Below are 57,671 nucleotides of genomic sequence, written 5' to 3' on the forward strand. Positions count from 1 at the left end.
CCTTCGCCGCGTCCCCGTCGTAGTGCTCCACGAGGTACTGGCACAGCTGTTGGATCCGCTTGGCCATCGAACCCGGATAGCGGTGCACGGCCGGTTTCGAAGACAGCAGGGCCGCGAACGCCTCCGGCTCGTACGCCGCGATCTCGTGCGCGTCGAGATCATCCCTGCCGAGCCGTCGCGCGATCGTGTACGGGCCCGCGAACGCCCACTCCATCGGTACCTGCTGGTCGAGCAGCATGCCGACGAGCGCGGCGAGCGGGCTGCGCCCGAGGAGTTCGTCGGCCTCGGGCTGCTGGGACAGGTGAAGGGTGACGTCCATGTTCCGATCATCGCGCGTGCGGATTCAGGCCGCTCGCCAGCACTCCTCGCCAGCACTCTTCGCCGGCACCTCTTGTCAGTACCCCAGCGCGTTGACCCGCTGCTTCGGCAGGACCGGTTCCTTGCCGGAGTGCGCCGTCAGCGGCCGGGTTGGTGAAGCCCGCGCCCAGTCGCTCGCAACCCTGTCGGGCAGCGCGAGGGCGACTGAACCGGATGGATCCCCTGAATGTTTGGCATGGTCGGTGGGTGGTCAATGACATCACTCCCGAAGCCCTTGTCGCTCACTACCGACTGGAACCCATTCCCAAAGAGGGCGGCCTCTTCCGCCGTACCTGGGCGGGCCCCGAACGGCTCGACGGCCGGCCCGAGGGGTCCGCGATCGTGGCTCTCCTGACTTCGCGGCCCGGCGACTTCTCCGCCCTGCATCGCCTCCCGGCCGACGAGACCTGGCACTTCTATCTGGGGGACCCCCTGGAGTTGTTGCTCCTCTCCCCCGACGGCACGTCCCGTACGGTCCTGCTCGGCCCGGACGTCCTCGGTGGCCAGCACGTTCAGTTCACCGTGCCCGCGCGTACCTGGATGGGCGCGCGCGTCGCCCCGGACGGAGCCTGGTCGTTCTTCGGGTGCACGATGGCGCCCGGCTTCACCTACGAGGGGTACGAGCACGGGGACGGGGCCGAACTAGCCGCCCACCACCCGGCGGAGGCAGCGCGGATCGCCGCGCTGAGTCGGCCGTGACCGGCGAGTTCGGTCCGCGCAACGGGCTGCTCGACGGTCAGGTGGCGCTGGTCACCGGTGCCGGGGGCGGTATCGGGCGGGGGATCGCGCTGAGGTTCGCGGCGGCGGGGGCAGCCGTGGCCGTCCACTTCCGTACGAACACTGAGGCGGCGGGTGAAGTCGTCGCTCTCATCGCGGACTCGGGCGGACGCGCGGTGGCTCTGCGGGCCGACCTGACCGTGGAGGCCGAGTGCCGCCGGGTGGTGCGCGAGGCCGCGGACTGGGGAGACGGGGTGTTGACAGCGCTGGTCAACAACGCGGGCGTACAACCGGTCCAGGAGCTGCCCGGCATGACGGTGGCGGAGTGGCGGGCCGTGGTCGACGCCAACGTGTCGAGCGTCTTCGCGTGCACCCAGGCCGCCGCCGAGCTGAGGAGCGAACCCGGTGGGCGTCTGCGCAGCATCACCCACATCGCCTCCATCGAGGCCATGCACCCCGCCCCTCACCACGCGCACTACGCCGCGTCGAAGGCGGCCGTCGTGATGCACGCGCGCTCGGCGGCCCTGGAGTACGGTCCCCACGGAATCCGCGTGAACACCGTCTCTCCGGGGCTGATCGACCGCGAAGGGCTCACGCAGGCGTGGCCGGAGGGCGTACGCCGCTGGCAACAGGCGGTTCCCACCGGGAGGCTGGGGCGCCCGGAGGACGTGGCCGACGCCTGTGTGTTCCTCGCCTCGCCGATGGCCTCCTGGATCACCGGGCACGACCTGGTCGTGGACGGAGGGGTCTCGGCGCGGCCGACATGGTGACGGCGGGACGCGACGGGACGCGACGGGACGCGACGGAGCGGAGCGGGACGGTGAGCCGGGCGGAGGCGGGCCGTGTTGAACAACGTGCCGCGTACATCCGTACTCCCTCAGACGAGAAGCAGAACGAGTACGACAAGCACGACAAGCGCGACGAGCAGGGCAGGCGCGACGAGTACGACGAGTACGAGAAGCAGGGAGAGGCGACGTGGGCCTAGTGCGCCGTACACACCAGGTGCTTCGGGTACTACAGGCGCTTCGGGTGCCACGGACGCTTTGGGTAGTGCGGGTAGTGGGGGTACTACGTGTACTACGGGTACTGAACGTGCCTCGGGTGTCGGCGCCACGCCGGGCTGCGGTCCTCGTCGCCCTGCTGGGCACGCTGTTCCTGCTGGGCGGCGCGACCTCCGTGTCGGCCCACTCGGCCGTGCGGGACACCGACCCCCGTGAGGGGGCCGTGCTCCAGTCCGCGCCGCGAGAGGTCACCATGACCTTCACCGAGTCGGTCGGCATCACCGACGATTCGCTGCGCGTCCTCAGTCCTGAGAACCGCCGGGTGAACGCGGGCGACACGGAGCACGTCCGGGGCCGCTCCGACACGGTCCGCGTACGGCTCAGCGACGATCTTCCCGAGGGTACGTTCACGGTCGCCTGGCGGGTGGTCTCGGCGGACAGCCACCCCATCGCCGGTGCCTTCACCTTCTCCATCGGAGAGCCCTCCGAGACAGCGGCCCCCATCTCCGCCGAGCCGGCCGTGGATCCCGCCTCGGGCGCTCTCTACGACATCGCCCGCTACGCCGCGTACGCCGCCGTCGCCCTGCTCATCGGCGTGGCCGTCTTCGTCCTCGCCTGCCGCCCGCCCAGCACCCAACCGTTGCGCGGCCTCGTACGCGCCGGCTGGTGGACCCTCCTCGTCACCACGGTCGCCCTCGTCTTCCTGCGTGGCCCGTACGAAGGCGGCACCGGCCCGTCGACCCTCCTCGACCCGGCCCTGGTCGAGAACACGCTGACGAGCAGGCCCGGTTGGGCGCTGCTCGCCCGGTTGGCGCTGCTGGCGGGGGCGGCGGTCTTCCTCGTACGGACGGAGGCCGGACTGCGGTGGTCTCCGGATCCGAAGCCGGCAGTTCTCGTGGTCGGCGGGTTCCTGGCCGTCGCCCTGGCGGGCACCTGGGCCGTCGCCGAGCACGCGTCCGCGGGCATCCAGGTCCCCATGGCGATGACCTCCTCCGTACTGCATCTGCTGGCGATGGCGGTCTGGCTGGGTGGTCTCGGCGCCCTGCTCACCACGCTCCACCGGTCGGAGGTCCCGCTCTCAGCCGCCTCCGTGAACCGCTTCTCGCGTCTCGCTTTCACCTCGGTCACGGTCCTGGTGCTGACCGGCGTCTACCAGTCCTGGCGGGGGCTCGGTTCGTGGGACGCGGTGTTCGGCACCTTGTACGGCCGGATCCTGGTCACGAAGGTGTGCGCGGTGGTGCTGTTGCTGGCCGCGGCGGGGTTCTCACGCCGCTGGACGGCCCGGCTGACGGACGTGGCACAGCCGTCGAAGGTGCTCGTGCTGGAGATGGCCGGGGTGTCGGCGGCCGACGGGGTCTCGACACCGACCACCTCCGAGCGCGGGCTGGAACCCGGCGGCGCGGATGCGACGCCCGCCGCACTACCCGAACCCGACTCCACGTCCGGTTCAACGTACGGTGCAACGTCCAGTTCGCCCCCTGGTGCAACGACCGTTTCGCTGTCGGAGCCGTCGTCGGAGCCGTCGTCGGAGCTGCCGGCGGAGCCACGGTCGGAGATTTCGGGACCGGCATCCGAGGCAGAGGCCGGCGCTCGACACCGGTCCCTGCGCCGTTCGGTCCTCGCCGAAGTCGTCGTGGGCGTGGTGGTGCTGGTCATCACGACGGTGCTGACAGGCACGCAGCCCGGCCGCGCCGAACTCGAGACGGCGGCAGCCGGGTCCACCGCGACCGCCGCGGGCGGTCCGACCGCGTCCACGATCTTGATCCCCTTCGACGTCGGTACTCCGGGCAACCGCGGCAAGATCCAGATCATCCTGGAGCCGGGCCGCGTCGGCGAGAACACGGTCGAGGCGGTCGTCATCGGCCCCGACGGAGGCATCGCCACCGTTCCCGAGATCCGGCTCTCCTTCACGCTCCGGTCCCAGAAGATCGGCCCCATCAACGCCGGGCTCACCGACCAGGGCGGCTACTGGGGGACCCGGTCCCTCAACCTGCCCCTCGCCGGTACCTGGACGATGAAGGTCACGATCCGCACGTCGGACATCGACCAGGTGTCGGAGACCCGACAGGTGAAGATCGCCCGCTGACCTGACCTGACCTGACCTGACTGACCTGACCTGCTCACACCCTGCGCCAGGAACTGAGCAGTTCCTCGGGGCCGTAGGCGGCCTGAAGCCCGGAGCAGCTGATCTCGTTGCGGGAGACCGCCACGAGCGGAACCGGCTCGTCGGTGATCGCCGCCCGGTGCTTCTGCAGTGCGGCCAGGTCGCGGCTGTCGAAGGCGGAGTTCTCCAGCCACTTGACCGAGCCGAGGAAGAGCAACTGCTTGGCCACGGGCTGCCGGTCCGCACCCACCAAGTCGATTTCGATGTCGTTGCTGCGGGTCCAGTACCCACCGATGGCGGGGGTGGCGGGCAGGAACTCGTCCGGCAGGAGGCGGGCGAGGGATTCTCGGACCAGGGGCTCGATCGCGCGGCCCCGCCAGCTCGTCCACTGCTCCTTGATGCGGCTCAGCGTGAGATCTCCGCGCATCCGCTCGATCTCCGCCATGTGCGGATCCAGAAACGCGAGCCAGAATCGCAGGTAGGGGTCGGCCACCCGGTAGCGGCGTTCCTTCGACGGCCGTAGGGAGAGGGGCAGTTCGGCTGCTACCACCCGTTTCTCGGTCAGGACGTCCGTGGCTCGGGTGAGAGTGGTGTGCGCGATGCCGCCGGCGGCGCGCGCGATGTTGGTGAAGGTTCGCTCCCCGCTTCCGATGGCCCGCAGGACTTCCCTGCTCATCGCCTGCGGTGGAAACTCCGCGGCCAGTGAACGCTCGGCGGACACCAGCAGCGCCGAGATCGGGTTGTCCAGCGAGTCGCCGAGGAACTCCCAGATATCCGCTCCGGGCCGCCACTGCGCGCAGACCAGCGGGAGACCACCCGTGATCAGGGCAGCGTCGAACGCGGCCGCCGGCGACAGGCCGAGCATTTCGCCGATGTCGGCCGGGTTCAGCGGCCCCACGACCATTTCCCGGCCCCGCTGATGGAAGGGCCGGTCGTAGCTGTTCAGCGCCTCCATCATCGACAGGTCGGATCCGACCAGGAGGAGGAGTACCGGCTTGCGGCTGAGCAGGCGGTCCCACGCCCTCTGCAGCATGCCTTCGAAGGCGTCGATACGGTCCATGAGATACGGAACCTCATCGATGACGACGACGCTGGGGGTGTCGTCGGGCAGGATCTCCGCAAGCAGTCTGAATGCGGCATTCCACTGCTGCGGGGACTCGTCCGAGAACAGTTCCCGCTCCGGGAGGGTGGACCTGGCGACGGCGTCGAGCAACTCCGTCAACTCGTCGTCCGCCGTGCCGCCCGCCGCGGTGAAGAAGAGGCATGGCGTCTCGGTGCGCCGGAGGAACTCCTCGACGAGGCTGGACTTGCCGACCCGCCGCCGTCCGCGCATGAGGAGGCACTGGCCTGGTTTCGCCGACCCGACGGCATCACGAACCGCCTGCAAGGCGTTGTCGAGCACGTTCAGCTCGTGGTCCCGCCCGATGAAGCGACGCACTGTAAGACTCCCGTAGACGATAGTCTCTATGGAGATACTATCTCTACCGATACCATCTTCTTTTTCACTTGGGCAGGACGCTCACGACGCTGTGGATGCGGGAGAGGGTGAAAACGCGCTCGGCGTCCCGCAGGTGGCACCAGGCTTCGAGGTAGGGCGGGTCGAGCATGAGGCGGCTGAGGGTGCGCACGGTCCGGCTGCCCGAGGTGGCGACGTACTCGACGGTGATGGCCTGACCAGCATCGATGGCATGTGCGAGCTGGCGGACGTCGTTGTACGGCAGGCGCTTCGCCCACCCTGCGACGATCTCCTCGGTGTCCGTGGCGAAGGGCACTCCTCCGTCGAACGGCGCGGGTTCGGGAGTCGTGGGCGGGGCGGCCAGCAGCTGGGTCGCCAAGGTGTTCGGGTCCACGGCGGCGGGTGCCTTCGCGCGCGTGGCAGCGATTCGGCCGCTGTCCCGCGCGCTGGTGCCGCGTGGAGTCGGAACGGGAGCGGCGGCCCGCTGAGGCCGGGCCTTCTCGATGCGTACCGCGCCCTCGGCTGTCTCGGCGACAGGGGCGTATCCCTCGGCCCGGAGCGCGGCGAGGGTCGTGTCGACCGGGCTGCGGCTGATGAGCACCGTCGGCGCCAGCTGCCGCAGTCCGAGCTTGGCAAGCCTGCGGTGGGCGGCGAGCTCGGCCAGGAGCGCGGGCTCGCCGCCGTGGAGGACGCAGGCGGCGGGAGCGATGCGCACGCGCCCGTGGCCGCGTGCGGTGTCGGCGATCAGATACGACAGCGGCTGGGGCAGGGGCCCGGCGGCGACAGCGGCCAGGTCGGCTGTGATGTCGTCGGGGGTACGGCCGGCGTCCAGGGCCCGGCGGATGCTGCCGACGCTGAACCGCCACACTGATGCCGTGCCGCTGGTCTCCCGTTCGGCGACGGAGTCCAGGAGCGCGGCCAGTCGTGCGGACGGTGTGCCGGTGACGACGGCGGTCAAGTCGGCGCCGATCCGGGCCGCTTCGGTGGCCGACGGCAGCAGCCGTCGGCACACGGCACTCAGTCCCTGCAGGTCGTCGGTCCACAGGTGGGTGCCGAGGGGGGAGAGGGTGCCGCGAGCGAGTACGCCGAGCAGTTCGGCCTCACGGATCACGGCGGCGAACGGCGCTCCGTCCTGGGGCAACGAGTCGGCGAGCGGGCGGTGCCAGGCGATCAGAGGCCCCAGATCCGAGCTGATCCTTGCAGCCTGCCCTGCCGGGAGCTGTGTGGCTGCGGCCAACAGCCCGTGGCGGGCTTGCACGCAGCCGTTGCAAGGTGGTGCTCCGGCGAGAGCGGGAAGCGCCTTGTTGTCCTCGTCGCGCGCCTGGGTGGGGGTGAGCGGCAGGTTCCGCCATGCCCGGAGTAGTACGGCGAACTGCTCCGGGGGTTCCTGTTCCGCCCAGGCGTCGTACGCCTCGGTGGGCGCCATGCGATCGCCGTCCGGGCCCAGGAGCCCGGCGGCGTACGCGGTCTCCAAGGTGATGCGTACGACGGCGTCGTCGGCGTGGGCGGCCTTGCCGATCCGGGCCAGTTCGCGTGCGCCGATCCCGCCGGACTTCAGCCGGGCAGGCGCGGTTGCGGAGCAGACCGACAGGACCGAGACGGCATGGGCTACGAAGGCCGTGGTCGCGGCTGACGCCTCGCGCTCCACCTCCGCCGGGGTGACGGACACCAGCTGTGCGAAAGGCGGGACGGGTTCGAACGGCGCGTGCCAGCCGGGCCCACGCAGCACGAGCGCCACCTCGGCGGGCATGCGGGCGGGGCCGTAGCGGTGACGGTCCTGGATCAGGAGTCCCCGTTCCAGTGCCCATCGGGTGGCCGGTTCGAGGCCGGGGCCGGGATGCCCGAACATGATGAGCTGCGGGGGCTCTCCCGGCGCAGCCGCCGCTCGGCGTTCGAGCAGCTTCCGGGCCGCTGAAGGTGCCTTGGTGATCACTGAGGCGATCTGCTCCGGGTCGCTGTGGTGTTCCACCAGTGCGGCCACTCGCTGCGGCTTGGTGCCCGGTGGCTTGACGCCCAGTGCCGCCAGCATGCCGCGCAGCTCGTCGGAGGTCGTGCCCGCGAGTAGTTCCTCCAGCGGAGCATCCAGCCCCAGGGGTGCGTCCCATGCCTGCCGCAGCGGTCCGGCCATGCGGAGCTGCCCCGCGCCGTCCGGCCAGACCAGGGCGTGATCGGCCAGCACCTCCAGCACGGCGTCCAGTTCGCGAGTGGTCGCGTCGTCCACGGCTCCCAGTAGCTCCGCAAGGGCATCGCGCGATGCGGGCGCCCCCAGTGCCGCCAGCGCCTCGGCCACCTGGAGGTGCGACAGCGCGAGCCGCGGCAGGACCAGTGCCACCGATCCCGGGCGCTGAAGACGGTCTGCCAACTCCCCCACCGAGCGCGGCTCCGGAGGGGACACGGCGTCCTTCCGCGTCCCGAGCACGCGTGCCAGACGAGAGCCGTCGAGGCCGCCCAGCCATGTCGCCAGCGTTGATCGGGACTTCATGCGGGGTGCACCTCAGCAGACCAGGGAGCTTCGTAGCGGGGCCGGAGCCCCGGGACCTGGTTCAAGGATGCCGTACCCCGTGATCCGAGGTGCCGCATGAGAACAGGTTCCCCCTGGCGGGTGCTGGCGGCCTGCGGGCCGCCTCAGTTGTGGCGCGAGAGGCCCAACCGTTCGGCGAAATGCCCGAAATCGATATTATAAACGCGACCAAAACTGCAACCACGCACGAAGAAGGGCCCCACCTTGCGGTGGGGCCCTTCGACATCGTGCCCGGTGAGGCACTGGCGGAGGATAGGGGATTCGAACCCCTGAGGAGTTGCCCCCAACACGCTTTCCAAGCGTGCGCCCTAGGCCACTAGGCGAATCCTCCGCGGCAAACAATACAAGACGTTGAGGAGTGCTCGCGAACTCGTTCCCCCCGCTCGGATCGGGTACTGTGAGCGCAGCCCCTCACGTGGCGCTATCTGACTGAACTCCCCCAGGGCCGGAAGGCAGCAAGGGTAGGTTGGCTCTGGCGGGTGCGTGGGGGGCGCTTGCGTTTGCCGGGGCGGTGCTCGTTGTCAGTGGCCGCCTATAACCTCGTACGTGTGTCGTCCCTTGCGCTGTACCGCCGCTACCGCCCGGAGTCGTTCGCCGAGGTCATCGGGCAGGAACATGTCACCGACCCGTTGCAGCAGGCGCTGCGGAACAACCGGGTCAATCACGCGTACCTGTTCAGCGGGCCGCGCGGCTGTGGGAAGACGACCAGCGCGCGGATCCTCGCACGCTGTCTGAACTGCGAGCAGGGGCCGACGCCCACACCCTGCGGGGAGTGCCAGTCCTGCCAGGACCTGGCGAGGAACGGTCCCGGGTCCATCGACGTCATCGAGATCGACGCGGCCTCCCACGGTGGTGTGGACGATGCCCGTGACCTGCGAGAGAAGGCGTTCTTCGGGCCCGCGAGCAGCCGGTACAAGATCTACATCATCGACGAGGCCCACATGGTCACCTCGGCGGGCTTCAACGCGCTGTTGAAGGTCGTCGAGGAGCCGCCGGAGCATCTCAAGTTCATCTTCGCCACCACCGAGCCCGAGAAGGTCATCGGGACGATCCGGTCGAGGACGCATCACTATCCGTTCCGGTTGGTTCCGCCCGGGACCCTGCGGGAATACCTCGGCGAGGTCTGCGGGCGCGAGAACGTGCCCATCGAGGACGGGGTGCTTCCGCTCGTCGTGCGGGCCGGTGCCGGGTCCGTGCGTGACTCCATGTCCGTCATGGACCAGCTCCTCGCGGGGGCCCGCGACGACGGTGTGACGTATGCCATGGCCACCTCGCTCCTCGGGTATACGGACGGATCACTGCTCGACTCCGTGGTCGAGGCCTTCGCCGCGGGCGACGGTGCCGCGGCCTTCGAGGTCGTCGACCGGATCATCGAGGGCGGCAACGACCCCCGGCGTTTCGTCGCCGATCTGCTGGAGCGGCTGCGGGACCTCGTGATCCTGGCCGCCGTACCCGACGCCGGTGAGAAGGGGCTCATCGACGCTCCCGTCGACGTGGTGGAGCGGATGACGGCCCAGGCCGGGGTGTTCGGCGCTGCCGAGCTGAGCCGCGCCGCCGACCTCGTCAACGCCGGGCTGACGGAGATGAGAGGGACGACCTCACCCCGCCTCCAGATTGAGCTGATCTGCGCGCGTGTGCTGCTGCCCACGGCGTACGGGGACGAGCGGTCCCTCATGGCGCGGCTCGACCGGCTCGAGCGCGGGGTGAACTTCACGGGGGCTGGCGCGGGGGCGGGTGCCGGCGGCCCGGCTGTGGGGTATGTGCCCGGGCCCGATGTGCATGCGGGGCCGGGGGCGGGGATACAGGGCGGTGGCCCGGTCGGCGGTCCCGTCGACGGTCCGGCTCCCTCCGTTCCGCCGGGGGGCGGGGCCGCCGCGGCTCGCGCCGCGGTGCGGGGTGGCGGAGGGTCGCCAGGCACCGCAGCAGGGGCGCCGGGCGTATCTGGTGGTCCCGGGGGGCCCGGCGGGCCCGGTGCTTCCGGTGGCGATACGGGGTCTGGGTCGGCCCAGGCCCAAGCCCCGGCGGCAGCCGTGCACACGCCTCCTCCCGCTCCCGTCGCGCACACTCCCGCCCCAGCGGCGGACGCTTCCGCTCCGCCCCCCGCCGCGGAACAGCCGCCCGCCCAGGCCCCAGCGGCCGGTAACGCGCCCGGTGCCTGGCCCACCGCCACGGCTGCGGGCAGCGGCCGGCGGCCCGGCGGCTGGCCGACCACCGCACCCGCGGGCGCCGGACGAGCCTCGTCCGGAAAGACTGGAAACTCCGAGGAGTCCGGGGCGTCCTCGGCAGCCGCCCCGGGCGGTTCGGGCGGTTCGGGCGCGGGTCAGTCGCCCGCGTCGTACACCCAGGCCCCTGCCTCTTCCCCCGGCCCCCAGGGCGCCGCGGCGCCCGCCGGTCTCTCCGCTCCTCCGAGCGGTGGGCCCGATCCCCGCATGCTCTGGCCGAACATCCTGGAGGCGGTGAAGAACCGGCGCCGCTTCACCTGGATCCTGCTCAGTCAGAACGCCCAGGTCACCGGCTTCGACGGCACGACCCTCCAACTCGGCTTCGTCAACGTCGGCGCGCGGGACAACTTCGCGAGCAGCGGCAGCGAGGAAGTGCTGCGGCAGGCGCTGTCCGAGCTGTTCAACGTGCAGTGGAAGATCGAGGCGGTCATCGATCCGTCCGGGGGGTCGGCACCGCCGCCCGCGCCCGGAGCCGGGTACGGCGGCGGTGGTGGTGGCGGAAGTTACGCATCGGGTGCATCGGGTGCATCGGGTGCATCGGGGGATGCGGCGAGTCAGGGCGCGCCTCGGCCCGCTCCGCAGCCGGCGGCTCCGGCTGCCAGGCCTGCCGCCTCGGGATCCCGGCCCCAGCCGACGTCCGGAGGCGGCTCCCCGTCCGCGTCGGCACACCACTCCACGTCCCACCCCTCCGCTCCGGAGCCGCCCCCCATCTCCCCGGAGGACGACGTTCCGGCGGACGACGATCGCGACCTCGACGAGTCGGCGCTTTCGGGGCACGAGCTGATCGTGCGTGAGCTGGGAGCGACGGTGGTGGAAGAGTTCTCGAACGAGTAGGGGCCCCGCCGTGGGCAGCGTTCTCGCGGCGTTCTCCCCGTCGCGACGCCCGGCACGCTCCCCCGCCCTCGAATGGTCGGCACACCGAGAGCACGCCCCGCACGCCGCCCCGCACGCCGCTCCGTAGCGGGCAGACGTTGTCTGCCGTGGCACTAGGCTGACCCCGTGAAGGTCCTAGTAATCGGCAGCGGTGCCCGCGAACATGCCCTGTGCCGCTCCCTCTCCCTCGACCCCGACGTCACCGCGCTGCACTGTGCCCCAGGCAACGCGGGCATCGCCGAAGTGGCCGAGCTGCACCAGGTCGACGCCCTCCACGGCAAGGCCGTGGCAGCGCTGGCCAAGGACCTCGGCGCCGGGCTGGTGATCGTCGGCCCGGAGGCGCCCCTCGTGGCCGGGGTCGCCGATGCCGTACGCGAGGAGGGCATTCCGGTGTTCGGCCCCTCGGAGGAGGCGGCCCAGCTGGAGGGTTCCAAGGCCTTCGCCAAGGACGTCATGGCGAGCGCGGGCGTACCCACCGCCCGCTCGTACGTCTGCACCACCCCCGCCGAGGTCGACGAGGCGCTCGATGCTTTCGGTACCCCGTACGTCGTGAAGGACGACGGCCTCGCGGCAGGCAAGGGCGTCGTGGTGACCGGCGACCTCACCGCGGCGGCGGCCCACGCCAACGCCTGCGACCGTGTGGTCATCGAGGAGTTCCTCGACGGCCCCGAAGTCTCCCTCTTCGCGATCACCGACGGCGTGACGGTCGTCCCGCTGCAGCCGGCCCAGGACTTCAAGCGCGCCCTCGACGGCGACGAAGGTCCGAACACCGGCGGCATGGGCGCGTACTCACCGCTCCCGTGGGCCGATCCGAAGCTGGTCGAGGAGGTCAGGCAGACCGTCCTGCAGCCGACCGTCGACGAGATGCGCCGCCGCGGCACCCCGTTCTCCGGGCTGCTCTACGCCGGTCTCGCGATCACCTCGCGCGGGGTCCGGGTCATCGAGTTCAACGCCCGTTTCGGCGACCCCGAGACCCAGGTCGTCCTCGCCCGCCTGAAGACCCCGCTCTCCGGCATTCTCCTCGCGGCGGCCAACGGCACCCTCGCCGACCTGGAGCCGCTGCGCTGGAGCGACGACGCGGCCGTCACCGTGGTCATCGCCTCGCACAACTACCCCGGCACCCCCCGTACCGGCGACCCCATCGAGGGCCTCGACGAGGTGGCCGCACAGGACGCCCCGCACGCGTACGTACTGCACGCCGGTACGAAGCGTGACGGCGACGCGGTCGTCAGCGCGGGCGGCCGGGTGCTCTCGGTCACCGCGAGCGGCACGGATCTCACCCAGGCCCGCACCCGCGCCTACGCGGCGGTCAACCGGATCCGTCTCGACGGCTCCCAGTACCGTACGGACATCGCGGCGAAGGTGGCGGAAGCCGCAGGAGACGCCGGGAAGTAACCCTCGGCTGCGGGCTGCGGGCTGCGGGCTGCGGGCTGCGCCGACCTGCGCCGCCACTCATGTCCCCCAGGACACGGCACCACTCACAGCACCACACACGGCACCTTCGGGCCCCGGATCCGACGCAGGATCCTGGGCCCGTTCGTCAGCCACCTCTAGCCAAAGCCATTCCATCGAGTGACCGATCCCCCATCTGGCTGACGACGGCCGGGGCCCCAACTAGGGTGCGGCGGAAGCGTTCCGGCACTTGGCCCACCGGCATTGCGATGTCAGTCGTGGGTGCCACAGTGGGGGAGTGAGTATCGCCATGGACGTCTGTCGGCGGTGGCTGGGTATGCACGCGCCGGGCGGGCAGTAGGGGGTGACACCGATCGTGTCCGGTATGGGAGTGGAGCTGGGTGCGCACGCCGCGCGCTCACGGGCTCTCGCCGTGCTGCGCATCCGCAGCAGGGCGCTGGCCGTCGCCCTGCTGCCCGCGGCCGTCGCCGTCGTTCTGCTCGTCGGTGGGGCAACCGGGCACATCGACGGCCGGGGCTGGGGCACGGTGCGCTCGATCGTGACGGGTCTGGCCGTGCTCGTGCTGCTCTCCGCGGCAGGCATCGCGTTGCTCGTCGTCCGTTCCCGGCCCGCCGTCAGTCCCACGGTCCCGGTTGCCGAGGAATCGGCGCCGGACCTGTACCGCATGGTGCGGGATCTGGCCGACCGCCTTGAGGTGCCCGCGCCCTCCGCGATAGCGCTCACCCCCGACTGCGACAGCTGGCTTGAGGACCGCACCCATCCGGCCCACGGACCGCCCCGTCCGGAGTCGGGGGACGAGATGGAGGGCGGCCGGGGGCTGCCGTCGGCACATCGGCGTACGCCTGCCGCGCCCGTCCTCGTCATCGGCTCGCCCTTCCTGTGGTGGATGCGGGTCGGCGAGCTGCGCGCCGTCCTCGCACCGGTCGTCGCGGGTACGGGGCCGTCGGCGCAGCCGGACATAGCCGCGGCCCGTCGCTTCGTACGAGGTCTCGACGCGGCCGTGGCGGTGACGTCGGCGCCAGGGCGCGGACCCCTGACCCGCCTGGTGCTCGGCGGGGCCGGCTGGGCGACGAGGATTCTGCTGCGCAGCTGCCGCGGGCACGCGGCCGAGATGGAGCGGGGCGTGGCGGCCGCGGCGGCGGAGCGTGCACAGGCTGTGGACTACGGCCTGCGGATCGTCGCCCAGGAGCAGGTGGGCCTGGCGTACGCGGGCTGGGACCGGCTGCTGACGAGGGTCGCGCTGCCCGCCTGGCGCATGGGGCGGTGGCCGTCCCGGCTCGACGCCGGCGTCGTGGCGGCGCTCACCGAACTCTCACGGCGCGACCGGCTGGCCGAGGGCTTCGCTTCCCGGCTGGGCGAGCGCCCCGCCTGCGATCTCCTGGAGGAGCCTGGCGCGATCGACGAGGCGACGTCCCTGCTGGCCGCGCGCCTCTTCCACGGCGGGCCCGCCGAGACCGGCCCCGACTGGGCCCCCATCGGCTGGGCCGAGTATCCGGACGAGGTCGTCGACCGAAAGTGGCGTACGGACGCGGCGCGGCTGCACCGGGTGCTGGACGCGCTGGGTGTGAGCCGCGCTTCGGAGCCGGGGGTCTCGGAGCCTGGGGCCTCGGATCCGGAGGGACCGACCCTGGACCGGGTGATGGCTCACCTGACCTCGGAGGCACCCCCGCTCGCGGAGAGCGGGCCGAGGGCCGCCGAGGCCGCGGAGGCCGGCCGGGCGGCGTACGGGGAGCACGGTGGCCCGGGAAGCGAGGAAGCCGGTGGGTCCGAAAGCGGCGCGGACGGTGGCGCGGAGAGTGCCGCGGACGGTGGGCCGGAGAGTGACGAGGACGGTGGTCCTGCGACCGAGCGGAGTGCGGAGCTCGCGGCGGGTCTGAGCGCGGAGGTGGCACGCGAGGAGGCCGCTGCGGCCGCCGAGCCGACAGCGCCGTCCGCAGCCTCGGCCTCCGCGGCCGCCGTGGCCTCCGCCGGGCAGGGCGGCCCCGACCTGGCGCTGTGGGACGACGGAGCGCTGCCGCTCTTCCCTCTGCAACCGCCGCGGACGGGGCGGGAGTTGCTGGGCGACCATGTCACGGCGATGGTCTGCTGCGCGGCGATGGACACGGCCGGAGCGATGCCGGGGCTCGACTGGCTGGACGGCCCGTCGCTCCTGGTCAACGGCGAGCGATCCGTCGACCTGGGCCCCCGGGTGCTCAGTCTCATCGAGGACGGCGACCCCGCACCTCTCCGAGCCTGGCTCCTGGACCTGGGCGTACGCCCCGAGAAACCGGTCCGGCTGGTCTGAAAATGGATTCTCTCCCCGCCCGGGCCTCTCCCCGCCCCGAGCCTCTGTCGGCCCACGCGCCCTGGCGGCCGCCCGCACCCACCGCCACGCACCGCCGGACCCTCAGCTCCGGTCCCATCTCCCGTCCCGTCCCGTCGCCCGCCCCGTCGTCTGGTCCATCTCCCGCCCCGCCGAAGGCAATTCGCGACGAACGGTGACGGAGTGCATGCGTAATGTGATGTGCTGAGGTCGGCTCATCGCGCGGCAGGGGCCACGCGGCAGGGGGCACGTGGCCAGGACCACGTGGCTAGGACTCAGAACACGCGACGCCTGCCGGGGCCGACGGAGGCACGAGGGAGGGAATGGCGCATGGGGTCGGAGCAGATCCGCCGGTGGGAGTCGGGAGCACTGGCGCACGCCGTCACGGACCCTTTCGGACAGGGCCCCGTCCCCTGGCTGCGCGGCAGTGAGTACTACTTCGACGACACGGGCCATGTCGTCCCCTGGTACGTCGATCATGCCCCGCCGCCCGGTGTGACCTCCACCGGCGACCGCTACCGAAGCGCCGGCCCGAGAATCCCCGCCCCGCGCACGACCACCGGCGGCCCCCGCTCGGCCGACGACGTCCACCGGCAGATCAAGGGCTTCGCCTCCGTCGGCGCGGTCGCCCCCGGTGAAGCTGTCGACTTCCACATCACCGTGGACCCGCCCCAGCAGTTCAGCGTCGACATCTACCGCATCGGCCACTACGGAGGCGACGGCGCCAGCAAGATCACCACCAGCCCGCGCCTCTCCGGGATCGTCCAGCCGGCCCCGCTCACCGCGGAGCGCACGGTCTCCTGCCACCACTGGTGGCTCTCGTGGCGGCTGCAGATCCCGTCCTACTGGAGCATCGGCGCGTACGTCGCCGTCCTCACCACCGATGACGGACACCGCTCCCACATCCCGTTCACGGTCCGCGACGACCACCCCGCCGACCTGCTGCTCCTTCTGCCGGACATCACCTGGCAGGCGTACAACCTCTACCCGGAGGACGGCCGCACGGGTGCGAGCCTCTACCACGCGTGGGACGAGAACGGCCGGCTGCTGGGCGAGGCCGACGCCGCGACGACGGTCTCCTTCGACCGCCCGTACGCGGGCGCGGGCCTGCCCCTGCACGTGGGCCACGCCTACGACTTCATCCGCTGGGCCGAGCGCTACGGCTACGACCTCGCGTACGCCGACGCCCGTGACCTGCACGCCGGCCGCGTCGACCCCACGCGCTACCGCGGCCTGGTCTTCCCGGGACACGACGAATACTGGTCCACGGCCATGCGCCGGGCCGTCGACGTCGCCCGCGAGCAGGGCACCTCGCTCGTGTTCCTCTCCGCCAACACCATGTACTGGCACGTGGAGCTGGCGTCTTCCCCGTCCGGTGTCCCCGACCGGCTGCTCACCTGCCGAAAACGCCGCGGGCCCGGAAGACCCGCTCTGTGGCGCGAGGTCGACCGCCCGGAGCAGGAAGTCCTCGGAATCCAGTACGCGGGCCGGGTCCCCGAGGCCCACCCGTTGGTCGTCCGCAACGCCGACCACTGGCTGTGGGAGGCGACCGGAGCACACGAGGGCGACGAGCTGGAGGGCATGGTCGCGGGTGAGGCCGACCGCTACTTCCCCCGCATCGCGCTCCCCGAGCACCAGGGCCGCATTCTTCTCTCCCACTCCCCTTACCGGGACACGGAGGGAGCGATCCGCCACCAGGAGACGTCCCTGTACCGCGCGCACTCCGGTGCCCTCGTCTTCGCCGCCGGTACCTTCGCCTGGTCCCCGGCCCTGGACCGCCCGGGCCACACCGATGCCCGTGTCCAGCGCGCCACAGCCAACCTCCTGGACCGCATCTGCAAACGTGACTGAAAGCGCGACCGGAAGCGCGACCGGAAGCGCGACCGAAGAATACGGCTGAAGAACGCGACTGAAGCGCGACTGAAGAACGCGACTGAGGTCACCCGCACAGTCTCCACACCGGCCCCTGGCCGAGCACGGATCTCCCGTACGGGAGAATCGAGCCATTCAGTCAGAACCACGGGGAGGAACCGTGTCCGGATTCGTCGAAAAGCCCGAGCCTCTTGAGGTCCCGGGTCTGGTGCACCTGCACACCGGCAAGGTGCGCGACCTGTACCAGAACGAGGCGGGCGACCTCGTGATGGTCGCCAGCGACCGCATCTCCGCGTACGACTGGGTGCTGCCCACGGAGATCCCCGACAAGGGCCGCGTCCTGACGCAGCTCTCGCTCTGGTGGTTCGACAAGATCGCCGATCTGCTGCCGAACCACGTCCTCGGCACCGAACCGCCGCCCGGCGCCCCCGCCGAGTGGCAGGGACGCACCCTGATCTGCAAATCCCTGCGGATGGCCCCGGTGGAGTGTGTCGCCCGCGGGTATCTCACGGGTTCGGGTCTCGCCGAGTACAACGAGACCCGTACCGTCTGCGGCCTCGCCCTTCCCGAGGGCCTGAGCGACGGCTCGGAACTGCCCGGCCCGATCTTCACCCCGGCCACCAAGGCCGCCGTCGGGGAGCACGACGAGAACGTCGCGTACGAGGAGGTCGCCCGCCAGGTCGGCGCGGACACCGCGGCCCAGCTTCGGCAGGCGACGCTCGCCGTCTACAGCCGCGGCCGTGACATCGCGCGCGACCGGGGGATCATCCTCGCGGACACGAAGTTCGAGTTCGGCTTCGACGGCGAGACACTGGTCGTCGCCGACGAGGTGCTGACTCCGGACTCGTCCCGCTTCTGGCCCGCCGAGACGTGGGAGCCGGGCCACCCGCAGCCCTCGTTCGACAAGCAGTACGTACGCGACTGGCTGACCTCCGCCGAGTCCGGCTGGGACCGGAAGAGCGAGCAGCCGCCGCCCGCCCTGCCCCAGCAGATCGTGGAGGCGACCGGCGCCAAGTACATCGAGGCGTACGAGCGTCTGACGGGCACGACCTGGACCTGAGCGCCCGCAACACGCACAGCGCCCGCAACATGCACAGTGCCGGCAACATGCACAGAGCCCGCAACACTCACAGCGGGTGCAGCCACCACGAAGAAACCCCCGGTCGATGACCGGGGGTTTCTTTCTCTGAGCGGACGACCAGGTTCGAACTGGCGACCTCAACCTTGGCAAGGTTGCGCTCTACCAACTGAGCTACGTCCGCGCTGCGCCGTGGCGCGAGAGCAACTATACCCAACCTCGCTCCCGCGCGAGACGCACCGCCGAGTGGCGGTTCTCGGCCCCGAGCTTGGACACGGCCGACGACAGATAGTTCCGTACCGTGCCCTGGGACAGCGCGGCCCGTTCCGCGATCTCCACGACGGGCGCACCGTCGGCGGCCAGCTCCAGCACCTCGGCCTCGCGCGCGGTCAGCGGCGAGTCACCGGCGGAGATCGCGTCGGCGGCCAACTCCGGGTCGACATAACGGTTTCCGGCATGCACGGTACGGATGATCTCCGCGAGCTGTTGTGCGCTGACGGTCTTCGGCACAAACCCGCGCACACCCGCCGCCAGTGCCCGCTTGAGATGTCCGGGGCGCCCATGGCTTGTCACGATCAGTACCCGGCAGGCAGGCAGTTCGGTCCGCAGCGATGTGGCCACCCTCACACCGTCGGCCCCGGGCATCTGAAGATCCAGCACGGCCACATCGGGTTCGTGCGCCCGGGCCATCGCCAGCGCCTCGGGCCCGCCGGCCGCCTCCGCCACCACGCGCAGGTCCTCCTCAAGTCCCAGCAGCGCGGCGAGTGCCCCCCGGATGAGGTGCTCGTCGTCGGCGAGCAGCAGCCGGATGGGTCGTACGGGCGTCATGAGGTGACCTCTTCATTCACTGAGCGCGGAACGGTGGACGGAGAGGACGGTGAAGTGGACGACGGGGACGACGAGGACGGAGGCAGTGGCACCTCGGCCACGACCCGGAACAGGTCGCCGTCGACGGGTCCCGCCTCCAGCGTTCCGGCCACCGCGGCCAGCCGTTCCCGCAGCCCGGCGAGGCCGGATCCGCCGACGAGTTCGCGACCCCGTTCGTGCTCGCGCGGGGAGGCATCGGAGGAGGTGGTCTCCGCGGCCGGCTTCACCCCGTCGTTCTCGACCGTGAGGACCACATGGTCGCCGGCCGGTTCCAGCGACACGCGGCACCGCCGGGCGTCCCCGTGCCGCAGCACGTTGGTGGCGGCCTCCCGTACGACCCAGCCCAGCGCCGACTGGACCGCCGGGGGCAGCCCTGTCGCGGAGCCGGTCACCGTGCAGTCGACCCCGGCCGCGGTCAGGACACCCTGTGCGCCGGAGAGTTCGACGCCGAGGTCGGCCTCGCGGTAGCCGCGTACGACCTCGCGGACCTCCCGCTGCGACTCGTGGGCGATCCGCTGCACCTCGATCATCTGCTCGACGGCCTCGGGGCGCTCGCGGCGCGCGAGTTGCACGGCGAGCTCGCTCTTCAGGGCGATCACCGCGAGGTTTCGGCCCATCACGTCGTGCAGGTCGCGTCCGAAGCGCAGCCGCTCCTCGGCGACGGCGAGGCGGGTACGGGTTTCGCGGGCCGCGTCGAGCTCGTACACGGCGTCGAGCAGCCAGGCGGAGAAGACGGAGGTGAAGGCGAGGACGCCGGCGCCGAGCAGTACCGCGAACGCCGCGATCAGCGCGTCGGGCCCGGGGAAGCCCAGGGAAAACGCCACGACTCCCGTCCCTGCGACGAAACCGGCCACGATTCCCAGCACGCGGCGCCGGTCGCGCACCCCGAGTGCGATCATGCCCGCACCGAAGGCCAGCACGCCCACGAAGAACGAACTCGCTGCCGCGTCGGCGTCCTCGCCGCCGGGTCCGTGTTGCACGAGGGCGATCCCGGCGGTCGCGAGCAGCCCGGAGATCACGCCGAGTGCGACGAGCAGGCGTACGGGCTGATCTCGCCTGCCGCGCGTCCAGTCGAGCGCCCGGGACGCGGTCACCCCGCACAGCAGGGCGTGTCCGCACAGCAGCACGAACGGCAGGACGCCGAACCTGGCCGCCGCATGCTGGAACATCAGAGGGCCGAGCGCGGTGAGTTCCACCACCACGAAGAAGTGGAAGGACCAGCGGGTGTACGTCTCGATCTTCGCCGGCGTGCTTTTCCGGCGCCACCAGACACTCGGCCTCGGCTTGCGCATTCCCGGACTCCTCATTCGCATCGCCGACCGTTCCCGCGCCCGTTCTCTGTCTCTGCTTCCGTCTCTGCGCCGGTCACAGCTCCAGCTCCAGCCCCAGCTCCAGCCCTAGCTCCAGCCCTAGCCCCAGCGCCAGACCTGGTCTTGGTCGCGACCTCGGCCCCGGTTTTGGTCCTGGTCAGCGCCTCGGCTCCCAGCGGAACCACTTCCGTACAGCAAACACCGCGAGCACGGTCCAGGCCAGCGCTGTCGCCATGGCGCCCAGGGCCTCGTACGCGGAGAGGTTCCCGGTCCAGCCACCGCGTACCAGTGTGATCACCGGGGACAGCGGCAGCAGTTCGCAGAAGGCTGCGAGCCGGTCGGGCATGACCTCGAAGGGCACAACGGTGCCGGAAGCCATCATCGACACGAGCAGCAGCGGCATCGCCGCGACCTGGGCGCCCTCCACGCTCTTGCTGAAACCCGCGGTCACCGCCGCGAGCGCGGGCCACATCACGAGCCCCATCAGCAGCCCCACCACGGCGAGGAGAGGCGCCTGGGGCGTTCCCACGTCCATGAGCGCCGCGCACACCCCCGTCAGCACCAGGCACTGCACCAGGCCGATGAGGACAGAGGGGAGGGCGGCTCCCATCAGGATCTCCGCGTCCCGCAGCTCCCCGGTGCGCAGCCGCTTGAGGACGAGTTCCTCGCGACGGGCGGCGAAGACGCTCACGAGTGTGCTGTAGACGGCGAAGAGCAGGGAGAAGCCGACGGCGGAGGGCAGGATGACCGAGCCGACCGTGAGGCCGGAGCCCTTCAGGTCCATGTCGTCGACCGTCGAGCGCATGCTGATCGGCAGGACCAGCGGCACGAACACCGCCGCGAAGAACGTGGCCCTGCTGCGCGCGATCAGTGTGAGTTCGGCCCGGGCGAGAGAGGCCATACGTCCGATCGCGGTCACCGTCGACGCCGAGGGTGCGGTCCTGGTCATGGTGTCCGCGCTCATGCCACGTGCTCCTTCTGCGAGTGCTTCTTCTGAGAGTGCGTCGAGTTCTCCGGAACCCGAGACCGCTCGGCCTGCCCCCGGCGCTCCGTCTGATCCGTCTGGTCCGCCTGCTCCGTCTGATCCGACACGTCGCGCGCGATCCGCAGGAACGCCTCCTCCAGGGACCCGGACCGCACATCGAGCCCCCGCAGCTCGACACCGGCCCGCTCGGCCCACACCAGCAGCCCGGTGGCGGCCCGCTGCAGCTCGTTCGTACGCAGCCGCAGCACCCGCCCGACGACCTCGTGCTCGGTGACGCCGAGAGAGTCGAGCGGCGGCAGGTCGCCGGGGAAGTAGCCGGTGGGCAGCTCGAAGGAGATCCGCGACGGCTGGGAGGCGGTGACCTCCGCCGGGGTGCCGGAGACCGCGATCCGCCCGTCGTGCAGGATCGCGAGCCGGTCGGCGAGCCCCTCCGCCTCCTCCAGGTAGTGGGTGGTGAGCAGCACGGTCGTGCCTGTCGCGCGCAGTTCGCGCACCAACTCCCAGGTCTCCTGGCGGCCTTCGGCGTCCAGGCCGGTCGTCGGCTCGTCCAGGAAGAGCACCTCGGGCCGCCCGAGGAGCGCGAGTGCGAGGTCCAGACGCCGCTTCTCTCCCCCGGACAACTGCTTCACCCGTACGCCCGCCCTGCGGGTGAGGCCGACCAGCGACAGTGCCTCGCTCTCCGGCCGCGCTCCGCTCGTGCAGCCTGCCCACATCCGTACCGTCTCCGAGACGGTCAGTTCGGACGGGAAGCCGCCCTCCTGGAGCATGAGGCCGATGCGCGGGCGCACCGCGGAGCGTTCGGTGTACGGGTCGTGGCCGAGGACACGCACCCGGCCCCCGGCGGGCGGCGCGAGTCCCTCGATGAGTTCGACGGTGGAGGTCTTGCCCGCGCCATTGGTGCCGAGCAGTGCGAAGAGTTCGCCGCGGCCGACCTCGAAGGACACCCCTCGGACCGCTTCGTACCCTCCCCGGTAGACGCGTCGAAGATCAGTGACCTCGATCACGGGCTCATTCGTATTCATGACTCAAGCGTCTCGGCCGCCGACGGGTCTCGGCAGTGCACGCTGTCACCGCTGCACATGACAAATGTCAGTCGCCCCCGGGCATGGGTGAACATGAGCAGGCCTGGGCGTGCATGCATGAGCAGGCGTGTCCGTGCATGGACAGGCGTGGAGCGAGTGGGCGCACACGAGAAAAGGCTCCAGTCATATGACTGGAGCCTTCACTCTCTAACTTCTTACCGGAGCGGACGACCAGGTTCGAACTGGCGACCTCAACCTTGGCAAGGTTGCGCTCTACCAACTGAGCTACGTCCGCATTGCCTCCGACCGGCTTTCACCGATCGGCGCGAACATCAGCCTACCTGATCCATTGAGCGATCAGACCGGCGATGCAGAGCGGGTGACAGGAATTGCACACTGCGCCTTCCCCCTGGAAGGGGGATGTTCTGCTACTGAACTACACCCGCGTGACTCCGTGAGCCGGGCCTTTCGGCCTTGCCCCTCGGCGTGCTCCAGACTCTAGCTGATCGCCGGGGGTGCAGCGCAAGTCGACTGCCCCCAGGGCCCGGTGACGGCCCCGGCAGCGCGAGGCCCGGGGCCTTCCAAGGGTGCGGGGAACTGCGCGACCAGCCCCCACCGCCCCGCGGCCGGCGAACAGCCTTCGAACCCCGAACCCCGAACCCCGAACCCCGAACCCCGAACCCCGAGCGCCCGGGAGGCCGACCGGCCTCCCGGGCGGGAGGCCAGGTCGACGAGCCCCCGCCCCCTTCTCCGGTTCTCCGGTTCTCCGGGAGGGAACCGCTCACTGCGCCGCGGTGAACGCCTCATAGACCCGCTTGGGGATGCGGCCCCGGGCGGGCACCTCCAGCTTGTTGGACTGGGCCCAGGCCCGGACGGCCGCCGGGGCGGGGGCCACCGCCGTCTGCCGGTAGGTCCTGCCGGAGCGCGACCGCTTGCGGCCGGCCTCCACGTAAGGCTCCAAAGCCCTGCGCAGCTGCTCGGCATTGGCCGGATTCAGGTCGATCTCGTACGACTTGCCGTCCAGACCGAAGGCGATCGTTTCCGCCGCTTCCGAGCCGTCGATGTCGTCGAAGAGAGTGACTACGACACGCTGCGCCACGAATATCGGTCCCTTCGTGCGGCATCTCTCCGGCTGACGCGCGATGACGCGCGATGACGTGCGGAGATGCCGACTGTCCGACTGCTTTTATGGGTGATTGGGCAAAGTATCTGCTATTGCCATTTCATTTGTACAGTGCCCGGCAATCCAATGTGAAGCTCGACTAAATCTCTTGGCGTGTCCCCAGGGCAATAGGGATCCTGGTCTCGATCAGGATCTTTCCCAGATTTTTCGTGAAGGGCGGGCCGGGGATAGGTCCTCGATGCAGAATCGTGATGACGGTCACGTAGATTCCTACGAATCTACCCGCGTAGAATTTTTGTACGGGTAGTCTGAACGAACCTGCTCAGCACCACACACCGGGAGTGCCAGTGGCACGCGTCGTAGTCGACGTCATGCTCAAGCCGGAGATCCTCGACCCCCAGGGCCAGGCGGTGCAGCGTGCACTACCGCGCCTCGGTTTCGAAGGCATCTCCGACGTACGTCAGGGAAAGCGATTCGAACTGGAAGTTGACGGACCGGTGGACGACGCCGCGCTCGCCCGCATCCATGAACTCGCCGAATCCTTCCTCGCCAACACCGTGATCGAAGACTTCACGGTCAAGGTCGAGGAAGTCGCGGAGGCCGGAAAGTGACCGCTCGTATTGGGGTCGTCACTTTCCCGGGAAGCCTCGACGACCGGGACACCCAGCGTGCGATCAAGCTCGCCGGTGCCGAACCCGTCGCTCTCTGGCACAAGGACAAGGACCTCAAGCAGGTTGACGCGGTGGTGCTGTGCGGCGGTTTCTCGTACGGCGACTATCTGCGCGCCGGTGCCATCGCGCGGTTCTCACCGGTGATGGAGACCGTCATTGAGCAGGCGAAGTCGGAAATGCCGGTGCTCGGCATCTGCAACGGCTTCCAGATCCTCACCGAGGCCCACCTGCTCCCCGGCGGGATGCTCGGCAACGACCACCTCCACTTCATCTGCCGCGACCAGAAGTTGAAGGTGGAGAACGCGGAAACCGCCTGGACCGCCGACTACGAGTCCGGCCAGGAGATCCACATCCCGCTGAAGAACATGGACGGGCGGTACGTCGCCGACGAGCGCACCCTCGACATGCTGGAGGCGGAGGGCCGGGTCGCCTTCCGTTACGTGGTCGGCGGTGACACGGCCGACGGCTACGGCAACCCCAACGGCTCGCTGCGGGACATCGCCGGCATCTCGAACGAGGCGGGCAACGTCGTCGGTCTGATGCCGCACCCGGAGCACGCTGTCGAGCCCCTCGTCGGCTCCGGCCGCACCGACGGCCTCCCCTTCTTCACCTCGATCCTCAAGAAGCTGGTCAACGCATGAGCCGGACGCCTCTGGACACGGTCGAGCACGCGGCCGGGACCCCCGACGTCGAGCTGCCCTGGGCCGAACTCGGCCTGAAGAAGGACGAGTACGAGCGGGTCGTGGAGATCCTCGGCCGCCGGCCCACCGGTGCCGAACTCGCCATGTACTCCGTCATGTGGTCCGAGCACTGCTCGTACAAGTCCTCCAAGGTGCACCTGCGCCAGTTCGGCGAGAAGGCGCCCCAGTCGGACGCCCTCCTCGTCGGCATCGGCGAGAACGCGGGCGTCGTCGACGTCGGCCAGGGCTACGCGGTCACCTTCAAGGTCGAGTCGCACAACCACCCGTCGTACGTCGAGCCCTACCAGGGCGCGGCCACCGGTGTCGGCGGCATCGTGCGCGACATCATCGCGATGGGCGCCCGCCCGGTCGCGGTCGTGGACCCGCTGCGCTTCGGCGCGGCCGACCACCCCGATACCAAGCGCGTGCTGCCGGGTGTCGTCGCCGGCATCGGCGGCTACGGCAACTGCCTGGGCCTGCCGAACATCGGCGGTGAGGTCGTCTTCGACGCCTGCTACCAGGGCAACCCGCTGGTCAACGCCGGTGCCATCGGCGTCATGCGGCACGAGGACATCCACCTCGCGAAGGCGTCGGGCTCGGGCAACAAGGTCATCCTGTACGGGGCCCGCACGGGCGGCGACGGCATCGGCGGCGCCTCGATCCTGGCGAGCGAGACCTTCGACGACGCGAAGCCGTCGAAGCGTCCCGCCGTCCAGGTCGGCGACCCCTTCCAGGAGAAGCTCCTCATCGAGTGCACCCTGGAGGCCTTCGCCGAGAAGCTGGTGGTCGGCATCCAGGACCTGGGCGCGGCCGGCCTGTCCTGCGCCACCTCCGAGCTCGCCTCCAACGGCTCCGGCGGCATGCGCGTCACCCTGGACGACGTACCGCTGCGCGACTCGACGCTCTCGCCCGAGGAAATCCTCATGAGCGAGTCGCAGGAACGCATGTGCGCGGTCGTCGAGCCGGAGAAGGTCGACCGCTTCCTGGAGATCTGCGACAAGTGGGACGTCATCGCCACCGTCATCGGTGAGGTGACCGACGGCGACCGTCTGGAGATCTACTGGCACGGCGGCAAGATCGTCGACGTCGACCCGCGCACGGTCGCGCACGACGGCCCGGTCTACGAGCGCCCGTACGCCCGTCCCGAGTGGCAGGACGCCCTGCAGGCGGACGACGCCAACAAGCTGCCCAGGCCCGCCACTTCGGAGGAGCTGAAGAGCCAGGTCCTCCAGCTGGTCTCCTCGCCGAACCAGGCCTCCAAGTCCTGGATCACCTCCCAGTACGACCACTTCGTGCAGGGCAACACGGTGCTGGCCCAGCCCGAGGACTCGGGCATGATCCGCATCGACGAGGAGTCCGGCCTCGGGGTCGCCATCGCCACGGACGGCAACGGCCGCTACGCCAAGCTGGACCCGTACCACGGCGCCCAGCTGGCCCTGGCCGAGGCGTACCGGAACGTCGCGACGACCGGCGCCAAGCCGCTCGCCGTCTCCGACTGCCTGAACTTCGGCTCGCCCGAGGACCCGGACGTCATGTGGCAGTTCGCGGAGGCCATCCGTGGACTGGCCGACGGCTGCCTGCAGCTGGGCACCCCGGTGACCGGCGGCAACGTCTCGCTCTACAACCAGACCGGCGAGGTGGCGATCCACCCGACCCCGGTCGTGGCCGTGCTCGGCGTCATCGACGATGTGGCCCGTCGCACCCCGGTCGCCTTCCGGGAAGAGGGCCAGCTCCTCTACCTGCTCGGCGACACCCGTGAGGAGTTCGGCGGTTCGGCCTGGTCGCAGGTCGTCCACGACCACCTCGGCGGGCTGCCGCCGGCCGTGGACCTGGAGCGGGAACGCCTCCTCGGCGAGATCCTGATCTCCGCTTCCCGTGACGGCATGATCGACGCCGCGCACGACCTGTCCGACGGCGGTCTGATCCAGGCCGTGGTCGAGTCGGCCCTGCTGGGCGGCAAGGGCGCACGTCTCGTCGTACCGGACGGGCTCGACGCCTTCACCTTCCTCTTCTCCGAGTCCGCGGGCCGCGCCGTCGTCGCGATCCCGCGCTCCGAGGAGCTCCGCTTCAACGACATGTGCGGGGCGCGGGGCCTGCCCGTCACCCGCATCGGTGTCGTCGACGGCACCGTGCGCGATTCCACCGCGGTGGTGGAGGTCCAGGGCGAGTTCACGCTCTCCCTGGCCGAGCTGCGCACGGCGCACGAGGGGACGATCCCGGCGCTGTTCGCCTGAGATCCCGTACGCGACCGAAGGCTCCGTCCGAACTGCACACTCCGGGCGGGGCCTTCGTCGTGCCTGCGACCCGTCTCCCTTGACCGCTTATACGTAATTACGTAATCTCGCGTCATGGATCTGGAGCAGCGCGTCGCGGAACTGGAGCGGCGACTCGACGCCCTGGAGAGCAATGCCCTGGAGAGCAATGACCCAGAGAGAAATGACCCGGAGAGCGACGCCCGGGAGAACGCTGAGCCTCCCGCGCGTGCGGGCGACGGCGACTTCTGGGCGCTCGAAGGACTCAAGGCGCAGCTGGCCCGAGTGCCGACCGGAGGCGTGCTGTTCACGGGCGCGGTGCGGCTGCCGACCGAGGCGCGGTACGAGTGGCAGTACGGCATGGTCACCGACCAGCTGCTCGACGCCGACTGGAGCGAGGCGGCCGAGGCGTTCGCCGCGCTCGGGCACGTGATGCGGCTGCGGTTGCTGCGCGAGATCCTCGGCGGCCGGCGTACGGCCACCGAACTGGCCGGGCTCGACGACGTGGGCACGAGCGGCCAGATCTACCACCACCTGCGGCAGCTGACCGCCGCGGGCTGGCTCCGGCAGGCCGGCCGTGGACGCTACGAGATCCCGGGGAGCCGCGTCGTGCCGCTTCTCGTGGCGCTGACCACGGTCCAGCCGACCTGAGAGGGGACCCATGTCCGTCCGTAAGGCCGCGTTCCGCAAGACCGCGATGATTCTGTTTCGGCTGCTTCAACTGACCTTCCTGGTCATGGTCCTGGGGGACATCTTCGTCCCCGGCTACCCGCTCGCCTGGGCCTGGGCCTTCGCGCCCCTGCTGCTGGCCTACGCCCTCGGGCTCGCCGTGAGCCGCACCGCACCCCCGCCGGAGACCGCCGACCGTCCGCCGGTCGAGGTGGAGCCGCCGGTCAGAGGCCGCTGGGCCGCCGTGAACAGCCCGGCCACCAAAACGCCGAGCCACGGCACGCGCGCGTACGGGCAGACGTACGCGATCGACATCGTGGCCGAGCCCGCCGAAGGGTCCCGTCCCGCCTTCGCCATGCTCTGGCCGGTCGTCCGGCGCGGCCGTGCCTTCCCCGCGTACGAGGAGCCGCTGTTCGCCGTGGCCGACGCCACGGTCGTGCACGCGGCGGACTGGATGCGCGACCACCTCAGCCGGAACTCACTTCCCGCAGTCGCCTACTTGGTGCTGATCGAGTCGTGGATTCGAGACACCGGCGGCGCGTCCTGGATCGTCGGCAACCACGTCGTACTCGACCTGGGGGACGGGGTGTACGCGATGTACGCGCACCTGAGGCGCGGCTCGCTCACTGTCAGGCAGGGCGACCGCGTACGGGCAGGTCAGCGGCTCGGCCTCTGCGGCAACTCGGGAAACTCCACCGAACCGCATGTGCACTTCCAGCTGATGGACGGCCCGGACCTGGACTCGGCCCACGGCATCCCGTTCAGCTGGCGGGAGATCGGGGTGCCTGCCAACGGCGAGACCATCACGGCGGAAGTACCCACCTCCGAGCGGAGCACCTCCCAGGGAAGCGCATAGGTTCGCGGCCATGCCCCGGCGACGTGCGCTCGGCCATAACCGTCATGTTGCACCTCCCTCCAGGCGAAGGCCAGTGTCGTCCGGGTCGGGTGGTGCCGGGTGGCGTTCGCAGGTGATCACACTCACGGGTGACTGTCCCCGCCGTACCCTTCCCCCATGCCCCCGGCCAAGAAGCGCGCCCGTACCCGTACCTACGACCAGGCGAAGATCCGCACCGCGGTCCTCGCCCAGTTCGGGAACGTACGGGCGGCGGTACGCGACCTCACTCCCGGGCAGCTCGCCGGGCCGGCCGGGCTCGGCGACTGGACCGTACGGGAGCTGGCCGCGCACCTCACCATGGCGCTGGAGGCCGTGAGTCGCGGCCTGGACCGGGACGAGCCCGCCGGTCCCGCGCTCGCCCTGCTCGACTGGCCGTCCACCACCGCCCCGCGGGCCGGCGAGGTCGACGGCGACGTACGGACGCTCGCGGCCGCCGAGCCGGACCTCGACGCGCTGTACGAGCGCACCGAGGCCCGTTTCACCGAGCGTCTGCCGGTCACCGAGCGTCTGCCGGGCGTCTCGGCGGCGGGCGCGCCGGGCGGGCGGCTCCTGGTCACACGCGTGGGGACGATGACCCTGGCCGACTACCTCGCCACCCGCACGGTGGAGCTGGTCGTCCACACCGACGACCTGAACGCGGCCGTCCCGGGTCTCGATGTCCCGTACGACCGTCAGGCCCTCGCCGCGTGCACCCGCCTGCTGGCCGACGTGCTCGCAGCCAAGGCGCCCGGCGCCTCCACCGAGGTGCGCGTACCGCCGTACGCGGTCGTGCAGTGCGTGGCAGGTCCGCGCCACACCCGCGGCACCCCGCCCAACGTCGTCGAGACGGATCCGCTGACCTGGATCCGACTCGCGACCGGGCGTACGCGGTGGCAGGCGGCCCTCGACGACGCGAAGGTCAGCGCGAGCGGAGAACGCGCCGACCTGGGCGGACTGCTTCCCCTCATGAGCTGACCCCGAGGGCGGCCCGCCGCCGGGCCGGCCTCGGATCATCGGCGTCGGACCAGGGAGCGGCCGTTGCGCTGCCGTTATCCGGTGAGGGAACCAGGCACCCCACCCGCCCCGTCAAAGCGGCATGCACACGAAGCGTCTCAACCTCAGCGCACTCAGCGCCCGAGCCGGTCTCAGCGCCCTGGCGGTCACCGGACTCCTCGCCACGGCTGCCTGCGGCACGGAAAGCGGCGACAAGGACTCCGGTTCCAGTGCGGTCGGCACCCGGCAGGCGGCCGGGATCACCGGCAAGCAGTGGAACGTGGAGAGCGTGACGGCCGACGGCAAGACACAGAACGCCCCGGCCGGCGCCCACATCGAGTTCAGCAAGGACGGCAAGGTGGGCGGCAACTACGGCTGCAACCACTTCGGGGCCACCGCCAAGATCAAGGGCGACACGATCACGATCGGTGACGACACCGTCAAGACCAAGATGGCCTGCACCACCGAAGGGACGATGGGCTTCGAGTCGAAACTCGGCGAGGCCATTTCCGACAGCACGATCAAGGCCAAGGTCGACGACGACAAGCTGACGCTCACCACCGGGGACGGGACCACCGTGAACCTCACCGCCGAGAAGCCGGCCGACCTCTACGGCACGAAGTGGAACGTCACCGGCACGGTGAAGGTCGACGAGAAGGGCGACGCCAAGGGCGGCTCCGCCGTGGCCCTGGCCGCCGAGGCCGAGGGCAAGGTCCATCTCACCTTCGACGGGAAGGGTTCCGTCCGCGGCGAGCTCGGCTGCAACAAGGTGACCGCGAAGGCCACGGTCGGCGACGGCACTATCACCCTGGGCACGCCGGGCACCACCCGGAAGATGTGCTCCGACTCACTCATGGACACCGAACGGTCCCTCCTGAAGCTCTTCGGCGGCACGGTGAAGTACCAGCTGAAGGGCAGCAACCTGACCCTGACCAGCGAAAACGGAGCGGGCCTGGAAGCCGCCGCCACGAAGTGATCCCCGGCGGGCGGCGCCCGGCGGCGCCGCTCGGGCACTTCCCCAATTCGGACCAGTGGACGATCTCGCCTACACTCGGTGGCGTGCCACGTGGTGACGGTCGACTCAGTCATGATCTGCTCCCCGGCGAGAAAGGACCCCAGGACGCTTGCGGCGTCTTCGGAGTCTGGGCTCCCGGTGAAGAGGTCGCCAAGCTCACTTACTTCGGGCTCTACGCCCTCCAGCATCGAGGCCAGGAATCCGCGGGAATCGCGGTCAGCAATGGCTCTCAGATCCTCGTCTTCAAGGACATGGGCCTCGTGTCCCAGGTCTTCGACGAGTCCTCTCTCAGCTCCCTCCTCGGTCATATCGCGGTCGGTCACGCCCGCTACTCGACCACCGGTGCCTCCACCTGGGAGAACGCCCAGCCGACCTTCCGTGCCACCGGGCACGGCTCGATCGCGCTCGGCCACAACGGCAACCTGGTCAACACGGCGGAACTCGCCGAGATGGTCGCCGACCTCCCCAAGCAGGAGAGTGGCGCCCTGCGGGTGGCGGCGACCAACGACACCGATCTGCTCACGGCCCTGCTGGCCGCCCAGGTCGACGACGACGGCAAGCCGCTGACCGTGGAAGAGGCCTCCGCAAAGGTCCTCCCGCAGGTCAAGGGCGCCTTCTCGCTCGTCTTCATGGACGAGCACACCCTCTACGCCGCCCGTGACCCGCAGGGCATCCGCCCGCTGGTCCTCGGCCGCCTGGAGCGCGGCTGGGTCGTCGCCTCCGAGTCCGCCGCTCTCGACATCTGCGGCGCGGCCTACGTACGCGAGATCGAGCCGGGCGAGTTCGTAGCCATCGACGAGAACGGCCTGCGAACCTCCCGATTCGCGGAAGCGAAGCCCAAGGGCTGCGTCTTCGAGTACGTGTACCTGGCCCGCCCGGACACCGATATCGCCGGCCGGAACGTGTACCTCTCCCGCGTGGAGATGGGCCGCCGCCTCGCCAAGGAAGCTCCGGCCGAGGCCGATCTGGTCATAGCGACCCCGGAATCCGGCACGCCCGCCGCGATCGGTTACGCGGAGGCCTCCGGCATTCCGTTCGGCGCCGGTCTGGTGAAGAACGCGTATGTCGGCCGGACCTTCATCCAGCCTTCACAGACCATCCGCCAACTGGGCATCCGCCTGAAGCTGAATCCGCTCAAGGAAGTCATCAAGGGCAAGCGTCTGGTTGTCGTCGACGACTCGATCGTGCGGGGCAACACCCAGCGCGCCCTGGTCCGCATGCTGCGGGAAGCGGGTGCGGCCGAGATCCACATCCGTATCTCGTCGCCCCCAGTGAAGTGGCCCTGCTTCTTCGGCATCGACTTCGCGACCCGCGCCGAGCTGATCGCCAACGGCATGTCCATCGACGAGATCGGCACCTCCCTCGGCGCCGACTCCCTGTCGTACATCTCCATCGACGGCATGATCGAGGCCACCACCATCGACAAGCCGAACCTGTGCCGTGCCTGCTTCGACGGCGAGTACCCGATGGACCTGCCGGATCCCGAGCTGCTCGGCAAGCAGCTCCTGGAGACCGAGCTGGCCGCGGGTCCCGCGGCCACGGCCGCGGCGGACGCGATCCGTCGCCCGTAAGCCCACGTGATCCGTCGCCCGTAAGCGCGCGCGATCGGTCGCCTGTAAGACGTGTAAGACCACGCAGCGACACCGCTGTACGACACGAAAGTTCTCACCCTCATGTCTGAGACAACTGGTGCCAGCCACGCAGCGGCGTCCTACAAAACAGCGGGCGTCGACATCGAAGCGGGCGACCGCGCCGTGGAACTCATGAAGGAGTGGGTGAAGAAGACCCAGCGTCCCGAGGTTCTCGGCGGCCTCGGCGGCTTCGCCGGACTCTTCGACGCCTCCGCCCTCAAGCGGTACGAGCGCCCGCTGCTCGCCTCCGCCACGGACGGCGTCGGCACCAAGGTCGACCTCGCCCGGCAGCTCGGCGTGTACGACACCATCGGCCACGACCTGGTCGCGATGGTCATGGACGACATCGTGGTGTGCGGCGCCGAGCCGCTCTTCATGACCGACTACATCTGTGTCGGCAAGGTCCACCCGGAGCGGGTGGCCGCCATCGTGAAGGGCATCGCCGAGGGCTGTGTCCTCGCAGGCTGCGCCCTGGTGGGCGGCGAGACGGCCGAACACCCCGGTCTGCTGGGCCCGGACGACTTCGACGTCGCCGGCGCCGGTACGGGTGTCGTGGAGGCCGACCGGCTCCTGGGCCCGGATCGTATCCGTACGGGTGACGCGGTGGTCGCCATGGCGTCCTCCGGCCTTCACTCGAACGGGTACTCCCTCGTCCGGCACGTCCTGTTCGACCGCGCGGAACTGAAGCTGGACCAGCACGTCGCGGAGTTCGGGCGGACGCTCGGCGAGGAGCTCCTGGAGCCCACCAAGATCTACTCGCTGGACTGCCTCGCGCTGACCCGTACGACCGACGTGCACGCGTACTCGCACATCACGGGCGGCGGCCTCGCGGCCAACCTGGCCCGGGTGATCCCGGACGGCCTGCACGCGATCGTCGACCGCGGCACCTGGACCCCGGCCCCCGTCTTCGACCTCGTCGGCACCACCGGCCGGGTGGACCGCCTGGAGCTGGAGAAGACGCTGAACATGGGCGTCGGCATGATCGCGATCGTCCCGGAGGAGTCCGCGGACGCGGCGCTCGCCACGCTCGCGGACCGCGGCGTGGAGGCCTGGGTGGCAGGCGAGATCACCGACCGCGGCGCCCACGAGACGGGCGCGGCGCTGATCGGCGACTACGCGCCCCGGTAGGACGCGTAGGCGTACCGGGGGCGGCCCTTCAGGGGCGCGGGGCTGTGCCGATATGCGGCTCCGCCGCGTGGGCGCGACCAGCCACGGCGAGCGCGCAGCCGAATCAACCACCCGCAGTGAACCCTGCACCCCGCGGAGCGGCAGGCATGCAGGCGGAGCGGCAGGCATGCAGGCGGAGCGGCAGGCATGCACAAAACCCGGTCCGGGCTAACCGCCCCGGACCGGGTGAAGCGCAGCTAGAACGACGAGCGCAGCAGGTGCGTCAAGCCCCGCGGCGTTGCGACGCAGGACCGGACTCATCGTCCTCGTCCTCGTCGTCGTTGTAGAGATCCGCGTACTGGGAGTACGGGTCGTCTTCCTCGTCGTCGTCTTCGAACGGCTCGCCATTCGGCGGCTGTTGCGAAGTCGAAGCGCCCAGCTCATTGGCCAGACGCGACAGATCTGTCCCGCCGCTGCTGTACTTCAGCTGGCGGGCGACCTTCGTCTGCTTGGCCTTTGCCCGGCCGCGCCCCATGGCTCGACCCCCTCGGATACGGGGCTCGACGGCCCCAGAGTCTTGACACGCGTTCACGATCTGGAACGGACTCTCCGTGGAGAGACCGGTCCGTAGGGCTTCCACGGTACCTGAGCCCACGCCCATACGGTACGTCGCCCGCAGGACGCGCCTGTCCCCAGCACCCGCGAGGTGCCCTGTCCTCGCTGGTCAACCGCGATTTTAACCTCTTCTCGACGAGCGACCCGCCGACGAACGTGAGAGTTCTCTCCCCCGCCTGCCGACAGGTACCCCGCAGGGCCGTCCGGACAACCTTCGGGCGACCTCCGGACGGCCTCCGAGCGACCTCCGGACGTCAGGGACGGCGGGCCTCCGCCATGCGGTGCTCGGCGATCCGGTCGGCCGCGGCGGCGGGCGGAATCCCGTCCTCCTTCGCACGAGCGAATATGGCCAGAGTGGTGTCGAAGATCTTCGCGGCCTTCGTCCTGCACCGCTCGAAGTCGAAGCCGTGCAGCTCGTCGGCGACCTGGATGACACCGCCCGCGTTCACCACGTAGTCCGGCGCGTAGAGGATCCCGCGGTCGGAGAGGTCCTTCTCGACGCCCGCGTGTTCCAGCTGGTTGTTGGCCGCACCGCAGACGATCCTGGCGGTGAGCTCCGGCACGGACCGGTCGTTCAGGGCGCCGCCGAGCGCGCACGGGGCGTAGATGTCGAGCCCCTCGATCTGGATCAGCCGCTCGGTGTCCGCGACGACCCCCACTTCAGGGTGCTTGTCGGCGATCCGCCACACGGCGTCCTGACGCACATCCGTGATCACGACCTGGGCGCCGTCCGCGAGCAGGTGCTCCACCAGGTGGTGGCCCACCTTGCCGACGCCCGCGATGCCGACCGTACGGCCGCGCAGCGACGGATCGCCCCACAGATGCTGGGCGGAGGCCCGCATGCCCTGGAAGACCCCGAAGGCCGTCAGGACGGACGAGTCGCCCGCGCCGCCGTTCTCGGGGGACCGCCCGGTCGTCCAGCGGCACTCGCGCGCCACGACGTCCATGTCGGCCACGTAGGTGCCGACGTCGCAGGCGGTCACGTACCGCCCGCCGAGCGAGGCCACGAAGCGGCCGTAGGCGAGGAGCAGGTCCTCGGTCTTGATCAGCTCGGGGTCGCCGATGATCACGGCCTTGCCGCCGCCGTGGTCGAGCCCGGCCATGGCGTTCTTGTACGACATCCCGCGCGACAGGTTCAGCGCGTCCGCGACGGCCGCCGCCTCGCTCGCGTACGGGTAGAAACGGGTGCCGCCGAGGGCCGGGCCCAGGGCGGTCGAGTGGATGGCGATGACGGCCTTGAGGCCGGTGGCGCGGTCCTGACAGAGCACGACTTGCTCATGGCCTCCCTGCTCCGACCGGAACAGGGTGTGCAGTACGTCGTCAGGACTGCCGATTACGTCGGTCACGGTGGTGACTCCCAGGTAAGTGGCGGCGGTCGGGCGGGCCCTCGTACGGGTGGCGGGGGCCCGTGTGGCACGAGATTAGAGCCTGTGCGGGACCGCCATCGGCGCAGTGGTCAGGATCACCCCCTCCCGGAGTACGGTCACGATAGGGCGTGGGACGATTTGCAGTGGTTTCCCGCGCGCCGGCTCGCAGGTCTCGCGGTTTTTCACCGGGCCGGATGGGGAGGGAGCAAGCGTGCCCAAGGTGTCCTCGTTGATCGTTCCGTACGCGTGCTATCTCCGCGTCTACGAACCGCTCGCGGCCTTCCCGGAGCCGGAGCGCGGCCACTGGTCCCGCTATGCGCGCCGCTCCGAGCGCCCCTCGTACCAGGACGAACTGCGCCGTTCGCTGGCCGACCTGCTGCCCGTGCCGCCGATCCCGGTGCCGGTGCAGGAGAGCGGCGACGCGTTCGTCGCGGAGCTGGACGGTGTGCTGTGCGTGTGCCCCTGGCGGACCCGGCTGCGCGGCTGGGAAGCCCTGGGTGAGCTGGCGCAGGAGTTGCCGGCCCCCGTCCTGGACGCGGCGCTGCCCGAGCTCGTACGCCGTCAGGCGGCCCAGGACTACGAACGCTGGCTGAGCCGCAACCCCGACGCCCGGCCCTGGATCCGCACGTCGACCTGGCAGGTCCCGCTGCACTGGTTCGTGCTCGTCTCGGACGAGGAGCGCGAGTACGACAAGGGGGCCGGGTCCGGGGGCGGTTCGGGGGGCGGTCCGAGGGCCGGGGAGGACGCGCCCGTGCTCCGTTACCGCACGCCGATGGTGCAGGCGCGGCGGCGGGTGGCGCGGGCCCTGCGGACGCTGCGGGACACCCTCGACGAGGGCCCGCTCATCGACGGCCTGGTGGACGTGGGGCGTTGGCTGGAGGAGTTCCACCCCCGCTCGCTGGTGGAACTGGACTACGGCGGCCTCGTACACGTCCTGCCCGCCGACGAACTCGACGGAGACCACTCCGCCGCGGACGTCGCCGAGGGCGTCGAGGCGCTGCGTGCGGGGGACGGGCCCGGCGCCGGCGAGGCATACGGTCGGCTCGTCGAACGGTGGCGGTCGGTCCGGGACCGTCGTTCGGCGAACTGACGGCGGACCGACGGCGGACCGACGGTGGACCGACGGCGATCTGACGGCGTACGGGCGTTCTTCGAGGCGGCTTTCGGGGCCGGGGAGGGCCGATGGTTCCTCTGCGTCACGCGATCTGACAGGACGTAAGTCTCGATCCGGGTCGTACGGGGTAAGCGTGATGGAAAGCACTTACCCGGACCTTGCGCCCAAGGCCCCTCCTCATGCCAAAATAGGACAAGGAGTCCGGGGAGGGCTCTTTCTGTCCGCACATGGGCGGAATCTCGGCATTGCGCGGCTATGGGGGTTCTCGTGACTCCTGATCGTCCTGTGACTGATCGTCACAGCGGCGTGACTGTCCGCTATGGCATGGTCCATCGGCTTCCGTCGCTGATGAACACCTGGGAGGGCAATTCCATCGGTTTGGCCGACGAGGCTGGACGGATGGTGTAGTTGTAGTGCCGAGGACAAGCCGTTCGTCCTATAACCGACTCGACCCGCATCCGCCATTTCGGGCAACGCGGGTCAAGGTGCAGAATTTAGAGGAAAGAACCGAGAACGATCGGTTCTCCCGAGGAGGCCGCTCATGACCGCTCGCACCCCTGATGCCGAGCCGCTGCTGACCCCGGCTGAGGTCGCCACGATGTTCCGCGTGGACCCGAAGACGGTCACGCGGTGGGCGAAGGCCGGCAAGCTCACATCGATCCGCACGCTCGGCGGACATCGCCGTTACCGCGAAGCAGAGGTTCGCGCTCTGCTGGCGGGCATCCCGCAGCAGCGCAGCGAAGCCTGAACAACAACTCCATAGCGGGGTATTCCGGCAGTTCCCCCATTTTGTCGGCAGGCCCCCACCCAAGCTCCAAGCGACGCGGATCCTGCCCCAACGGGGTCCACGCCCGAGCAAGAACCACGAGCAACGTGGGTGCGTCGTAGATCGCGCTGGACTCCGCCGGGTCCAGCGCGATTTTTTTTGTGCGCTGGTCATGGGATGTGCGCGCGTATCAGGTGGATCTGTGAGCGGCCTTGTCGCAGTCTGGGTGAGGCTGTCGGATCGGCTGTGGGTCACCTCAGGGCACAGTGCAATTGCACATATTAAATTGACCTGTTGTAGGTGGGGGGTAAGTTCCGCAGGTTTGAAAACTTATGCGGTGACACCCGTCACACGTCGTGGTCCTTGTTGCGCATGACATACCTGCGCTAAAGGAGACCTTTGCATCTGGAGCCGCGCGAGGGGCAGTTGGCGCGCGGTGGTTCCCGGCGGTTCTCATGGTTCTCACGCCGGGGAGGGGCTCTCGTCCTCCGTGGCGCTCTCGGAGTCCTCCGGACCGGCCTCCGAGGCCAGCCGAAGGAGCCGGTAGCAGATCGGGCAGTGCCTCGTCCGGTGACGATGCCCGGAGGCGGCCGACAGGTGGGCGCGGAGCAGAGCTCCCGTCTCATGTCGAGCGGTTGCCGCCATGGTCACCTCCGGTGGGGCCTGGGGCCGCGGGCCTGAGGTCTGAGGTCTCAGGCCCGCGGCCCCAGGTCTCAGGTCTGGGCTCTGTGTCTGGGGCTCTGGTTTCTAGGTACTTGCGGAATGTGACGGCGTCAAGACCGCGAGTCCGCCGCACGGGCCTCAGGGGGCTGAGGGGCTTTAAGGGGGCTCGTGGGGCTGGTGTTTGGAGTCGCGCGGGCCGATGAGGGGGTGATGGGGGCCGATCGCGCCCCCGCGCGGGAGCCCCCACGTGGGAGCCGCCCGTGTCACGGGCCCGCGCCCCCCTCGGAGGGTTGGTTCCCGCGCTCCTCAGGGGATTCCTGTGCTCCTTCAGGCGATTCCCGTGCCCCTCGGAGGGCGCCCGTGCCCCTTCAAGGTGTTCCCCGTGCCCCTTCAAGGGTGCGACTGCCCCCGGCGCACGAAGAAGGCCCCGCATCCTCGGGATGCGGGGCCTTCTCCATCTGCTGCGGTCCTGACGGGATTTGAACCCGCGGCCTCCACCTTGACAGGGTGGCGAGCACTCCAAGCTGCTCCACAGGACCTGGTTTCGCAGTGCGATCTTGCGTTGCGCTGCGAGACAGGACTCTACAGGAGGGTTGGCCCCCCGAGCGAACTCACTCGGCGTGCGAGCGCCGTTACGGTGCGGCCGCGTCGACCGCCTTCACGATGCGCTTGTCGGAGACGGGATACGCCGTGCCCAGCGCGTGCGCGAAGTAGCTGACGCGCAGCTCCTCGATCATCCAGCGGATGTCCAGGACGGAGGACGGGACGGGGCGGCCCTGCGGCATCTGTTCGAGCAGCCAGGCGTACTCGTCCTGCATCTCGTGGACCTTCTCCATCCGGCTCGTGTCCCGCTGGGCGTTGGCCGGCATCTGCTGGAGCCGGCGGTCCGCCGCGACCAGGTAGCGCATCAGGTCCGGCAGCCGCCGCAGTCCGGTCGCCGTGACGAAGCCGGGCCGTACGAGGGCGTCCAGCTGTGCTCGTACGTCCGCCAGGTTCGCGAGGAGCACAGGGCTGCGTACGCCCTTCAGACGGCGCTCACAGGCCTGCCAGGCGGCCAGCACCTGCTCGACCCGCCCGACCGTACGGACCGTGGTGTCGACGATCTCCGCGCGCACCTTCTCGTACAGCTTCCGGTACGACTCCTCGTCCCAGGCGGGGCCTCCGAAGTCCCCGATCAGCTTGTCGGCGGCAGCCATGGCGCAGTCGTCGAACAGGGCCTGGACCGACCCGTGCGGGTTCGCGGACAGGGCGATCTTCTGCGCGTTCGTGAGCTTGTCCGACGCGAACTTCGCCGGATTCACCGGGATGTTGCGCAGGATGAGCCGCCGCGTGCCCTTCCACATCGCCTGCTGCTGCTCGGCCTCGGTGTCGAAGAGGCGTACGGAGACGGTGTTCGACGCCGGTCCGTCGTCGACCAGCGCCGGGAACGCCTTCACCGGCTGGCCCGCCCGGCGCGTCTCGAAGACCCGGGTGAGGGAGCCGATGGTCCAGTCGGTCAGCCCCGAGCGCTCCAGGGACTCCCCGCCCTCCCGCTCGGCCGTCGCCGCCGCGGCCTGGGAGATCGCCTGGCGCGCCTTCGGCCTCAGACGCAGCTTCAGGGCCTCCAGGTCCTTGTCCTCGGCCAGCTTGCGCCGCCGCTCGTCGACGATCCGGAAGGTGATCCTCAGGTGGTCGTCGAGCCTGGACCAGTCGAAGTCGTCAGCCGTGAGCGGCACGCCGACCATGCGCTTCAGCTCACGCGCCATGGTCACCGTCAGGGGCTCCTGCAGGGGCACCGCCCGCTCCAGGAACCGTTGCGCGAAGTTGGGCGCGGGAACGTAGTTGCGGCGGATCGGCTTCGGCAGGGAACGGATCAGCTCGGTGACGACCTGCTCCCGCAGACCGGGGATCTGCCACTCGAAGCCCTCGTCCGTGACCTGGTTCAGTACGTGGAGCGGGATGTGGACGGTCACGCCGTCCGCGTCGGCGCCCGGCTCGAACTGGTACGTGACAGGGAACTTCAGCCGCCCCTGCCGCCACGCGTCCGGATAGTCGTCCTTGGTGACCGCCCCGGCCGTCTCCCGGATGAGCATGGAGCGCTCGAAGTCGAGGAGTTCGGGCTCCTCCTTGTGCTGGTGCTTCCACCAGGAGTCGAAGTGGGCGCCGGACACGACGTGTGCGGGCACCCGCTCCTCGTAGAAGTCGAAGAGGGTGTCGTCGTCGACCAGGATGTCCCGGCGCCGCGCCCGGTGCTCCAGCTCCTCGACCTCGGTGAGGAGCCGGCGGTTGTCAGCGAAGAACTTGTGGTGCGTACGCCAGTCGCCCTCGACGAGCGCGTTGCGGATGAACAGCTCGCGGCTGGTCTCCGGGTCGATCCGCCCGTAGTTGACCTTCCGCTGGGCGACGATCGGCACGCCGTACAGCGTGACCTTCTCGTACGCCATCACCGCCGACTGGTCCTTCTCCCAGTGCGGCTCGCTGTACGTGCGCTTCAGCAGGTGCTCCGCGAGCGGTTCGATCCACTCGGGCTCGATCCTCGCGTTGACGCGGGCCCACAGCCGGGACGTCTCGACGAGTTCGGCGGACATCACGAAACGCGGGGGCTTCTTGAAGAGGGCCGAGCCGGGGAAGATCGCGAACTTGGCGTTGCGGGCACCCACGTACTCGTTCTTCGTGCCGCTCCTGGCGCCCTCGCGCCCGCCTTCCTTTCCGGCCTCCTTCGCGGTCTCCTTCACGTCCTTCATGCCGATGTGGGAGAGCAGTCCGGCGAGGAGGGACAGATGGACCTGCTGGTCGGGCGCGTCAGTACCCGCCGCAGGCTCCTCCAGATGGAGGCCCATCTGCTTGGCGACGGTCCGCAGCTGCGAGTAGATGTCCTGCCACTCGCGGATCCGCAGGAAGTTCAGGTACTCCTGCTTGCACATGCGGCGGAACGACGACGAGCCGCGCTCCTTCTGCTGCTCGCGCACATACCGCCAGAGGTTCAGGTACGCCAGGAAGTCGGACGTCTCGTCCTTGAAGCGGGCGTGCTGCTGGTCCGCCTGTGCCTGCTTCTCGGCCGGCCGCTCGCGCGGGTCCTGGATGGAGAGCGCGGCCGCGATCACCATGACCTCGCGCACGCACCCGTTCTTGTCGGCCTCCAGGACCATGCGGGCCAGCCGCGGGTCGACGGGCAGTTGGGCGAGCTTGCGGCCGGTGTCCGTGAGGCGCTTGCGCGGGTCCTTCTCCGTCGGGTCCAGGGCGTTGAGCTCCTGGAGGAGCTGGACGCCGTCGCGGATGTTGCGGTGGTCCGGCGGGTCGATGAAGGGGAACTTCTCGATCTCGCCGAGCCCGGCCGCGGTCATCTGGAGGATGACGGACGCCAGGTTCGTACGGAGGATCTCCGCGTCGGTGAACTCCGGGCGGGCGAGGAAGTCGTCCTCGGAGTAGAGCCGGATACAGATGCCGTCGCTGGTACGGCCGCAGCGGCCCTTGCGCTGGTTGGCGCTGGCCTGCGAGACCGCCTCGATGGGCAGCCGCTGGACCTTCGTACGGTGGCTGTATCTGGAGATACGGGCGTTGCCCGGGTCGATCACGTACTTGATGCCCGGCACGGTGAGGGAGGTCTCGGCGACGTTGGTCGCCAGAACGATCCTGCGCCCGGTGTGCTGCTGGAAGACGCGGTGCTGCTCGGCATGTGAGAGCCGGGCGTAGAGAGGCAGCACTTCGGTGAACCGGTAGTTCTTCTTGTCCAGCGCGTCAGCGGTGTCGCGGATCTCCCGCTCCCCGGACAGGAAGACGAGGATGTCGCCCTTGCCCTCGCCCTGCAGCTCGTCGACGGCATCGCAGATCGCGGTGATCTGGTCGCGGTCGGCATCGTCGCCCTCCTCTTCGAGGAGCGGCCGGTAGCGCACCTCGACGGGGTACGTACGTCCGCTGACCTCGACGATCGGGGCGTCCCCGAAGTGTCTGGAGAAGCGCTCGGGGTCGATGGTCGCGGAGGTGATGACGACCTTGAGGTCCGGCCGCCTGGGCAGCAGCTGGGCCAGATAGCCGAGCAGGAAGTCGATGTTGAGAGACCGCTCGTGGGCCTCGTCGATGATGATCGTGTCGTACGCGCGCAGCTCGCGGTCCGTCTGGACCTCGGCGAGCAGGATGCCGTCCGTCATCAGCTTGACGAAGGTGCCGTGCGGGTTCACCTGGTCGGTGAAACGGACCTTCCAGCCGACGGCCTCGCCCAGCGGGGTGTCCAGCTCCTCGGCGACCCGCTCGGCGACCGTACGGGCGGCGATACGGCGGGGCTGGGTGTGCCCGATCATGCCGCGGACGCCACGGCCCAGCTCAAGGCAGATCTTGGGGATCTGGGTCGTCTTGCCGGACCCGGTCTCGCCCGCGACGATGACGACCTGGTGATCACGGATGGCGTCCGCGATCACGTCCTTCTTCTGGCTGACGGGTAGCTGCTCGGGGTACGAGACGGTGGGCACGAGGCCGCGCCGTTCGGCCATGCGGACCTCGGCCCTGGCCACCTCCGTCTCGATCTCGGCGGTGACGGCGGCGCGGGCCTCGGGTTTGCGGATCCGGCGCGCGCCCTCCAGCCTGCGCCCGAGCCGGTGCGCGTCGCGCAGTGACAGCTCGGCCAGACGGGAGGCGAGATCGCCGAGGGCGGGGGCAGGATGCGTAGACATACGCGGTCCAGGATCTCACCTCGGGGAAACGAGAGGCGAACGCTTTTGCGTGGGGGACGCGCTGGGGGGACGGCGAGGCCCGTAAAGGGAGACAACTGGGGCGCGCGCCGGGGGGATGACCGAGGGGGCGGCTGGGGGCGACCGTGGGACAACCGGGGGGCGACCGTGGGAAACCGGAGGACAACCGGGGCGCACTTCGCGGAGAAATATCCCCTACATCCCCTTAGCGTGGGCCTATGTCCGAGATGCCGCACGGTGCCCACGGCAGGCCGCGCACGCGGCGCGAGCGCTGGGGCTCGTTCAAGGAGTCCCCTTTCCTTCCCGCGTCGGTGCTGGTGCTGATCCTCGCCGCCGCGGCGGGCCTGTTCGCGGGTTCGTACACGTACTCCATGGCGAACCCGACCCCGCGCCATGTGCCGACCGCGATGGTGGGCGCGTACGAGGAAGCGCGGGGCAAGGCCTTCCTCGCCGGGATGGAGAAGGCGCTCGACGCCTCCCTGAAGATCCACGCCTACGACACCAGGGCAGCGGCCGTAGAAGCGATCGACGACCAGAAGGTCTTCGCGATCCTCGATGTGCGGGACTCCGGCGAGGCGGTGGTCCTCGACGTCTCCGGGGCGTCCGGGGCCTCGGTCGCGGAGGTGCTGGAGCAGGCCGCGCCGGCCGTCGGCAAGTCCACCGGGGTGGCGGTCACGGTCCGGGACATCAAGCCGTTGCAGGAGGGCGACCCGCGCGGGCTCGCGATCTTCTACATCTCCCTGGCGGCCGTGATCATCGGCTTTGTCGGGGCGATCCAGCTCAGCGTGCACGCGCGGGCGCTGAACCCGCTGGAACGCATCGCGTTCACGGCCGCGTACGCCCTGGTCGGCGGGTTCGCGATCGCGGCGGTGGTCGACTGGCTGCTGGGGGCCCTGGATCTGCCGTTCGTCGAGTCCTGGCTGATCCTCGCGCTGACCATGTTCACGTCCGGCATGGTCTTCTCGATGTTCAACACCATGGTCGGGCGCTGGGCGATGCTCCCCACCTGGGGGCTGATGGTCCTGCTCGGCAACCCGTCCTCCGGCGGCGCCGTCTCCTGGCCCCTGCTGCCGTCACCGCTCGGAGTCATCGGCCGCTGGCTCCCGCCCGGGGCGTCGATCAACGCCCAGCACACGGCGGTGTACTTCGCCGGTCACCAGCACGCGTTCCCGTTCCTGGTCCTCGCGGGCTGGGCGCTGGTGTCCTGCGCGGTCTTCTGGACCTGGCGTCACCGGCACCCCGGTGGCCGCGACGGGAGCCCGTCCCAGGCCCCGGCCCACGCGGCGGGCTCAGCGGGCGAGGCGGCGGCCTGACCTCGCGCGGGGCGCATGACTCGCTGGGGGCTGGGGGCTGGGGGCTGGGGGCGGGCGCCCGGCGCCCGGCGCCCGGCGCACAGCGAAGGCCCCGTCCATGTGGACGGGGCCTTCGGGGTTGTGGCTGGGGCCGGGATCGAACCGGCGACCTATCGCTTTTCAGGCGATCGCTCGTACCAACTGAGCTACCCAGCCACGCGATCCGATGAAGATCGCAGCGGTCCTGACGGGATTTGTTGTGTCCGATTGCGCCTGCGCCGCGGGCGCGGCCTCCACCTTGACAGGGTGGCGAGCACTCCAAACTGCTCCACAGGACCCAGCTGTTGTGCGCGATCGAGCGAACTCAGTCTTGCACGTCGCACCCAGTGTTGCGTGCCCCCAACGGGATTCGAACCCGAAAACTTTACCTCCCTGACCTGCGGAAACGTCGAAGAATCGGAACAAAGAGCCCTGTTTTTATCCACCTGCGCCCTGCTCGATCCGTCTCGATCCCGCCCCCGTGCTGTCATGTCAACACGGGCCGCACCGCATTTGCACGCGAACTCTGCGCAGGTCAGGAGGGGTGGTTCGCCGCCCCTGAATCGGGCCGTGGCAGCTCGTCCAGGTCGAGGGTGTAGGTCCGCCCGTCGGCCAGCTCGATGGGGAGTTTGCCTGTGCCGTACTTGTGGGTGTGCGCCGCGACGTAGCCGCTGCCGGTGGGCTGAGTGTGTACGACGACCTCGGCGGCGTACGGATCCACGATCACGTAGACAGGGATGCCGTAGCGGCCGTACTTGGCGGTGCAGTCGTCGTAATCCTTGCGGGCTGAGGAGGTCGAGACGACCTCGGAGATCAGCAGCACGTCCTCGAAGCTGTAGCGCTTGCCCTGCTTCTGCGCGTCCTCCCGCAGGATCGCCAGATCCGGAGCGGAGTTCTCGTCGGCCGGGAAATCGAGGTACACGTCGGAGGTGACCTTGGCATGACGCCCCAGCGCGAGGGAGTCGATCTGCATCGAGCGGATCGTGCTGGAGTGCTCCTCGCTCTGCGGAGTCATGATCACCTTCCCCTCGGCACCGAAGAAGACCGCGTATCCCTCGGGGAACTCGGTCTGCACGATCGCCTCAACACTCATTAACGGCTCCTTCCTGGATGAAATCAGGATACGGCGGCCGGCTCCCAGGCATCAGATTTCCCGGTTGCACGATCACACTCCGCAAGTTCGGCTGCTCGTTGAACCGGCCTCTGCCGACGCGGTTACGTCTGTCACCACGTGTCACTCCGCTTTCAAGATCTGCCATCGACCGTACAGACCCGACGCGGGTGGTGTTCATGCCGTAGGCCTCGAACTCGGCGTCGCTGATCCAGCCCAGGCTTTCCAGCCGGTCGTGGAGTTCGGTGAGGTCGAATTCGTCGGGGCGTCGGGCGGCGAGGGTTTCCAGCTCGGGGAGGGTGTGGAGGTGGCGGCGGCGTGGACGTCGATGGCGTCGCGGGCCAGCCCGCGGTCGCCGAGGACGCGTACTTTGGTGCCCATGAGGTCGTCCAGGTCCAGGACGGGGCCGATGTCCATGACGTCGGGCGGGCGCCACCGGACTTCCTTGAGGAGGTCCACCTCGCAGGTGGCTTCGGTGGCAGAGTCGGTGGCGAGGAACCGTGCCTTGAGTGGGGCCACGTCGATGACGGTGATCTGCCAGCCCTCCTCGGTGAGCGACTGCACCATCTGCTCGATGATCTCCGTCATGTCGGCGGGGTGCTCGGTGGCGAAGTCGAGGTCCGGCCGGGCCGAAGGAGTGACTGCTGGTGGGGCGCGACCGATGATCTTTCCCGTTGCCGTGTGTCACGGGCGGTCTGCGCTGGTCGGCATCGGCGAAACTGGGAGACTTTCAGCACGCCAGGTCGCTACGGCACCGGCTGCGACGATCAGTCCCATGCCGAAGAGCACTGGCGCGGAGAGGCTTTCGGCGAGGGCGAGGGCGAGGGCGAGGGCGAGGGCGCCGATCAGTGCGCCCATCACCGGGTCGAGGGAGAACAACGTCGCGACCACTTTGGAGGTGGCCATCTTCACGGCCTGGAAATCCAGGGTGAAGGCGAGGGCCACCCCCACGACGCCGGAGACAGCGACCAGGCCCCAGTCAGATCCGTTGACGCTTGGAGCGGCGGGCAGGGAGAAGGGGAGGAGCAGCATCACCGAGATGCAGACCGACACGGCCAGTCCCTCCAGTCCTGAGGAGGCCCGGCCCACGCGCTGCGCGAAGACGGTGTAGCAGGCAAGGGCCAGGGCGGAGAGTAGTCCGAAGGTGATTCCTGCCCAATTGCGGGGGCCTCGTTCATAGCGGTGATTGAGTCCGCGGCAGCCAGTCAGCCAGTCAGCCAGGGCGTTGGGTCGGCCGCGCGGCGAGGTGCCTGCCGTGGCAGGCCCTTTTCCGCACGGCCTCCCGCCGAACCGGACATGACGGTTTCCTGGTCATCCGGCTCTCCAGTGACTACGACGTGAAGGGCTTGGCCGCCTGCGCCTCGTGGATCCGATCGTGACAGGCATCGCAGGCCACGACCGTTTTACGGCGTCGATCAAGCATGACGCGCGTCCAGCCGGACGGCGGCCATCCGGCATGGGCGAGATCGGAAAGGGCACGAATGTGATGCACCTGCACATCACCGTTGTGCCCGCAGATCTCGCATGTGTCCGCCAGGAGCCGGGTGACCAACTCTTTGTGCGGATGGTCCAGCCACGTCGGCCGCCGGTCGACCACCTTCGCCGCTCGCTGCCGACCTCGCGTCGCCCCGGCCGGCCGGAAGTTCCCAGAACGGGCCTGGGCAGGCGGCGTTGGGGTGAAGAATGGCAGCCGTGACGAACATGGGCTCCTCCATCGACCCGACCAGGCCCAGCATCGCCCGCGTCTACGACTACCTGCTCGGCGGCAAGGACAATTACGCCGTGGACCGGGCAGTTGGCGATGTGTTCAAGCGCGACCTGCCCGGTTCGGTGGACATCGCTTTCGCCAACCGCGCGGCCCTGGCGCGGGCAGTCAGGGAGATCGCGAAGACCACTGGCGTACGGCAGTTCATCGACCTGGGCAGTGGCCTGCCGACCGCGGAGAACGTGCACGAGGTCGTGCAGCGGCACGCTCCCGAGTCCCGGGTCGTGTACGTCGACAATGACCCCCAAGTGCTGGTCCACGGCCGTGCACTGCTGGAGAACAACGACCGCACGCGCGTCGTTGCGGCCGATGTGCGTAACCCCGACGGTGTCCGCACGGACCCCGGCACCGTCGACATCATCGACTTCGCTCGTCCGGTCGCTGTCATCTTCAGCGCCATCCTCCACCACGTCAACGATGACGAGGATCCGGCCGGCATCGTCCGCTACTGGCGGGACCATGTCCCTTCCGGAAGCTTCTTCTTCATCAGCCACTTCCGCTCCGGCAACAACCCGGAGACCGAAGAGGCCGAGAAGGTCCTCCAGCAGACGTTCGGCCGCGGCCGATGGCGCACCGATGCGGAAATCGCCTCCCTGCTGGACGGCCTTCAGATCCTCGACCCCGGGATCGTCCCCGCGTCCCTGTGGCGCCCCGCCCAGACCGACAATGCGTATGGCAGAGGTGAAAGACGAGAGCTCACGGTCTGGGAACATCTCATCGCCGCCGTACTGGCCCGGAAGGCCTAGTGAGCTGGTCCGGAGATTCTGTCGCAGTAGTGGAAAATGCGGTCGATGATCTGATCGGCGGTCTTGGTCCACTTGAAAGGCCGGGCGGCCTCGTTCCAGATCTTGATCCATTCGTCGAGTGCAGTCTTGAGATCGTCGAGTGAGTAGGAGTGAGGGGCCACGAAGTTTCCGGACAGGCACCCAACAGGGTTGTCCTGAACAAGGAAACGAGGAAGAAGTGGCGCCACCCAGTAAGTACTCGCCGGAGTTCCGCGAGGAAGCCATCCAGATCGCGTTGAGGTCAAGCAAGACGATCTCCGAAGCCGCCCGGGAGTTTGAGCTGAACTCGGAGACGCTACGCGGCTGGGTAAAGAAGTACCAGAAGCAGCGGGAACCGGCCCCCGATGCGGAACTGACGGTGAACGAGCGGGCGCGCCTGAAGGAACTCGAACACGCAACCGCGAGCTGGAGATGGAAGTTACCTTCCTGAGAAAAGGCCGGAAGGTTGTACGGCGAACCTCTGGAATGCTCAACCGTCGGCTGCAAGAGTCGGTGTCCGATTCTCCAGCGGGCGGTTTCCATAACGCTGCCCGTCTTCGACGATGTCGCCGAGAACGGGAGCCGCAACCGCAGGATGAGCGTGTTGCGCACCGGGGAAGCCTCGGGCCCCTGCTGCGACCATCACACGGGCGGCTGAGCTGCCGCTGCCCTGCTGTCGGACCCGGAGCGGCAGCACCGTCTGCATCGATGTCGCGCCGCTCCAGCGGATGAGGCTGCGCAACACCAAGGCCCGCACTGCCGTCGTGCGGCTCTGACCGGACCAGCGATGCGGCACCCGCGACGGGGGTCGGCGGCGGAAACACCGCCCCCCGGGTCACCGGTCGCCGCTGCCGCCCTGTGAACGTCAGGAGCGGCCTGCTAACCGACATGCCCGCCGCCCACGAATGGCAGCCCGTTCGGAATCTGACCGCTCACGGCGCCCTGACTCCACAGCACAGAAACACCCAGGGGGTGCGAACGCAAGCGCCGGTGCATCACGGATGGGCGACATTGATGGGATGGATAGATCCACTCGGAGCTCGCCAGTGAGCGATCACTAGATCGCCAACGTCTTATTTGCAGGCAACTTCGCCCCTCCCTCTAGACAGCACCGCACCTAGACATCTATAAACATCCCATCTCTCAGGGAGCGACGCACAGCAGTAGCACCGGCGAAACAATCCCCCCGCTTCGAGACCCAGCGCGAGGAAGTACCGATGAGACTCAGAAGTGCCTTATGCACCACCGCCTCCGCCCTCTCCGCGCTGGCGCTGCTCAGCGCCTGCGGCAGTGGCTCCGGCACCGCTTCGTCGAACAGCGCCCCGCTGATCGGCGTCGACTATCCCCGCTCCGACACCGACTTCTGGAACTCCTACATCAAGTACACGCCCGAGTTCGCCAAGAAGCTCGGCCTGTCCCTGAAGACCACCAACTCCCAGAACGACGTCGCCAAGCTCACGGCCAACGCGCAGACGTTCATCAGCCAGGGCGTCAAGGGCATGGCGATGGCCCCGCAGGACACCGCCGCCATCGCACCGACGCTGGCGCAGCTGCAGGCGAAGAAGATTCCGGTCGTCACTGTCGACACCCGCCCCGACACCGGCAAGGTGTTCATGGTGGTGCGCGCCGACAACCGCGCCTACGGCGAGAAGGCGTGCCAGTTCCTCGGCACCAAGCTCCGCGGCAAGGGCAAGGTCGTCATGCTGGAGGGCGGCCTGGACTCCATCAACGGCCGGGACCGCACCCAGGCCTTCAACGACTGCATGAAGAAGGACTACCCCGGCATCAAGGTGTTCGGCGAGGCAACCAACTGGGACGGCGCCGTCGCCGCGCAGAAGCTGCAGACGGACCTGACCGCCAACCCGGATATCAAGGGCGTTTACATGCAGTCCAGCTTCGCGCTGCCCGGCACGCTCCAGCTCCTCAAGCAGAAGCACCTGTTGGTCGACCCGAAGGACGACAAGCACGTCTTCGTCGTGTCCAACGACGGCATCCCCGAGGAGCTCAGGTCCATCGCCGCGGGCAAGATCGACGCCACCGTCTCCCAGCCGGCCGATCTCTACGCCAAGTACGCCCTGTACTACCTCAAGGCCGCCATCGACGGAAAGACGTTCAAGCCGGGCAAGACCGACCACGACAGCACCATCATCCAGGTCCGCGACGGACTGCTGGAGGACCAGCTCTCCGCGCCGCTGGTCACCGCCGACGGCGGTACCTACGGCGGTGTGCCCAGCGTCAAGAGCGACGACAAGTCGCTGTGGGGCAACAACCTCGGCTGATCCACCCCTGTCAGGCACCCGACGGCTAACGAGTAGGCGGTTGTGATGAGCGACGGGGAACGGGCAGTCAGCCCCGTGCCCGGCCAGGCGGACGACGGACGGTCCCGGGTGGGTCCGCCCGTCGTCGAAGCGGCGGGCATAGTAAAACGATTCGGTCCGACGGTGGCCCTCGACGGTGCCCGGATCACCGTCAGGCCCGGCGAGACCCACGCGCTCGTCGGCCGCAACGGAGCCGGCAAGTCGACGCTGGTGTCGGTCCTCACCGGACTGCAGGCCCCCGACGAGGGAACGGTCACCTTCGGCGGCGGCCCCGCACCACGACTCACGGACCGCGACGCCTGGCGGCAACGCGTGGCCTGCGTCTACCAGAAGTCGACGATCATCCCCACACTGACGGTCGCCGAGAACCTCTTCCTCAACCGGCACGACCACGGCCGCAGCCGGCTGATCAGCTGGCAGAGTGTGCGCCGGCAGGCGCGTGAGCTGCTGTCGACGTGGTCGGTGGACGTCGACCCGCAAACCCCTGCCGGCGAACTGAGCGTGGAGCAGCGGCAGTTCGTGGAGATTGCCCGGGCGCTCTCCTTCGGAGCGCGGTTCATCATCCTCGACGAGCCGACCGCCCAGCTCGACGCAGCGGCCATCAACCGCCTCTTCGACCGCATCCGCGACCTGCAACGCCAGGGCGTGACCTTCCTGTTCATCAGCCACCACCTCCAGGAGGTCTACGACATCTGCGACATGGTGACGGTGTTCCGCGACGCCCGGCACATCGTCACGGCACCGGTCGCTGACCTTACCCACACCGAGCTGGTCGCCGCGATGACCGGCGAGGCGGCGCTCGACCGGCTGCAGGCACGGTCGAGCACTCTCAACCGTGCTGTCACGCCCGCGCTGTCCGTGCAGGCGCTGGGCAGCGACGGTACGTACGACGACGTCAGCTTCCAGGTCGGCGCCGGGGAGATCGTCGGCCTCGCGGGCGCGGCCGGCAGCGGGCGCACCGAGGTCGCCGAGACCGTCGTAGGGCTGCGGGCGGCAGTGGCGGGCGGCGTGGAGATCGCCGGGCGGCGGCCCCGGCCGGGCAGCGTGCCCGCAGCGCTCGCCGCGGGCGCCGGTTTCGTCCCGCAGGACCGGCACCACCAAGGCTTCGTCCCCGGCATGTCGATCGCGGACAACGCCACACTGTCCGTTCCTCACCGGCTCGGCCAAAACGGCTTCCTCAGCCGTGACCGACGGGACCGGCTCGCCGACGACATGATCGCGAAGCTGGCGATCAAGACGTCGGGACCCGGTCTGCCCGTCTCCTCGCTCTCGGGCGGCAACCAGCAGAAGGTCGTCATGGCCCGCGCCCTGGCCGACGATCCCAGGCTGCTGGTTCTGATCAATCCGACCGCGGGTGTGGACGTGCGCTCCAAGGAGTTCCTCCTCGGCAAGGTCGAGGAGACCGCAGCGTCCGGCACCGGAGTGCTCATCGCTTCCGACGAGCTCGACGACCTGCGCATGTGCGACCGGGTCCTGGTGATGTTCCAGGGCCGTGTGACCTCAGAGACCGCCCGCGGTTGGCACGACCACGACCTCGTGGCCGCGATGGAAGGAGTGGACCTCGATGCCTGAAACCGTCCTCGCGGACGCCGCCGCCAAGGCCGTGGAACCCAAACCCCGGCGCACGGCGCTGCTCGGCGGCCGAATACCCCTGGCCCGGCTGCGCGACCTCGCCCTCGTCCCCGCGATCGTGGCCATTGCGATCGTCGGCCAGATCGTCAACCCGGTCTTCCTTCAGGCCGACAACATCATCAACATCCTGCAGACCATGTCAGAGATGGCCCTGCTGGTCCTCGCCCAAGCGATGATCCTTATCGTCAAGAAGATGGACCTGTCGCTGGAGTCCACCATGGGCCTCGCACCCGGCGTCGCGGCCTGGCTGGTCGTCCCGGTCGGCGCCGGACACGGACTCGGACTGCTTCCCGGCGCCTGGGCGATCCCCGTCACCCTGGCCGTGGGTGTGCTCGTCGGCGTGATCAACTCATTATTGATCATCCGCTTCGGCCTCAACGGCTTCATCGTCACCCTCGGCATGCTGATCGTGCTGCGCGGCATCCTCACCGGCATCTCCGGCGGCCAGACGTTCTTCCAGCTGCCGAAGTCGATGCTCTATCCCGGCACCGCCGAATGGTCCGGGATGCCCGTGTCCATCTGGATCTGCCTGGTCTTGTTCGCGATCGCGATCGTGGTGCTCGGCTGGACCAGCTTCGGGCGCTCGCTGTACGCCATCGGCGGCAACGTCGACGCGGCGAAGGCCGCCGGCATCCGCACCGACCGGGTGCTGTGGACCGTCATCGTCGCCGGCAGCGTGCTCGCCGCCCTCGCCGGACTGCTGCTCTCCGGACGCCTGGCCTCGGTCGCCTCCGCGCAGGGCAACGGCTACATCTTCACCGTCTTCGCCGCCGCCGTCATCGGCGGGATCAGCCTCAACGGCGGCAAGGGCACCATGTTCGGCGCGTTCTGCGGCATCCTGCTGCTCTTCATGATCCAGAACGTGCTCACGCTGGCGGGTGTTCCCGCCCAGTGGATCGGCGCCCTCAACGGCCTCATCATCCTGGTCGCCCTCGCCATCTCCCGCATCACCGGCGGCAAGGTCCAGGAGTGACCCGGGCGGCAGCCGCCGGCCGCCAGGCCTCCGCCTCCTTCACCTCTCGTCGCAAGGGTGCCGAATCCCCATTGCTCCTCACAGGAGTTGCCGCCATGCCCTCCACCGTGCCCTCACCCGCCCGCATCACCGCCCTAGGTGTCCTGGACGTGCGGTTCCCCACCTCCGAACACCTCGACGGCTCGGACGCCATGAACCCCGAGCCCGACTACTCCGCCGCCTACGTCGTCCTGCGCACCGACGCCGGCGACGAACTCGAGGGTCACGCCCTGGCCTTCACCACCGGCCGCGGCAACGACGTCCAAGCCGCCGCCATCGCGGCCCTGGCCCCGTACGTGGTGGGCCGGTCCGTCGACGAAATCTGCGGCGACCTCGGCGGGTTCTCCCGCTCCCTCGTCCACGACCCCCAACTGCGCTGGCTGGGACCGGAGAAGGGCGCCATCCACATGGCGACCGGCGCCGTCGTCAACGCCGCCTGGGACCTGGCCGCCAAGCGCGCGGGCAAGCCCGTGTGGCGCTTCCTCGGCGAGATGTCACCCGAGGACCTGGTCGCCCAGGTCGACTTCCGCTGGCTCAGCGACGCCCTCACCCCCGAGGACGCCCTGCAGATCCTGCGCCGCGCCGAGCCGGGCCGCGCACAGCGCATCGACGACCTGCTGGACCAGGGCTACCCCGCCTACACCACCACCCCCGGCTGGCTCGGCTACTCCGACGAGAAGCTGGCCCGCCTCGCCCGCGAGGCCGTCGCCGACGGCTTCACCCAGATCAAGCTGAAGGTCGGCGCCGACCTGGACGACGACATACGGCGCATGCGCACCGCCCGCGAGACCGTCGGTGACGGCATCCGTATCGCCGTCGACGCCAACCAGAGATGGGATGTCGCCCCCGCGATCGACTGGATGCGCGCCCTCGCCCCCTACGACCCGTACTGGATCGAGGAACCCACCTCACCCGACGACATCCTCGGCCACGCCGCCATCCGTCAGGCGCTCAGGCCCATCAAGGTCGCCACCGGCGAGCACATCGCCAACCGGGTCGTCTTCAAACAACTACTCCAGGCCGGCGCGGTGGACATCGTCCAGATCGACGCCGCACGGGTCGGCGGCGTCAACGAGAACATCGCGATCCTGCTGCTCGCCGCGAAGTTCGGCGTGCCGGTCTGCCCGCACGCGGGAGGTGTGGGTCTGTGCGAGATGGTGCAGCACCTGTCGATGTTCGACTACGTCGCCGTCTCCGGCACCACCGAGGACCGGGTCATCGAGTACGTCGACCACCTGCACCAGCACTTCGTCGACCCGGTCCGCATCGTCGACGGCCACTATCTCGCGCCGACACTGCCCGGGCTGAGCGCACACATGCACCCGGACTCGCTCAAGGAGTACACCTACCCCGACGGCCCCGTCTGGGCAGCTCGTGTCTGACGCCCGGGCTCTCGTCGACGCCCACCACCATGTGTGGGACCTGGACGTCCGGCCGCAGTCCTGGCTCGACGAGGTCGGACACGAGCCCCTCCGCCGCAGCTTCGGCCCGCGCGCCCTGCTGTCGGCCGCGACGAGACCGATCAACGGACGGCGGCTGACGAGCACGGTGGTCGTCCAGTGCATCGCCTCCGTGCCCGAGACACGCGACCTCCTCGTCCTGGCCGGCGGCGACCCGCTCATCGGCGCCGTCGTCGGCTGGGCGGACCTCACGTCCCCCGCGGTCGGCGACGTGCTCGACGACCTGCGAAGCGGACCCGGGGGCCGGTACCTGCGGGCCGTACGCCACCTCGTACAGGGAGAGCCCGATCCGCACTGGCTTCAACAACCGCAAGTCGAGCGGGGGTTGAGAGCGGTCGGTGAACGCGGCCTCGGTTACGACGTGCTGGTCCGCAGCCACCAGCTCCCGCAGGCGGTCCGTCTCGCGCAACGGCTGCCCGAGCTGCCGCTCGTCCTGGACCACGCCGGCAAACCACCGCTCGCCCGGCAGGACCTGACCGACTGGAGCCGGCTGGTGCGCCTCCTGGCCCGGCACCCCCAGGTCCGCTGCAAGGTGTCGGGGCTGATCACCGAGGCGGACCACGACAAGTGGACCGTCGACGACATCCGCCCGGTGTGGGACGTGCTGCTCTCCGCCTTCGGACCCGAGCGGCTGATGTTCGGCTCCGACTGGCCGGTCGCGAACCTCGCCGGGGGATGGAACGGCTGGGCCGCCACCGTCGAGGAACTCCTGGACGGCTGCTCCGGCACCGAGGTCCACGCGGTGCTCGCCGGCACCGCGACCGCCTTCTACCGCCTGACCTCCGAACCGACGGAGGAGACGACGTCGTGCTCCTGACGGAACTGCTGCACCCCGGGATCCTCGAATCCCTGGCCGGCGCCGGCCACGGCGCCCGCGTCCTGCTCGCCGACGGCCACTACCCCGCGAGCACCGCCACCGGCGAACGCGCCCGTACCGTCCACCTCAACCTGGCCCCCGGCCTGCTGGACGTCACGACCGTCCTCGACGTCCTGCTGCGCGCCCTGCCCGTGGAGGCGGCGTACGCGATGGTGCCACCCGAGGGCCAGCCGGAGCCGCCCGCCATCGCCGAGTACCGCTCGATGCTGGAGCCCCTCCCGGTCGACGCGCTCGGACGCTTCGCGTTCTACGACGCCGCCCGCTCGCCCGACCTGGCGCTGGCCGTCGTCACCGCCGACACCCGTACCTACGCCAACCTGCTGCTGACCATCGGCGTCCGCGCTGAAGGGACCCTGACGAAACCATGACACTCGCCGTCCGTTACAAGGCCGCCCGCACCCTGGAAACCGCGGTCGTCGACCCCCCCGCCCCCGGCCCGGGGGAGGTGGAGCTGGCCCCCGCCTACGTCGGCATCTGCGGCACCGACCTGCACATCTTCCACGGCGACATGGACGCCCGGGTCGCCGCCCCCGTCGTCCTGGGTCACGAGATGTCCGGCCGCGTCACCCGCCTCGGCCCCGGCGTGAAGGGCTGGCGGCCCGGGGACGCGGTCACGGTGATGCCGCTGCGCTGGGACGACACCTGCCCGGCCTGCCTCGCCGGGCATCAACACGTGTGCCAGCACCTGGACTTCATCGGCATCGATTCCCCGGGCGCGATGCAGCAGCGCTGGACCGTGCCCGCCTCGACGCTGATCAGACTGCCGCAGTCGCTCGCCCTGGACCGGGCCGCGCTCGTCGAGCCCACAGCTGTCGCCGTGCACGACGTCGGCCGCGCCGAGGTGGCCACGGGCGAGAGGGTCGTCGTGGTCGGCGGCGGTCCGGTCGGCATCCTCATCGCATTGGTCGCGCGGGCCGCGGGCGCCGACGTGCGGGTGGTGGAGCTGAGCGCCCACCGTCGTTCGCTGGCCCAGGAGTTGGGGCTGACGGCATGGGATCCGGCCGACGACGACGTGCAGGCTCTGGTGGGGGAGTGGACGGAGGAGGCAGGGGCGGAGGTCGCCTTCGAGGTGTCCGGAGCGGCGGGCGGCGTGGACACGGCCGTGGACGTCCTCGGTGTACGCGGCCGCCTCTGCCAGGTCGCCATCCACCCGCGTCCCAGGGAGGTGAACCTGCACCGCTTCTTCTGGCGTGAACTCACTCTGGTGGGAGCCCGGTTGTACGACCGCTCCGACTTCGAGCGCGCGGTGTCCCTGGTGGCGGACGGGACGATCCCGGCAGAGCGGTTGATCAGCAAGATCGTGCCGCTCACGCAGGCGCCCGCGGCGTTCGAGGCCCTGGAAGGCGGCGGAAACGTGATGAAGATCCTCGTCGACTGCACCGACGACGCCCAGGGAGCGGCCGTATGAGTGCCTTCGACCTCACCGGCAGGCTCGCCGTCGTCACCGGCGCCCGGCGCGGCATCGGCCGGGCCATGGCCCGCGCCCTCGCCGAGGCCGGCGCGGACGTCATCGGGGTCAGCGCACAACTGGAGGAGACCGGCAGCCACGTGGAGAAGGACGTTGTAGCCGCAGGCCGCACCTTCGAGGCCATCCGCACCGACTTCGCCGACCCCGAAGCCGTTCGCGCTCTCGGCGCGGACCTCGCCGGACGGAACCGTCCGGTGGACATCCTGATCAACAACGCGGGCACGATCCGCCGCGCCCCGGCCGCCGGACACACCGACACAGACTGGGAGTTGGTGCTCCAGGTCAACCTCAGTGCGCAGTTCGCGCTGACCCGGGCCATCGGCGCGACGATGATGGCACGCGGCCAGGGAAAGATCGTCTTCACGGCGTCGCTGCTCAGCTTCCAGGGCGGCGTCAACGTCCCCGGCTACACCGCCGCCAAGCACGGCGTCGCCGGCCTGACCAAAGCGCTGGCCAACGAGTGGGCCCCGCACGGCGTGAACGTCAACGCCATCGCCCCCGGCTACATCGCCACCGACAACACCCAGGCACTCCAGGACGACCCCGTGCGCAGCAAGGCCATCCTCGACCGTATCCCGGCCGGACGGTGGGGCCACGCGGACGACCTCGCCGGGGCCACGGTGTTCCTCGCCTCGGACGCCGCCGCCTACCTCCACGGCGTCGTTCTTCCCGTCGACGGCGGCTGGCTCGGCCGATGACCGCCGACCTGGCCTCCGTGCCGGACGGAGCCCGCGTCATGCCGGTGCTGACCGCGTCCTCCGCCACGGCCGCAGGCCCGCCGGCCGAGGCACTCGCGGCGGGAGGCGCCCGGTGCGCCGAGGTCGCCTTCCGTCCTTCTGACGCACAGCAGGTGTTCAAGACAATGGCCACCCGCGGCAATCGCGCCGTCGGCGCCGGCACGGTGCTCACACAGATCCGCCGGCTGACCGCCGCGGCCGTGCACGGGAGTGTGACGTGACCGACGTGGTGGCCCTCGGCGAGGTGATGCTGCGCTTCGACCCCGGTGAGGGACGCATCCGCACCGCCCGCACCTTCCAGGTCTGGGAGGGCGGCGGCGAGTACAACGTCGTCCGGGGACTGCGGCGCTGCTTCGGCCTGCGCACGGCCGTCGTCACCGCCCTGGCCGACAACCAGGTGGGCCGGCTCGTCGAGGACCTGATCCTGCAAGGCGGGGTCGAGACCTCGCTGATCCGCTGGGTACCCGGGGACGGCATCGGCCGCGGCGCGCGCAACGGCCTGAACTTCGTCGAACGCGGCTACGGCATCCGGGGCGCACTGGGCGTCAGCGACCGCGCGGGCACGGCCGTTTCGCAGCTGTGCAAGGGGGACGTCGACTGGGACGCCATCTTCTCCTCGGGGCCGCGCTGGTTCCATACCGGCGGCATCTTCGCCGGTCTGTCCGACACCACCGTCGACGTCGCGGACGAGGCCATGGCCGCCGCGCGGCGGCACGCCGTGACGGTGTCCTACGACCCCAACTACCGCCCGAGCCTCTGGGCCGGCCGGGGCGGTCCTGACGCCGCCCGCGAGGCCGACCTGCGGCTCGCCCGCCACGCCGATGTCGTCGTGGGCGCCCTGGGCCTGGCCGGACCCCAACCAGGGGCGCTGCGGGTCGGGGCGGACGAGGTG

The 57,671-nt window shown here is 69.8% G+C and carries 50 protein-coding genes, 7 tRNA genes and 1 other RNA gene (2 of these 58 only partly in view); 34 read left to right on the forward strand and 24 right to left on the reverse strand.

The genetic code is table 11. From position 1 onward, the window contains the following. Positions 1-319, reverse strand: the 5' portion of a protein-coding gene (locus tag AB0D14_RS12950; RefSeq protein WP_362777738.1) for an HhH-GPD-type base excision DNA repair protein. 293 nt of this gene lie to the left of the window's left edge; 319 of the gene's 612 nt are visible here — the first part of the coding sequence; the start codon lies at positions 317-319; the stop codon falls past the left edge of the window. Positions 320-576: 257 nt separating this feature from the next. On the opposite strand from AB0D14_RS12950, the gene AB0D14_RS12955 reads away from it, so the two are divergent. The 4 genes from AB0D14_RS12955 (at position 577) to AB0D14_RS12970 (ending at position 4,161) form a co-directional block, all read left to right on the forward strand. Continuing rightward, positions 577-1,056, forward strand: coding sequence for a cupin domain-containing protein (locus tag AB0D14_RS12955; protein ID WP_362777866.1), 480 nt, complete (start codon positions 577-579; stop codon positions 1,054-1,056). After that, complete coding sequence (locus tag AB0D14_RS12960) at positions 1,053-1,844, forward strand: SDR family oxidoreductase (RefSeq protein ID WP_362777741.1); 792 nt, start codon at positions 1,053-1,055, stop codon at positions 1,842-1,844. Before AB0D14_RS12955 ends, AB0D14_RS12960 begins: the two co-directional genes overlap by 4 nt. Positions 1,845-1,894: 50 nt before the next feature. Continuing rightward, the gene (locus AB0D14_RS12965) at positions 1,895-2,059 is read left to right on the forward strand and encodes a hypothetical protein (RefSeq protein WP_362777743.1); all 165 of its coding nucleotides are present in this window, start codon (positions 1,895-1,897) and stop codon (positions 2,057-2,059) included. A 116-nt stretch (positions 2,060-2,175) separates the two neighbouring features. Beyond that, positions 2,176-4,161, forward strand: a complete 1,986-nt coding sequence (locus AB0D14_RS12970; protein WP_362777745.1) for a copper resistance protein CopC — start codon at positions 2,176-2,178, stop codon at positions 4,159-4,161. A gap of 34 nt (positions 4,162-4,195) precedes the next feature. On the opposite strand, the gene AB0D14_RS12975 is transcribed toward AB0D14_RS12970, so the two are convergent. From AB0D14_RS12975 to AB0D14_RS12985, 3 genes are all read right to left on the reverse strand, one after another. Continuing rightward, entirely contained in the window at positions 4,196-5,617 is a 1,422-nt protein-coding gene (locus AB0D14_RS12975) for a DUF234 domain-containing protein (RefSeq protein WP_362777747.1), read from the reverse strand. Between the two features lie 64 nt (positions 5,618-5,681). Next, on the reverse strand, positions 5,682-8,117 hold the full coding sequence (locus tag AB0D14_RS12980) for a helicase C-terminal domain-containing protein (protein WP_362777750.1): 2,436 nt from the start codon (positions 8,115-8,117) through the stop codon (positions 5,682-5,684). A 282-nt stretch (positions 8,118-8,399) separates the two neighbouring features. Continuing rightward, positions 8,400-8,487: transfer RNA gene (locus tag AB0D14_RS12985), tRNA-Ser, on the reverse strand. A gap of 71 nt (positions 8,488-8,558) precedes the next feature. Between AB0D14_RS12985 and ffs the strand changes: the two genes are divergently transcribed. From ffs to AB0D14_RS13015, 6 genes are all read left to right on the forward strand, one after another. Continuing rightward, an RNA gene (gene ffs / locus AB0D14_RS12990) (signal recognition particle sRNA small type) lies at positions 8,559-8,657 on the forward strand. Positions 8,658-8,704: 47 nt separating this feature from the next. Continuing rightward, a complete protein-coding gene (locus AB0D14_RS12995; RefSeq protein WP_362777753.1) occupies positions 8,705-11,212 on the forward strand; it encodes a DNA polymerase III subunit gamma and tau in 2,508 nt (835 codons plus the stop codon). 165 nt (positions 11,213-11,377) lie between these two features. Beyond that, positions 11,378-12,646 (forward strand): phosphoribosylamine--glycine ligase, encoded by a 1,269-nt coding sequence (gene purD, locus AB0D14_RS13000; protein WP_362777756.1) that lies wholly within the window; start codon positions 11,378-11,380, stop codon positions 12,644-12,646. A gap of 382 nt (positions 12,647-13,028) precedes the next feature. Further along, entirely contained in the window at positions 13,029-14,948 is a 1,920-nt protein-coding gene (locus AB0D14_RS13005; protein WP_362777869.1) for a hypothetical protein, read from the forward strand. A 348-nt stretch (positions 14,949-15,296) separates the two neighbouring features. After that, positions 15,297-16,817 (forward strand): N,N-dimethylformamidase beta subunit family domain-containing protein, encoded by a 1,521-nt coding sequence (locus tag AB0D14_RS13010; protein WP_362777758.1) that lies wholly within the window; start codon positions 15,297-15,299, stop codon positions 16,815-16,817. Positions 16,818-16,998: 181 nt separating this feature from the next. After that, the gene (locus AB0D14_RS13015; protein WP_362777761.1) at positions 16,999-17,898 is read left to right on the forward strand and encodes a phosphoribosylaminoimidazolesuccinocarboxamide synthase; all 900 of its coding nucleotides are present in this window, start codon (positions 16,999-17,001) and stop codon (positions 17,896-17,898) included. Between the two features lie 129 nt (positions 17,899-18,027). On the opposite strand, the gene AB0D14_RS13020 is transcribed toward AB0D14_RS13015, so the two are convergent. From AB0D14_RS13020 to AB0D14_RS13055, 8 genes are all read right to left on the reverse strand, one after another. Beyond that, positions 18,028-18,100: transfer RNA gene (locus AB0D14_RS13020), tRNA-Gly, on the reverse strand. A gap of 23 nt (positions 18,101-18,123) precedes the next feature. Beyond that, positions 18,124-18,744, reverse strand: a complete 621-nt coding sequence (locus tag AB0D14_RS13025) for a response regulator transcription factor (protein WP_362777764.1) — start codon at positions 18,742-18,744, stop codon at positions 18,124-18,126. Then, entirely contained in the window at positions 18,741-20,075 is a 1,335-nt protein-coding gene (locus AB0D14_RS13030; protein ID WP_362777766.1) for a sensor histidine kinase, read from the reverse strand. Before AB0D14_RS13030 ends, AB0D14_RS13025 begins: the two co-directional genes overlap by 4 nt. 175 nt (positions 20,076-20,250) lie before the next feature. Continuing rightward, a complete protein-coding gene (locus AB0D14_RS13035) occupies positions 20,251-21,057 on the reverse strand; it encodes an ABC transporter permease (protein ID WP_362777769.1) in 807 nt (268 codons plus the stop codon). Continuing rightward, complete coding sequence (locus AB0D14_RS13040) at positions 21,054-22,100, reverse strand: ABC transporter ATP-binding protein (RefSeq protein ID WP_362777772.1); 1,047 nt, start codon at positions 22,098-22,100, stop codon at positions 21,054-21,056. Before AB0D14_RS13040 ends, AB0D14_RS13035 begins: the two co-directional genes overlap by 4 nt. Positions 22,101-22,322: 222 nt before the next feature. Further along, positions 22,323-22,395, reverse strand: a tRNA-Gly gene (locus AB0D14_RS13045). A gap of 79 nt (positions 22,396-22,474) precedes the next feature. Then, positions 22,475-22,546: transfer RNA gene (locus AB0D14_RS13050), tRNA-Gly, on the reverse strand. A 335-nt stretch (positions 22,547-22,881) separates the two neighbouring features. After that, a complete protein-coding gene (locus tag AB0D14_RS13055) occupies positions 22,882-23,199 on the reverse strand; it encodes an Lsr2 family protein (protein WP_362777775.1) in 318 nt (105 codons plus the stop codon). 371 nt (positions 23,200-23,570) lie between these two features. On the opposite strand from AB0D14_RS13055, the gene purS reads away from it, so the two are divergent. The 9 genes from purS (at position 23,571) to purM (ending at position 33,136) form a co-directional block, all read left to right on the forward strand. Beyond that, positions 23,571-23,834 carry a phosphoribosylformylglycinamidine synthase subunit PurS gene (gene purS / locus AB0D14_RS13060; RefSeq protein ID WP_009313473.1) on the forward strand — a complete coding sequence of 88 codons (264 nt, stop codon included), beginning with the start codon at positions 23,571-23,573 and terminating at the stop codon, positions 23,832-23,834. Further along, on the forward strand, positions 23,831-24,535 hold the full coding sequence (purQ, locus tag AB0D14_RS13065) for a phosphoribosylformylglycinamidine synthase subunit PurQ (protein ID WP_362777777.1): 705 nt from the start codon (positions 23,831-23,833) through the stop codon (positions 24,533-24,535). Before purS ends, purQ begins: the two co-directional genes overlap by 4 nt. Continuing rightward, complete coding sequence (gene purL, locus AB0D14_RS13070) at positions 24,532-26,808, forward strand: phosphoribosylformylglycinamidine synthase subunit PurL (protein ID WP_362777780.1); 2,277 nt, start codon at positions 24,532-24,534, stop codon at positions 26,806-26,808. Before purQ ends, purL begins: the two co-directional genes overlap by 4 nt. A gap of 114 nt (positions 26,809-26,922) precedes the next feature. Then, a complete protein-coding gene (locus tag AB0D14_RS13075) occupies positions 26,923-27,477 on the forward strand; it encodes a winged helix-turn-helix domain-containing protein (RefSeq protein ID WP_362777782.1) in 555 nt (184 codons plus the stop codon). Between the two features lie 10 nt (positions 27,478-27,487). Then, a complete protein-coding gene (locus tag AB0D14_RS13080; RefSeq protein WP_362777784.1) occupies positions 27,488-28,351 on the forward strand; it encodes a M23 family metallopeptidase in 864 nt (287 codons plus the stop codon). A 156-nt stretch (positions 28,352-28,507) separates the two neighbouring features. Further along, entirely contained in the window at positions 28,508-29,344 is an 837-nt protein-coding gene (locus tag AB0D14_RS13085) for a sterol carrier family protein (RefSeq protein ID WP_362777786.1), read from the forward strand. Between the two features lie 121 nt (positions 29,345-29,465). Next, positions 29,466-30,338, forward strand: a complete 873-nt coding sequence (locus AB0D14_RS13090) for an META domain-containing protein (protein ID WP_362777789.1) — start codon at positions 29,466-29,468, stop codon at positions 30,336-30,338. A gap of 83 nt (positions 30,339-30,421) precedes the next feature. After that, complete coding sequence (gene purF / locus AB0D14_RS13095; RefSeq protein ID WP_362777792.1) at positions 30,422-31,948, forward strand: amidophosphoribosyltransferase; 1,527 nt, start codon at positions 30,422-30,424, stop codon at positions 31,946-31,948. Between the two features lie 102 nt (positions 31,949-32,050). After that, positions 32,051-33,136 carry a phosphoribosylformylglycinamidine cyclo-ligase gene (gene purM, locus AB0D14_RS13100; RefSeq protein WP_362777795.1) on the forward strand — a complete coding sequence of 362 codons (1,086 nt, stop codon included), beginning with the start codon at positions 32,051-32,053 and terminating at the stop codon, positions 33,134-33,136. A 262-nt stretch (positions 33,137-33,398) separates the two neighbouring features. On the opposite strand, the gene AB0D14_RS13105 is transcribed toward purM, so the two are convergent. After that, entirely contained in the window at positions 33,399-33,650 is a 252-nt protein-coding gene (locus AB0D14_RS13105; protein ID WP_107020614.1) for a DUF3073 domain-containing protein, read from the reverse strand. Positions 33,651-33,984: 334 nt separating this feature from the next. Next, positions 33,985-35,076: a Glu/Leu/Phe/Val dehydrogenase dimerization domain-containing protein gene (locus AB0D14_RS13110; RefSeq protein ID WP_362777798.1), complete on the reverse strand. Its 1,092-nt coding sequence runs from the start codon at positions 35,074-35,076 to the stop codon at positions 33,985-33,987. Positions 35,077-35,308: 232 nt separating this feature from the next. Here AB0D14_RS13110 and AB0D14_RS13115 point away from each other — a divergent pair, with 232 nt between their 5' ends. Further along, a complete protein-coding gene (locus AB0D14_RS13115; RefSeq protein ID WP_362777800.1) occupies positions 35,309-36,187 on the forward strand; it encodes a hypothetical protein in 879 nt (292 codons plus the stop codon). A gap of 565 nt (positions 36,188-36,752) precedes the next feature. After that, the gene (bldC, locus tag AB0D14_RS13120) at positions 36,753-36,959 is read left to right on the forward strand and encodes a developmental transcriptional regulator BldC (protein ID WP_003949541.1); all 207 of its coding nucleotides are present in this window, start codon (positions 36,753-36,755) and stop codon (positions 36,957-36,959) included. 480 nt (positions 36,960-37,439) lie between these two features. Here the strand turns inward: bldC and AB0D14_RS13125 are convergent, their stop codons facing one another. The 3 genes from AB0D14_RS13125 to hrpA form a co-directional block, all read right to left on the reverse strand. After that, the gene (locus AB0D14_RS13125) at positions 37,440-37,622 is read right to left on the reverse strand and encodes a DUF6274 family protein (protein WP_362777803.1); all 183 of its coding nucleotides are present in this window, start codon (positions 37,620-37,622) and stop codon (positions 37,440-37,442) included. A 482-nt stretch (positions 37,623-38,104) separates the two neighbouring features. Continuing rightward, positions 38,105-38,179: transfer RNA gene (locus AB0D14_RS13130), tRNA-Asp, on the reverse strand. A 93-nt stretch (positions 38,180-38,272) separates the two neighbouring features. Then, positions 38,273-42,286 carry an ATP-dependent RNA helicase HrpA gene (hrpA, locus tag AB0D14_RS13135; protein WP_362777806.1) on the reverse strand — a complete coding sequence of 1,338 codons (4,014 nt, stop codon included), beginning with the start codon at positions 42,284-42,286 and terminating at the stop codon, positions 38,273-38,275. A 245-nt stretch (positions 42,287-42,531) separates the two neighbouring features. On the opposite strand from hrpA, the gene AB0D14_RS13140 reads away from it, so the two are divergent. After that, the gene (locus AB0D14_RS13140; protein WP_362777871.1) at positions 42,532-43,617 is read left to right on the forward strand and encodes an ABC transporter permease; all 1,086 of its coding nucleotides are present in this window, start codon (positions 42,532-42,534) and stop codon (positions 43,615-43,617) included. A 121-nt stretch (positions 43,618-43,738) separates the two neighbouring features. Here AB0D14_RS13140 and AB0D14_RS13145 read toward each other — a convergent pair. The 6 genes from AB0D14_RS13145 to AB0D14_RS13170 form a co-directional block, all read right to left on the reverse strand. Then, positions 43,739-43,812: transfer RNA gene (locus AB0D14_RS13145), tRNA-Phe, on the reverse strand. Positions 43,813-43,835: 23 nt separating this feature from the next. Beyond that, a tRNA-Asp gene (locus AB0D14_RS13150) sits at positions 43,836-43,934 on the reverse strand. Between the two features lie 236 nt (positions 43,935-44,170). Next, positions 44,171-44,728 carry a Uma2 family endonuclease gene (locus tag AB0D14_RS13155; protein WP_362777808.1) on the reverse strand — a complete coding sequence of 186 codons (558 nt, stop codon included), beginning with the start codon at positions 44,726-44,728 and terminating at the stop codon, positions 44,171-44,173. Positions 44,729-44,923: 195 nt separating this feature from the next. Further along, positions 44,924-45,334, reverse strand: a complete 411-nt coding sequence (locus tag AB0D14_RS13160) for a hypothetical protein (protein ID WP_362777811.1) — start codon at positions 45,332-45,334, stop codon at positions 44,924-44,926. 96 nt (positions 45,335-45,430) lie between these two features. Further along, on the reverse strand, positions 45,431-45,967 hold the full coding sequence (locus tag AB0D14_RS13165; protein ID WP_362777874.1) for an EamA family transporter: 537 nt from the start codon (positions 45,965-45,967) through the stop codon (positions 45,431-45,433). Between the two features lie 109 nt (positions 45,968-46,076). After that, a complete protein-coding gene (locus tag AB0D14_RS13170; protein ID WP_362777813.1) occupies positions 46,077-46,343 on the reverse strand; it encodes a hypothetical protein in 267 nt (88 codons plus the stop codon). A gap of 86 nt (positions 46,344-46,429) precedes the next feature. Between AB0D14_RS13170 and AB0D14_RS13175 the strand changes: the two genes are divergently transcribed. After that, the gene (locus AB0D14_RS13175) at positions 46,430-47,257 is read left to right on the forward strand and encodes an SAM-dependent methyltransferase (RefSeq protein WP_362777815.1); all 828 of its coding nucleotides are present in this window, start codon (positions 46,430-46,432) and stop codon (positions 47,255-47,257) included. Here the strand turns inward: AB0D14_RS13175 and AB0D14_RS13180 are convergent. Further along, entirely contained in the window at positions 47,254-47,418 is a 165-nt protein-coding gene (locus AB0D14_RS13180) for a hypothetical protein (protein ID WP_362777817.1), read from the reverse strand. The genes AB0D14_RS13175 and AB0D14_RS13180 overlap by 4 nt on opposite strands. Positions 47,419-47,474: 56 nt before the next feature. Here AB0D14_RS13180 and AB0D14_RS13185 point away from each other — a divergent pair, with 56 nt between their 5' ends. From AB0D14_RS13185 to AB0D14_RS13235, 11 genes are all read left to right on the forward strand, one after another. Beyond that, complete coding sequence (locus tag AB0D14_RS13185; protein WP_362777820.1) at positions 47,475-47,726, forward strand: transposase; 252 nt, start codon at positions 47,475-47,477, stop codon at positions 47,724-47,726. Between the two features lie 766 nt (positions 47,727-48,492). After that, positions 48,493-49,554 carry a sugar ABC transporter substrate-binding protein gene (locus AB0D14_RS13190; RefSeq protein ID WP_362777821.1) on the forward strand — a complete coding sequence of 354 codons (1,062 nt, stop codon included), beginning with the start codon at positions 48,493-48,495 and terminating at the stop codon, positions 49,552-49,554. Between the two features lie 45 nt (positions 49,555-49,599). Further along, on the forward strand, positions 49,600-51,165 hold the full coding sequence (locus AB0D14_RS13195; RefSeq protein WP_362777823.1) for a sugar ABC transporter ATP-binding protein: 1,566 nt from the start codon (positions 49,600-49,602) through the stop codon (positions 51,163-51,165). Then, on the forward strand, positions 51,158-52,198 hold the full coding sequence (locus AB0D14_RS13200) for an ABC transporter permease (protein WP_362777825.1): 1,041 nt from the start codon (positions 51,158-51,160) through the stop codon (positions 52,196-52,198). The genes AB0D14_RS13195 and AB0D14_RS13200 overlap by 8 nt, the downstream gene beginning before the upstream one ends. Before the next feature lie 95 nt (positions 52,199-52,293). Continuing rightward, positions 52,294-53,619, forward strand: a complete 1,326-nt coding sequence (locus AB0D14_RS13205) for an L-fuconate dehydratase (RefSeq protein WP_362777827.1) — start codon at positions 52,294-52,296, stop codon at positions 53,617-53,619. Further along, positions 53,612-54,514, forward strand: a complete 903-nt coding sequence (locus AB0D14_RS13210) for an amidohydrolase family protein (protein ID WP_362777829.1) — start codon at positions 53,612-53,614, stop codon at positions 54,512-54,514. Before AB0D14_RS13205 ends, AB0D14_RS13210 begins: the two co-directional genes overlap by 8 nt. After that, complete coding sequence (locus AB0D14_RS13215; protein WP_362777831.1) at positions 54,505-54,942, forward strand: RbsD/FucU family protein; 438 nt, start codon at positions 54,505-54,507, stop codon at positions 54,940-54,942. The genes AB0D14_RS13210 and AB0D14_RS13215 overlap by 10 nt, the downstream gene beginning before the upstream one ends. Next, complete coding sequence (locus tag AB0D14_RS13220; protein WP_362777833.1) at positions 54,939-55,982, forward strand: alcohol dehydrogenase catalytic domain-containing protein; 1,044 nt, start codon at positions 54,939-54,941, stop codon at positions 55,980-55,982. Before AB0D14_RS13215 ends, AB0D14_RS13220 begins: the two co-directional genes overlap by 4 nt. Further along, complete coding sequence (locus AB0D14_RS13225; RefSeq protein ID WP_362777835.1) at positions 55,979-56,740, forward strand: SDR family oxidoreductase; 762 nt, start codon at positions 55,979-55,981, stop codon at positions 56,738-56,740. Before AB0D14_RS13220 ends, AB0D14_RS13225 begins: the two co-directional genes overlap by 4 nt. Next, the gene (locus tag AB0D14_RS13230) at positions 56,737-57,000 is read left to right on the forward strand and encodes a hypothetical protein (protein ID WP_362777837.1); all 264 of its coding nucleotides are present in this window, start codon (positions 56,737-56,739) and stop codon (positions 56,998-57,000) included. Before AB0D14_RS13225 ends, AB0D14_RS13230 begins: the two co-directional genes overlap by 4 nt. Continuing rightward, positions 56,997-57,671: the 5' portion of a sugar kinase gene (locus tag AB0D14_RS13235; protein ID WP_362777839.1), read on the forward strand. 420 nt of this gene lie beyond the right edge of the window; 675 of the gene's 1,095 nt are visible here — the first part of the coding sequence; it begins with the start codon at positions 56,997-56,999; the stop codon falls past the right edge of the window. Before AB0D14_RS13230 ends, AB0D14_RS13235 begins: the two co-directional genes overlap by 4 nt.

It is taken from the genome of Streptomyces sp. NPDC048484 (assembly GCF_040651415.1).
Classification (GTDB): Bacteria; Actinomycetota; Actinomycetes; order Streptomycetales; family Streptomycetaceae; genus Streptomyces.

Coding starts and splice junctions, on each gene's coding strand:
- AB0D14_RS13195 (WP_362777823.1), top strand. CDS start 49,600: ATGAGCGACGGGGAACGGGCAGTCAGCCCCGTGCCCGGCCAGGCGGAC.
- AB0D14_RS13205 (WP_362777827.1), top strand. CDS start 52,294: ATGCCCTCCACCGTGCCCTCACCCGCCCGCATCACCGCCCTAGGTGTC.
- AB0D14_RS13010 (WP_362777758.1), top strand. CDS start 15,297: ATGGGGTCGGAGCAGATCCGCCGGTGGGAGTCGGGAGCACTGGCGCAC.
- bldC (WP_003949541.1), top strand. CDS start 36,753: ATGACCGCTCGCACCCCTGATGCCGAGCCGCTGCTGACCCCGGCTGAG.
- purL (WP_362777780.1), top strand. CDS start 24,532: ATGAGCCGGACGCCTCTGGACACGGTCGAGCACGCGGCCGGGACCCCC.
- AB0D14_RS13090 (WP_362777789.1), top strand. CDS start 29,466: ATGCACACGAAGCGTCTCAACCTCAGCGCACTCAGCGCCCGAGCCGGT.
- AB0D14_RS13160 (WP_362777811.1), bottom strand. CDS start 45,334: ATGACGGAGATCATCGAGCAGATGGTGCAGTCGCTCACCGAGGAGGGC.
- AB0D14_RS13085 (WP_362777786.1), top strand. CDS start 28,508: ATGCCCCCGGCCAAGAAGCGCGCCCGTACCCGTACCTACGACCAGGCG.
- AB0D14_RS13025 (WP_362777764.1), bottom strand. CDS start 18,744: ATGACGCCCGTACGACCCATCCGGCTGCTGCTCGCCGACGACGAGCAC.
- AB0D14_RS13080 (WP_362777784.1), top strand. CDS start 27,488: ATGTCCGTCCGTAAGGCCGCGTTCCGCAAGACCGCGATGATTCTGTTT.
- AB0D14_RS13005 (WP_362777869.1), top strand. CDS start 13,029: ATGGGAGTGGAGCTGGGTGCGCACGCCGCGCGCTCACGGGCTCTCGCC.
- purM (WP_362777795.1), top strand. CDS start 32,051: ATGTCTGAGACAACTGGTGCCAGCCACGCAGCGGCGTCCTACAAAACA.
- AB0D14_RS13190 (WP_362777821.1), top strand. CDS start 48,493: ATGAGACTCAGAAGTGCCTTATGCACCACCGCCTCCGCCCTCTCCGCG.
- AB0D14_RS12980 (WP_362777750.1), bottom strand. CDS start 8,117: ATGAAGTCCCGATCAACGCTGGCGACATGGCTGGGCGGCCTCGACGGC.
- hrpA (WP_362777806.1), bottom strand. CDS start 42,286: ATGTCTACGCATCCTGCCCCCGCCCTCGGCGATCTCGCCTCCCGTCTG.
- AB0D14_RS13125 (WP_362777803.1), bottom strand. CDS start 37,622: ATGGCGGCAACCGCTCGACATGAGACGGGAGCTCTGCTCCGCGCCCAC.
- AB0D14_RS13040 (WP_362777772.1), bottom strand. CDS start 22,100: ATGAATACGAATGAGCCCGTGATCGAGGTCACTGATCTTCGACGCGTC.
- AB0D14_RS13155 (WP_362777808.1), bottom strand. CDS start 44,728: ATGAGTGTTGAGGCGATCGTGCAGACCGAGTTCCCCGAGGGATACGCG.
- AB0D14_RS13030 (WP_362777766.1), bottom strand. CDS start 20,075: ATGCGCAAGCCGAGGCCGAGTGTCTGGTGGCGCCGGAAAAGCACGCCG.
- AB0D14_RS13230 (WP_362777837.1), top strand. CDS start 56,737: ATGACCGCCGACCTGGCCTCCGTGCCGGACGGAGCCCGCGTCATGCCG.
- AB0D14_RS13175 (WP_362777815.1), top strand. CDS start 46,430: ATGGCAGCCGTGACGAACATGGGCTCCTCCATCGACCCGACCAGGCCC.
- AB0D14_RS13105 (WP_107020614.1), bottom strand. CDS start 33,650: ATGGGGCGCGGCCGGGCAAAGGCCAAGCAGACGAAGGTCGCCCGCCAG.
- AB0D14_RS13075 (WP_362777782.1), top strand. CDS start 26,923: ATGGATCTGGAGCAGCGCGTCGCGGAACTGGAGCGGCGACTCGACGCC.
- AB0D14_RS13035 (WP_362777769.1), bottom strand. CDS start 21,057: ATGAGCGCGGACACCATGACCAGGACCGCACCCTCGGCGTCGACGGTG.
- AB0D14_RS13220 (WP_362777833.1), top strand. CDS start 54,939: ATGACACTCGCCGTCCGTTACAAGGCCGCCCGCACCCTGGAAACCGCG.
- AB0D14_RS13200 (WP_362777825.1), top strand. CDS start 51,158: ATGCCTGAAACCGTCCTCGCGGACGCCGCCGCCAAGGCCGTGGAACCC.
- AB0D14_RS13140 (WP_362777871.1), top strand. CDS start 42,532: ATGCCGCACGGTGCCCACGGCAGGCCGCGCACGCGGCGCGAGCGCTGG.
- AB0D14_RS13225 (WP_362777835.1), top strand. CDS start 55,979: ATGAGTGCCTTCGACCTCACCGGCAGGCTCGCCGTCGTCACCGGCGCC.